The 52556-nt window shown below is 74.0% G+C and carries 43 protein-coding genes; 23 read left to right on the top strand and 20 right to left on the bottom strand.

Features of this window, described 5'->3' with window-relative positions:
• From FGW31_RS16700 to FGW31_RS16690, 3 genes are all read left to right on the top strand, one after another.
• On the top strand, positions 1-307 hold a 307-nt coding region (locus FGW31_RS16700), incomplete at its 5' end, for a SpoIIE family protein phosphatase (RefSeq protein WP_142194230.1).
• Between the two features lie 61 nt (positions 308-368).
• Positions 369-1448, top strand: a complete 1080-nt coding sequence (locus FGW31_RS16695) for a serine/threonine-protein kinase (protein WP_142194229.1) — start codon at positions 369-371, stop codon at positions 1446-1448.
• Positions 1449-1634: 186 nt separating this feature from the next.
• Positions 1635-2429: a mechanosensitive ion channel family protein gene (locus FGW31_RS16690; protein ID WP_142194228.1), complete on the top strand. Its 795-nt coding sequence runs from the start codon at positions 1635-1637 to the stop codon at positions 2427-2429.
• 63 nt (positions 2430-2492) lie between these two features.
• On the opposite strand, the gene FGW31_RS16685 is transcribed toward FGW31_RS16690, so the two are convergent.
• Both FGW31_RS16685 and FGW31_RS35050 read right to left on the bottom strand, forming a co-directional pair.
• Positions 2493-2879 (bottom strand): DUF6401 family natural product biosynthesis protein, encoded by a 387-nt coding sequence (locus FGW31_RS16685; protein ID WP_220450326.1) that lies wholly within the window; start codon positions 2877-2879, stop codon positions 2493-2495.
• Between the two features lie 314 nt (positions 2880-3193).
• On the bottom strand, positions 3194-3358 hold the full coding sequence (locus tag FGW31_RS35050; RefSeq protein WP_167530052.1) for a hypothetical protein: 165 nt from the start codon (positions 3356-3358) through the stop codon (positions 3194-3196).
• A gap of 98 nt (positions 3359-3456) precedes the next feature.
• Here FGW31_RS35050 and FGW31_RS16680 point away from each other — a divergent pair, with 98 nt between their 5' ends.
• On the top strand, positions 3457-4800 hold the full coding sequence (locus FGW31_RS16680; RefSeq protein WP_142194227.1) for a helix-turn-helix domain-containing protein: 1344 nt from the start codon (positions 3457-3459) through the stop codon (positions 4798-4800).
• A 45-nt stretch (positions 4801-4845) separates the two neighbouring features.
• Positions 4846-5121, top strand: coding sequence for a hypothetical protein (locus FGW31_RS16675; protein WP_142194226.1), 276 nt, complete (start codon positions 4846-4848; stop codon positions 5119-5121).
• Positions 5122-5164: 43 nt separating this feature from the next.
• Here the strand turns inward: FGW31_RS16675 and FGW31_RS16670 are convergent, their stop codons facing one another.
• Positions 5165-5962, bottom strand: a complete 798-nt coding sequence (locus FGW31_RS16670; protein WP_142194225.1) for a hypothetical protein — start codon at positions 5960-5962, stop codon at positions 5165-5167.
• A gap of 274 nt (positions 5963-6236) precedes the next feature.
• Here FGW31_RS16670 and thrS point away from each other — a divergent pair, with 274 nt between their 5' ends.
• From thrS to FGW31_RS16655, 3 genes are all read left to right on the top strand, one after another.
• Entirely contained in the window at positions 6237-7487 is a 1251-nt protein-coding gene (gene thrS / locus FGW31_RS16665) for a threonine--tRNA ligase (protein WP_142194224.1), read from the top strand.
• Positions 7488-7526: 39 nt separating this feature from the next.
• Positions 7527-8510: a nucleoside hydrolase gene (locus tag FGW31_RS16660; RefSeq protein ID WP_142194223.1), complete on the top strand. Its 984-nt coding sequence runs from the start codon at positions 7527-7529 to the stop codon at positions 8508-8510.
• A gap of 639 nt (positions 8511-9149) precedes the next feature.
• Entirely contained in the window at positions 9150-10853 is a 1704-nt protein-coding gene (locus FGW31_RS16655) for a glycoside hydrolase family 13 protein (RefSeq protein ID WP_142194222.1), read from the top strand.
• Positions 10854-10943: 90 nt separating this feature from the next.
• On the opposite strand, the gene FGW31_RS16650 is transcribed toward FGW31_RS16655, so the two are convergent.
• Complete coding sequence (locus tag FGW31_RS16650) at positions 10944-11336, bottom strand: hypothetical protein (RefSeq protein ID WP_142194221.1); 393 nt, start codon at positions 11334-11336, stop codon at positions 10944-10946.
• Positions 11337-11588: 252 nt separating this feature from the next.
• On the opposite strand from FGW31_RS16650, the gene FGW31_RS16645 reads away from it, so the two are divergent.
• Positions 11589-12359 carry an Ig-like domain-containing protein gene (locus FGW31_RS16645; protein ID WP_142194220.1) on the top strand — a complete coding sequence of 257 codons (771 nt, stop codon included), beginning with the start codon at positions 11589-11591 and terminating at the stop codon, positions 12357-12359.
• A 9-nt stretch (positions 12360-12368) separates the two neighbouring features.
• Here FGW31_RS16645 and FGW31_RS16640 read toward each other — a convergent pair whose 3' ends face one another.
• Positions 12369-12743, bottom strand: coding sequence for a DUF6479 family protein (locus FGW31_RS16640; RefSeq protein ID WP_142194219.1), 375 nt, complete (start codon positions 12741-12743; stop codon positions 12369-12371).
• Between the two features lie 1038 nt (positions 12744-13781).
• Here FGW31_RS16640 and FGW31_RS16635 point away from each other — a divergent pair.
• Positions 13782-14162 (top strand): MerR family transcriptional regulator, encoded by a 381-nt coding sequence (locus FGW31_RS16635; RefSeq protein WP_142194218.1) that lies wholly within the window; start codon positions 13782-13784, stop codon positions 14160-14162.
• 238 nt (positions 14163-14400) lie between these two features.
• Positions 14401-14604: a cold-shock protein gene (locus FGW31_RS16630; protein ID WP_004985680.1), complete on the top strand. Its 204-nt coding sequence runs from the start codon at positions 14401-14403 to the stop codon at positions 14602-14604.
• Positions 14605-14698: 94 nt separating this feature from the next.
• Here the strand turns inward: FGW31_RS16630 and FGW31_RS16625 are convergent, their stop codons facing one another.
• Together FGW31_RS16625 and FGW31_RS16620 are read right to left on the bottom strand one after the other, a co-directional pair.
• Entirely contained in the window at positions 14699-15586 is an 888-nt protein-coding gene (locus FGW31_RS16625; RefSeq protein ID WP_142194217.1) for a serine hydrolase, read from the bottom strand.
• Positions 15583-16551 carry a LysR family transcriptional regulator gene (locus tag FGW31_RS16620; protein ID WP_142194216.1) on the bottom strand — a complete coding sequence of 323 codons (969 nt, stop codon included), beginning with the start codon at positions 16549-16551 and terminating at the stop codon, positions 15583-15585. Before FGW31_RS16620 ends, FGW31_RS16625 begins: the two co-directional genes overlap by 4 nt.
• 85 nt (positions 16552-16636) lie before the next feature.
• On the opposite strand from FGW31_RS16620, the gene FGW31_RS16615 reads away from it, so the two are divergent.
• Together FGW31_RS16615 and bla are read left to right on the top strand one after the other, a co-directional pair.
• Positions 16637-18265 carry a penicillin-binding transpeptidase domain-containing protein gene (locus tag FGW31_RS16615; RefSeq protein WP_142194215.1) on the top strand — a complete coding sequence of 543 codons (1629 nt, stop codon included), beginning with the start codon at positions 16637-16639 and terminating at the stop codon, positions 18263-18265.
• 79 nt (positions 18266-18344) lie between these two features.
• On the top strand, positions 18345-19232 hold the full coding sequence (gene bla, locus FGW31_RS16610) for a class A beta-lactamase (protein ID WP_373303350.1): 888 nt from the start codon (positions 18345-18347) through the stop codon (positions 19230-19232).
• Positions 19233-19262: 30 nt separating this feature from the next.
• On the opposite strand, the gene FGW31_RS16605 is transcribed toward bla, so the two are convergent.
• Positions 19263-20153, bottom strand: coding sequence for an SCO2400 family protein (locus tag FGW31_RS16605; protein ID WP_142194213.1), 891 nt, complete (start codon positions 20151-20153; stop codon positions 19263-19265).
• Between the two features lie 303 nt (positions 20154-20456).
• Here FGW31_RS16605 and FGW31_RS16600 point away from each other — a divergent pair, with 303 nt between their 5' ends.
• Positions 20457-21590, top strand: a complete 1134-nt coding sequence (locus tag FGW31_RS16600; protein WP_142194212.1) for a sugar ABC transporter substrate-binding protein — start codon at positions 20457-20459, stop codon at positions 21588-21590.
• A 64-nt stretch (positions 21591-21654) separates the two neighbouring features.
• On the opposite strand, the gene FGW31_RS16595 is transcribed toward FGW31_RS16600, so the two are convergent.
• The 6 genes from FGW31_RS16595 to FGW31_RS16570 all read right to left on the bottom strand — a co-directional run bounded on the left by FGW31_RS16595 (position 21655) and on the right by FGW31_RS16570 (position 29659).
• Complete coding sequence (locus FGW31_RS16595; protein WP_142194211.1) at positions 21655-22821, bottom strand: right-handed parallel beta-helix repeat-containing protein; 1167 nt, start codon at positions 22819-22821, stop codon at positions 21655-21657.
• A gap of 302 nt (positions 22822-23123) precedes the next feature.
• A complete protein-coding gene (locus tag FGW31_RS16590) occupies positions 23124-24167 on the bottom strand; it encodes an ABC transporter substrate-binding protein (protein WP_142194210.1) in 1044 nt (347 codons plus the stop codon).
• Between the two features lie 102 nt (positions 24168-24269).
• Entirely contained in the window at positions 24270-25079 is an 810-nt protein-coding gene (locus FGW31_RS16585; protein ID WP_142194209.1) for an ABC transporter ATP-binding protein, read from the bottom strand.
• Positions 25079-26188: a FecCD family ABC transporter permease gene (locus FGW31_RS16580; RefSeq protein WP_142194208.1), complete on the bottom strand. Its 1110-nt coding sequence runs from the start codon at positions 26186-26188 to the stop codon at positions 25079-25081. Before FGW31_RS16580 ends, FGW31_RS16585 begins: the two co-directional genes overlap by 1 nt.
• The gene (locus FGW31_RS16575; protein WP_142194207.1) at positions 26185-27186 is read right to left on the bottom strand and encodes a FecCD family ABC transporter permease; all 1002 of its coding nucleotides are present in this window, start codon (positions 27184-27186) and stop codon (positions 26185-26187) included. The genes FGW31_RS16580 and FGW31_RS16575 overlap by 4 nt, the downstream gene beginning before the upstream one ends.
• Before the next feature lie 100 nt (positions 27187-27286).
• Complete coding sequence (locus FGW31_RS16570; protein ID WP_142194206.1) at positions 27287-29659, bottom strand: esterase-like activity of phytase family protein; 2373 nt, start codon at positions 29657-29659, stop codon at positions 27287-27289.
• 267 nt (positions 29660-29926) lie between these two features.
• Between FGW31_RS16570 and FGW31_RS16565 the strand changes: the two genes are divergently transcribed.
• From FGW31_RS16565 to FGW31_RS16550, 4 genes are all read left to right on the top strand, one after another.
• Positions 29927-30421: a hypothetical protein gene (locus FGW31_RS16565; protein ID WP_142194205.1), complete on the top strand. Its 495-nt coding sequence runs from the start codon at positions 29927-29929 to the stop codon at positions 30419-30421.
• Between the two features lie 154 nt (positions 30422-30575).
• On the top strand, positions 30576-31520 hold the full coding sequence (locus FGW31_RS16560; RefSeq protein WP_142194204.1) for an RNA polymerase sigma-70 factor: 945 nt from the start codon (positions 30576-30578) through the stop codon (positions 31518-31520).
• A gap of 92 nt (positions 31521-31612) precedes the next feature.
• On the top strand, positions 31613-32824 hold the full coding sequence (locus FGW31_RS16555) for an NAD(P)/FAD-dependent oxidoreductase (RefSeq protein ID WP_142194203.1): 1212 nt from the start codon (positions 31613-31615) through the stop codon (positions 32822-32824).
• Positions 32825-33351: 527 nt separating this feature from the next.
• The gene (locus tag FGW31_RS16550) at positions 33352-34194 is read left to right on the top strand and encodes a DUF2182 domain-containing protein (RefSeq protein ID WP_142194202.1); all 843 of its coding nucleotides are present in this window, start codon (positions 33352-33354) and stop codon (positions 34192-34194) included.
• Between the two features lie 70 nt (positions 34195-34264).
• On the opposite strand, the gene FGW31_RS16545 is transcribed toward FGW31_RS16550, so the two are convergent.
• Positions 34265-34921 carry a DUF1326 domain-containing protein gene (locus tag FGW31_RS16545; RefSeq protein WP_142194201.1) on the bottom strand — a complete coding sequence of 219 codons (657 nt, stop codon included), beginning with the start codon at positions 34919-34921 and terminating at the stop codon, positions 34265-34267.
• 341 nt (positions 34922-35262) lie between these two features.
• On the opposite strand from FGW31_RS16545, the gene FGW31_RS16540 reads away from it, so the two are divergent.
• On the top strand, positions 35263-37296 hold the full coding sequence (locus FGW31_RS16540; protein WP_142194200.1) for a TerD family protein: 2034 nt from the start codon (positions 35263-35265) through the stop codon (positions 37294-37296).
• Between the two features lie 77 nt (positions 37297-37373).
• Here the strand turns inward: FGW31_RS16540 and FGW31_RS35045 are convergent, their stop codons facing one another.
• The 3 genes from FGW31_RS35045 to FGW31_RS16520 all read right to left on the bottom strand — a co-directional run bounded on the left by FGW31_RS35045 (position 37374) and on the right by FGW31_RS16520 (position 43655).
• Complete coding sequence (locus tag FGW31_RS35045; protein ID WP_182674672.1) at positions 37374-38090, bottom strand: hypothetical protein; 717 nt, start codon at positions 38088-38090, stop codon at positions 37374-37376.
• A gap of 999 nt (positions 38091-39089) precedes the next feature.
• Positions 39090-40406, bottom strand: coding sequence for a COG1361 family protein (locus FGW31_RS16525; RefSeq protein WP_142194199.1), 1317 nt, complete (start codon positions 40404-40406; stop codon positions 39090-39092).
• A gap of 192 nt (positions 40407-40598) precedes the next feature.
• Positions 40599-43655: an FG-GAP-like repeat-containing protein gene (locus tag FGW31_RS16520; protein ID WP_142194198.1), complete on the bottom strand. Its 3057-nt coding sequence runs from the start codon at positions 43653-43655 to the stop codon at positions 40599-40601.
• Between the two features lie 400 nt (positions 43656-44055).
• Here FGW31_RS16520 and FGW31_RS16515 point away from each other — a divergent pair, with 400 nt between their 5' ends.
• The 3 genes from FGW31_RS16515 (at position 44056) to FGW31_RS16505 (ending at position 49483) form a co-directional block, all read left to right on the top strand.
• Positions 44056-45726, top strand: a complete 1671-nt coding sequence (locus FGW31_RS16515) for a PucR family transcriptional regulator (RefSeq protein ID WP_142194197.1) — start codon at positions 44056-44058, stop codon at positions 45724-45726.
• Between the two features lie 215 nt (positions 45727-45941).
• On the top strand, positions 45942-47258 hold the full coding sequence (locus FGW31_RS16510) for a type III PLP-dependent enzyme domain-containing protein (protein WP_142194196.1): 1317 nt from the start codon (positions 45942-45944) through the stop codon (positions 47256-47258).
• Between the two features lie 869 nt (positions 47259-48127).
• On the top strand, positions 48128-49483 hold the full coding sequence (locus tag FGW31_RS16505; RefSeq protein ID WP_373303349.1) for a DUF5933 domain-containing protein: 1356 nt from the start codon (positions 48128-48130) through the stop codon (positions 49481-49483).
• Here FGW31_RS16505 and FGW31_RS16500 read toward each other — a convergent pair.
• Positions 49476-50567 (bottom strand): MBL fold metallo-hydrolase, encoded by a 1092-nt coding sequence (locus FGW31_RS16500; RefSeq protein ID WP_142194195.1) that lies wholly within the window; start codon positions 50565-50567, stop codon positions 49476-49478. The genes FGW31_RS16505 and FGW31_RS16500 overlap by 8 nt on opposite strands.
• Positions 50568-50660: 93 nt before the next feature.
• Complete coding sequence (locus FGW31_RS16495; RefSeq protein WP_142194194.1) at positions 50661-51620, bottom strand: serine hydrolase; 960 nt, start codon at positions 51618-51620, stop codon at positions 50661-50663.
• Between the two features lie 105 nt (positions 51621-51725).
• Here FGW31_RS16495 and FGW31_RS16490 point away from each other — a divergent pair.
• A partial coding sequence (locus FGW31_RS16490; RefSeq protein ID WP_185907433.1) for a LysR family transcriptional regulator occupies positions 51726-52556 on the top strand: 831 nt, incomplete at its 3' end.

Genomic DNA, 52556 nt, shown 5'->3' with positions numbered 1-52556 from the left:
GGCCCCGGCCCCGCGGCGGGGGCGGCGGCTGCCGCTGGCCGCCGGCGAGACGCTGCTGCTGGTCACCGACGGGGTGACGGAGGCGCGGGACGGCGACGGCCGCTTCTACCGGCTCCGCGACGACGTGACCCGGGCGGTGGCGGCGGACCCGCGGGTCGTCGCGCCGGCCCCGCTGGTCGCCGTCGTACGGGACGGGACGCTGCGGCACAGCGGGGGTCTGCTGGCCGACGACACCACCGCGTTCGCGGTGCGGCGGACCCGCCCGGACCGGGGCGAAGGCCGCGAAGGGGGACGTTCGGTCTCCTGAGGTCACCCTTTGCAGCCGCAGCGGTTACCGTGCTGCGTAGGTGATCGACAGGGGAGGGACCATGCCCGGAACCGTGCTGCTGCTGGCGGCCTCGCCGCTGGGCCGCGGGCGGCTGGTGGACGCGGCGTCCGTGCTCCCGGTCCTCGCGGCCGTGCCGCCCGCCGTGCTGTCCGGCTCCGACACCGCGAACGTGGTGGAACTCGCCGACCCGCTGGAGCCGCAGGCCGTGCTGACCCGGCTGCGCGCGGCCGCCGCCGCACCGGGACCGCTCACCGTGTACGTCACCGGCCAGCTCCACCTCGACCGCCGCCAGCGCCTGCCGCATCTGGCGCTGGCCCGTACGACCGCGTCCACCATGCGCTACACGGCCCTGCCGTGGCACTGGTTCCGGGACGAACTGCGGCTGCGCCCGGCGGGCGCGACGACCCTCATCCTCGACCTGCACGCCGACGCGGAGACCTGGCAGACGCTGTGCGCGCCGCGGCCGGCCGGCCCGCCGCCGCTGGACTGCGGCCGGGACAACGCGGTGTACGGCCGGGTCGCGCCGCCGCCGTCCCGGCGCGGCGTGGCGGCACCGGCGTACATGAAGGCGGTCGCGACGATCCTGCGCAGCGGGTGGCGTCCGCCGGAGGAGGACCTGCACCAGCAGGCGCTGGCGCGGATCGCGCCGGAGAGCGCGGGCACCGACCTGGTGCTGGTCCAGCGCGGGCCGGTCCCGGGTGATCCGCACGCGGCCGTCACCGCCGCCGTGCGCTCCGGCCGGCACGCGGACGCCGACGCGCTCGCCGCGCGCCTGGAGCAGGCGGCGTCCCTGGCGCACGGGCCCGCCTCCGAGGAGGCGCTGCACTGGACCGAGGTGCGGGCGGACCTGGCGATGCTGGCGGGGGACGCGGCGCGCAGCTGCGGGGCGTGGATGGCGGTGGCCACGGCGCGGCTGGCCGCCGGGCAGGCGCCGGACGCGCCGGCCGTCGAGGCGGCCGTGGACCGGGCGCACCACCAGTGGGGCCGGGTCGGCGACCCGGTCAGGGCCCGTGAGCTGGGCGCGGCGCTCGCGGAGCTGCGCGGCCGGGTGCCCGGCCGGCGCGAGGGCGCGCTGGACCACGTGCACCGGCAGCTGCGCCAGCTGCAGACCCAGGGCTGAGCATCGCCTGCCCTCCGCCGTACGGCTCCGACCGGCCCCGCGTGACCTTCGACGACGCTGTGTGATGTCCGGGCGTCCGCTCGACGGCGGGCGTCACTCCGTTGGCTGCGCTGCGGCGGCCCGGTGCGTGTCCCGCTGCTATCCACGAGAGGAGGGGGACGCCACCGACCGAAGGAGGGGCCGCTCATGGCCACCACTCTCGCCATCGACTTCACCGGGGGCCTCGACGACGCCTGGTCGAAGATCGCCACGTTCGTGCCGAAGCTGGTCGCCTTCCTGGTCATCCTGGCCATCGGTTGGTTCGTCTCCAAGCTGATCGCGCGGGTCCTGGACCGTGTGCTGCGCAAGGTCGGTTCGGAGCGCCTCTCGGAGCGGGCCGGCACCGAGCGGATGCTCGCCAACTCCAAGTACGACCTGACCGGGATCGTCTCCAAGATCGTCTACTACGCGCTGCTGCTGGTCACCCTGCAACTGGCGCTGGGCGTCTTCGGGCCCAATCCGGTCAGCGCGATGATCAACGGCATCGTGGCCTGGCTGCCGCGCGCCATCGTCGCCGTCGTCCTGGTGGTCGTCGCGATGGCCATCGCCAACGCGGTGCGCGGCATCGTCTCCAGCGCGCTGTCGTCCCGGCCGTACGGCGGCACGGTGGCCAGGGTCCTGTGGGCCGCCATCGTCGCGCTCGGCGTCGTCGCGGCGCTGGGCCAGGCGGGCATCGCGACGGACATCACCCGGCCGATGCTGTACGCGGCGCTGGCCACGGTCGCCGGCATCCTGGTCGTCGGTGTCGGCGGCGGCATGATCCAGCCGATGCAGCAGCGGTGGGAGCGGGCGCTGTCCGGGATGGAGCAGGAGCAGCAGCGTGCCAAGGCGGGGGCGAGCGCCTACCAGTCCGGCCGTGAGGACGCGATGCGCAACCAGCCGGCCCGTGAGCGCACGGACATGCCGGGCGGCACGGACATGCGCGGCGGGACCGGGCTCTGACCGGGACCGCCCGGGAGACGGACGGACGGCCGGCGACGCGTTCGCCGGCCACCGCCGCGGTTCCTAGCGCCCCTGGCTCTCCCGGCCCTCCCGGCCCTCGTGGTCGTCCCGGACGGTGCCGTCCCCGCACGCGTCCGGGAACGCGCCGTTCCCGTCGAGCAGGCCGTGCCGGCGGACCAGCCAGCTGATGGCGGTCAGCCGGCACACGGCGTAGTCGTGTCCGACGGGCTCGCGCCAGTCGAGTTCCGTGAGGGCGTCCAGGAAGCCGAGGGCGTAGTCGGTGAGGTCCTCGGGGTGCGGGGGCGGCGGCTCCAGCGAGGGTCCGCCGGCCGACAGCCGGTCCCTGATCTCCGCCACGTGCTGGTCCACCGCGGCCGTGAAAGCGGGCTCGAACGCGAACTCCGCGAAACGCGGCGCGAACGAGCTGCTGATCTCGGCCAGAGGGGACATGCGTCCCACCGTAAGCCTGGCCCAACGGGCCGGATGACCGTCGCAGCGATGATTTACGTCACCCACGCAACGAGCCCGTACGCGCCCCGGCACCCGAGCAGCCACGCGTCCCCGCACTGCTCACCCATGCGTCCCCGCACCCGTCCCCGCACCCGCGCAGCACGTGTCCGGGCACCCGCTCACTCACGCGTCCCCGCACCCGTCCGCGCACGCCCGCAGTACGTGTCCGGGCACCCGCGTGCGTAGGCGTGTGCACGTGTCCGGGGCACCCGCGTGCGTGCGCGTGGGGTCCATGGGCTCCATCGGCGTGCGGTCTACCGGGCCGTGGCCTCCGCCGGTGCCGTGGTCTGCCGGTCGGGCTGCGAGTGGGTCGCTCTGGCCGGGCCCGCGTTGGCCGCCAGGACCAGTGCCGTGACCGCGGCGACGGCCGCGGCGAAGCCTCGGGCGTAGCGCCCGGTGGTGCGTGTGCGTTCCAGCACGGCGACCTCGCAACAGCAGTGAGTTAAGCGCGTTTAATTCACGGTTTAACCTAGGGGCTGGCCGACGCGAACGGCAAGGGGCGCAGGGGGAGTTGCACATGGGGGAGCGGGACGAGCCGAGAACCATCGGACGCCGGGTGCAGCAGTTGCGCGTGCAGCGCGGACTGACCCAGAGACAGCTGGCCGAACCGGTGTACACGCCCGCGTACATCTCCACCCTGGAAGCGGGCCGCGTGCGCCCCTCCGACGAGGCGCTGCGGCATCTCGCCGACCGGCTCGGCGTCGCGTTCGAGGAACTGGCCACCGGCCGTCCGGCCCGTCTCGTGACCGAGCTGCACCTGCGGCTGACCGAGGCGCAGCGCACGCTCGCCGTCGGCGAGGCCGAGGCCGCCGTGGAGCAGTACGCCGGGCTGCTGGCCGAGGCGGAGGAGCACCAGCTGGTCGAGGAGCAGGCCGCCGCGCTGCTCGGGCTCGGCGAGTGCGCGCTGGAGACCGGCGAGCTGGCCGGGGGCCGGCAGTACTTCGAGCGGGCCGAGGCCCGGCTCGCCGACGCGCCGCTGCCCGCCCGCGTGCCGGCGCTGCGCGGCCGGGCCGTCTCCCACTACCTGGCCGGGGAGCTGCGGTACGCGGTGTATCTCCTGGAGTCCACGATCGACGAGCTGAACCGGGGCGGTCTGCACGACCCGGACGCGCTGCTGCTGCTCTACGCCAGCGCGATCGGCCCGTACATGGACATGGGCGCGCACGCGCGGGCGGCCCAGGCGGCGGAGTTCGCACTGGCGCTCGCGCCGCAGTCCGGCGACCCGGCGCTGGTGGCGCGGATGCACCGGTCGGTGGCCCGCACCCTGCTCGCCGAGGGACGTCTCGCCGAGGCCGACGCCTCACTGGCCAAGGCGGCCGAGCTGTACCGCGGGCTGCAACTGCGCACTGAGCTGGCCAACTGCCACTGGATGCGCGGGTACGTGTACGCGCAGAACGGCGAACTGGAGCGTGCCGAGGGCGAGTTGCGGGAGGCGCTGAGCATGCTGTCGGCCAAGCGTGCCTCCCTCTACAGCAGCCAGGTGACCGTCGAGCTGGCCGACGTGCTGCACCGGCGCGGCAGTTCGGCGGAGGCGGCGGCGCTGCTGGAGGACGTGCTCGGCGGGCTCTCACCGGAGCGGGGCGCGGTGCACGCGGCGGCCGCGCACCGACTGCTCGGCATCATCGCCGAGGACGCCCGCGACGCCGAGCGGGCCGAGGAGCACTACGTCCGCGCGATGAGCCTGCTGGAACGCGCGGGCGCGGCCGGTGACCTGGCCGACCTGTGCCGGCTCCTCGGTGACCTGCTGCGCCGCACCGGCCGCGTGGAGGCGGCCCTGGACGCCTACCGCACGGGCCTCGGCCACCGCACGGCCCCGGGCACCACGACCCTCGGCCCGGCCCCGGCCCAGCCCCCGGTCTGACCGCCGGGAGCGCCGAGCGTCGCGGCGCCCCTACCCTTGGCGCCCATGGACATCGCCGTACTCCTCCTCGTCTGCGTCGTGATGCTCGGCGTCACGACCCTCCAGACGCGCCTCGCCCGTGCCGAACGCCGTGCCGCCCGCGCCGAGCGCAAGCTCGACCTGGTCCTGGCCCACCTGGGCCTGCGCGAGGAGACACCGGGGCACGACGAGGTCGTCGCCCTCGTCCGCGAGGGCAGGAAGGTCCAGGCGGTCAAGCGGTACCGGGAGATCACGGGCGCGGACCTGCTGGAGGCCAAGGAAGCGGTCGACCGCCTGTCCTGACACATCGCCACATTGCGTTGACACTCGTCGTCCGGAGCGGCCGTCAGACCCGTACCCGCCCCTGGCGTGCCACCTCCGCGAGGCGTTCCGCGCCGAGCTGGGCGACGGCCTGGGTGACCTCGGGCAGGACGGCGCCGAAGCCGCCGTTGGTGAGCGTGATGGCGTCGTCGCCGACGCGGACCCCCGCCAGGTCCACGGTGAGGTACGTCGGCATGCCGTCGGACGCCTCCCCGGTCATGGTGACCCGCAGGCCCGTCCGCGCGTCACCGGCCTCCGGCAGCGGCAGTTCCGTGACCTCGACGACCTGCGCCCCGGCCCGGGTGGTGGTGGCCCGGAACCGCTCGCACGTGTCCGGCAGCGTGGCCAGCCAGGACAGGACGCGGTCCACGTCGGCGGGCCGGTAGGCGGCGACCTGGTGGCGCAGCTGGGTGTCGTTGTAGGTGTCGTCGAGGGTGGCCGTGGCGCGCGGGCCGGACGGGGCGCCGAACAGTTCCTCCGTGTAGAGGCTGTCGAGCAGCCGCCGGCAGTCGGGGTGGTCCGTGTCCGCCTTGAGCAGGCCGTCCCGCCAGGTGGCCGCGCCGCGGCTGGCCATCCACGGCTCGCCCAGGTCGGTCTCGGTGACCAGCGCGGCCCGCAGTTGTGCCTCGCTCAGCGAGGGCGGGGCCGGTGCGGGCCGCTCGGTGGCGGAGGCGGCCGCGGTGGCGGAGGCGGACGAGGGCTGCGGGACGCCTTCCGGCAGGGGCAGCGCGCGGGGGTCGTCGCGGCCGACGGAACAGGCCGCCGCGGCCAGCAGGGCGGACACCGACAGCGCGGAGGCGAGGAGGACGCGGGCGGTGGTCATCGGGGGCCTCCTGGGGAACCGGGCCGTCCACGAGCGGACGTGCTCCTACGCCACCACCGGCCCGACCGGCCCACCAGCGCGGCGAGCCCGTCCGGGTGAGCCGCCCCGGCCGGCGGGAAAACCGCTCGCACCACCACCCGCCGCCTGTTAGCGTCGCCGCCATGCAGCGTGCCGACCTGTCGCTCACGACGACGCCGGAGAGTGTCCCGGCGCGCTGACTGCTGACCAGTGACGAAGCCCCGGGGCGAGCGGCCCCGGGGCTTCGTCGCGCGTGGTGCTCGCCTCACGACCAGAGGAGACCACCGTGCACGACCACCGACGACTCGGCCGCGAACTCGGCCTGTTCGACACCGACCCGCTGATCGGCGCGGGACTGCCGTACTGGCTCCCGGACGGAGCCCTCGTGCGGCACACCCTGGAGGAGTACGTCCGGGAGGCGGAGCGCGCGGCCGGGTACCGGCACGTGTACTCGCCGGTGCTCGGCAAACGCGAGCTGTACGAGATCTCCGGGCACTGGGCGCACTACAGCGACGACATGTTCCCGCCGATGGAACTGGGCTCCGAGCAGGTCGTGCTGCGCCCCAGCCTCTGCCCCCACCACGCCCTCCTCTACCGCTCCCGCTCCCACAGCTACCGCGAACTGCCGTACCGCATGGCCGAGTTGGGAGGCATGTACCGCTCCGAGCTGTCCGGTGTCCTCGGCGGACTCACCCGCGTACGGGCCATCCACCTCAACGACGCGCACATCTTCTGCACTCCGGACCAGGCCGTCGAGGAGGCCCGCGCCGCGCTCGCGCTCATCTCGCGCGCCTACGCAGACCTGGGCATCCGCGCCGCCCGCCACCGGCTGTCCCTGCCGGGCGGCGGCGGCAAGTACGTCGCCGACCCGGCCCTGTGGGAACGGGCCACCGCGCTGCTGCGCGAGGTCCTGGACGCCTCCGGCCTCGCCTACGAGGCCGTCGAGGGCGAGGCCGCCTTCTACGGCCCGAAGATCGACGTGCAGATCGCCGACTCCGCGGGCCGCGAAACCACCCTGTCCACCGTGCAGATCGACTTCCACCAGCCGGAGCGCTTCGACCTGCACTACACCGGCCCCGACGGCGCCAGGCACCGCCCGGTCATGGTGCACCGCAGCATCATCGGCAGCGTCGAACGGGCGGTCGCGCACCTGCTGGAGGAGCACGGCGGCGCCTTCCCGGTGTGGCTGGCGCCGGTGCAGCTGGTGGTGCTGCCGGTCGGCGAGGACCAGGAGGAACGCGCGTACGACGTCGTACGGCGCGCCGGTGGGCTGGGGCTGCGGGCCGAGGTGGCCGGGTGCGGCGAGGGCAGCCTGGGGGCGCGGATCCGCCGGGCGCGGCTGGTGCCGTACCAGGCGGTGCTCGGGGCGCGGGAGGCCGCGGACGGGCTGCTCGCGGTGCGGCTCAGGGACGGGCGGCGGCCCGGCGCCCTGCCCGTTCAGGAGGTGCTGCGGAGGGTCGCCGAGCGGGCGGCCCGGCGTGGCACCGCGCTCTGGGACCCCGCGTAAGGTCGACGCGCCGCCACCCGCTCGGAAGGAGCCCCCGACGTGACGCACGGACAGACCGTCCCGGTGATCATCGACTGCGACACCGGTGTCGACGACGCCCTGGCCCTGCTGTTCGCGGTCCGCCACCCGGGGCTCGACCTGCGCGCGGTGACCTGCGTGGCCGGGAACACGGACGTGGCCGGCGTGGTCCGCAACACGCTGACCGTGCTGGAGCAGGCGGGCGCGCCGGACATCCCGGTGGCGCGCGGAGCGGAGCGCCCGCTGATCGAGGCGCCCCGCTCCGCGCGCCACGTCCACGGCCACGACGGCATGGGCGACCTCGGCCTCCCCGCCCCGCGCCGCAGCCCCGCGGACGTGGACGCGGTCACGCTGCTGCGCCGCGAGATCCTCGCCTCCCCGCGACCCGTCACGCTGGTGCCCACCGCTCCGCTGACCAACATCGCCCTGCTGCTGCGCACCCACCCCGAGGTCACCCGCAACATCGAGCGGATCGTGTTCATGGGCGGCGCGGCGGGCGCGGGCAACGCCACGGCGGTCGCCGAGTTCAACGTCTGGCACGACCCGGAGGCCGCCGCGATCCTGCTCACGGCCGGGGTGCCGATCACCATGTACGGCCTGGACGTGTTCACCCGGGTCGTCGTCCCGGGCGCGGACGTGCGCCGGCTGCGCGCGAGCACCGAACCGGGCACCCGGCTGGCCGGTGAACTGCTCGCCCACCGTCCCGCCACCCCGGGCAGCCGCCCCGACGACCCCGCCGAGGACGCCGGCGGCCTCGGCGACGCGGGCGCGCTGTGCGCGGTCGCCGACCCGGAGGGGCTGACCACCCACCGCCTCCCGGTCGAGGTGTCCCTGGCTCCCGGCCCGACCCGCGGGCAGACGGTGGTCGACCGCCGCCCGCGCGTCGGCGAGTCCGAGATCCACGGAGACGCGCGCGAGCAGCCGCTGGTGGACGTCGGGCTCGACGTGGACGTCGAGCGCTACGTACGGCTGTACCTGGGGACGGTCGAGCGGACCGAAGCGTAGACCTCCACCGGCCCCGGACCGGTCGGGTCTCCACCGGCCCCGGGCCGGTCGGCTCTCCGCCGGTCCCGAGTCGGTCGGGCGTCCGATCGCGCCGGGTCGGTCGGGTATCCACGGGCCCCGGTCCGGTGGGGCGTCCGATCGCGCCGGGTCGGTCGGGTTTCCACGGCCCTGAGTCGGTCGGGTCTCCCCGGGCCCCGGGCCGGTCGGGTTCTCCTCCGGCCGAGTCGGTCGGGCGTCCTCCGGCCCCGAGTCGGTTGGGTCTCCAACCGTCCCGAGTCGGTCGGGCGTCCGACCGCGCAGGGCCGGTCGGGTCTCCACGGGCCCCGAGCCGGTCGGGTTTCCGCCTGCCCTGAGTCGGTCGGGTTTCCTCCGGCCCCGAGCAGGTCGGACTTCGACCGGCCGGGCGCGGTCGGACGCCCATCGGCCCGGGACGGTCGGACGCCCACCGGCCCCGAGGGTGGTCGGACCTCCACCGGCCGAGCCGGTCAGTCACCGCTCGCGGATCGAGTCGGTCAGACGGGTGCGAAACGGTCACGTCGTCACCCGTGCGGGAATGACGCCACGCTGCCCGGGTGTTCGCTTTTACGGTGGTGTGGACAGATTCACTTCTGCCGCCCGCACGCACCCAGAGGAGACCGCGTGACCGAACGTGCCACCACGCCCGACCCCCGGCCCCCGCACCCCGCCCCCGACGCCACGCCCGACCTCTCCTCCAAGAACCCCGACTGGTGGCGGCAGGCCGTCGTCTACCAGGTCTACCCCCGCAGCTTCGCCGACGCCGACGGCGACGGACTCGGCGACCTGCGCGGCATCACCCGGCGCCTCACCCACCTGGCCGCCCTCGGCGTGGACGCCCTGTGGCTGAGCCCGTTCTACCCCTCCGAGCTCGCCGACGGCGGCTACGACGTCGCCGACCCGCGCGACGTCGACCCCCGCCTCGGCACCCTCGACGACTTCGACGGCCTGGTCCGCGAGGCGCACCGGCTCGGCCTGAAGGTGATCGTCGACATCGTCCCCAACCACACCTCCCACCAGCACGTCTGGTTCCAGGAGGCGCTGCGCGCCGGACCCGGCTCCCCGGCCCGCGACCGCTACGTCTTCCGCGACGGCCGCGGTCCGAGCGGTGAACTCCCGCCCACCGACTGGCAGTCCGTGTTCGGCGGCAGCGCCTGGCAGCGGGTGCCGGACGGGCAGTGGTACCTGCACCTGTTCGCCGCCGAACAGCCCGACCTCAACTGGAGCCACCAGGACGTCCGCGACGACTTCCGCACCACGCTGCGGTTCTGGTCCGACCGGGGCGTGGACGGCTTCCGCGTGGACGTGGCGCACGCGCTCGCCAAGGACCTGAGCGAGCCGCTGCGCGACCTGGGCGCGCCCGAGCTGAGCGGCGAGGCAGCCCTCACCGAGTTCGCGCCCGGCACGCACCCGTTCTACGACCGCGACGAGGTGCACGAGATCTACCGCGACTGGCGCAAGATCCTCGACGCCTACTCCCCGCCCCGGATGGCGGTCGCCGAGGCATGGGTCCCGGGCGCCCGCCGCGCCCTGTACGCCCGCCCGGACGAACTCGGCCAGGCCTTCAACTTCGAGTACCTGCAGACCCCGTGGGACGCGGACGCGCTGCGCCGGGTGATCGGCGACTCGCTGGCGACGGCGCACGCGGCCGGCGCCTCGGCGACCTGGGTGCTCTCCAACCACGACGTCGTGCGGCACGCCTCCCGGCTGATGCTGCCCCCGGACACCGACGAGAATGCCTGGCTGCTGTCCGGCGGCCGCGCACCGGCCGTCGACACCGCGGCCGGGCTGCGCCGGGCCCGCGCCGCCACCCTGCTGATGCTGGCGCTGCCGGGTTCGGCGTACGTCTACCAGGGCGAGGAGCTGGGGCTGCCCGAGGTCGCCGACCTGCCGACCGAGGTCCTCCAGGACCCGATCTGGGAGCAGACGGGCCGGGTCCGCAAGGGCCGCGACGGCTGCCGGGTGCCGCTGCCGTGGACGACCACCGGCCCTTCGTACGGCTTCGGGGCGGCCGGCGCCTGGCTGCCGCAGCCGCCCGCGTTCGCCGCGTACGCCGTCGAGGCGCAGGACGGTGTCGAGGGCTCGACCCTGGAGCTGTACCGCACGGCCCTGCGGCTGCGCCGCAAGCTGCTGGCCGGCGAGACGCTGACGTGGGCGCGGGAGGCACCGGCCGGGGTGCTCCAGTTCGACCGCGGGGACGGCTGGCGCTGTGTGACCAACCTGTCGGCCGAGCCGGTCTCCCTCCCGGCCGGCGAGGTCCTGCTGACCAGCGCGCCCCTGGAGGACGGCCGTCTCGGCCCGGACACCACGGCGTGGCTCGGCCGCTGAGCCGCGGCACCGCACCGCACGCGCTCCCGGCCGGCCCTCGCCGGCCGGCCGGGAGCGCGGCCCGTCCGGAAAAGGCCTGCGGCCGGTTCCTCAGCGGGTGTCGGGGTTCGCGGTCGGCCGGTCCGCCGGGCCGTCTCTGGGCGGCTGCGGATGCCCGTCGGCCCCCAGCAGCGGCGCCAGGAGGCGTTCGGGACGGTGCAGGCCCTCCGGCGGGATGCGGCTGCGCGGCGCGTCGGAGGTGCCCGGCAGCGGGACGGGACGGCGGGCGACCAGGTGCCCGACCCAGTGGCGGCCGCAGTGCTCGCAGGGCGGCGCGCCTTCCGGGGTGTAGGGGGAGGGGACGGCGGTGTTGTCCCGGTAGAAGTACTCCCACTCCTCCCCGCGGCCGTCCAGATTGCGCTGGACGTCGTAGTCCACGCTCCAGCGGTGCCAGCACGAACCGCAGGTGAACTCGACCCGTTCGACGGCAAGCTCGGTGATCACGACGGAGCACCTCCCGCAACCGCTGTGTCGCCCTCATCCCACCTTCCCCCTTAATACCCGGCACCGCCACACCCTCCCGGCCCCGGACCGGGCGCATGCCCGCGCCGGGGCCACCCGGACGGCCGCGCACCGCGTGCGACCTGCGGGAACGGACCGCGAGAATCGGTGCCAGGTGTGTCAGCGACGGACGTATGACGGACGTATGACGGCGTACGACGGACGTACGACGGACGTGCAGGGAGCCCGCCGACGATGAACAGATCCAGCAGGACGGCCGCCGCCGCGCTGAGCGCGGCCGCGATCCTTGCGGGCGCGTGGCCGTCGGCCGCCGCACCCGCCACCTCGGACGACGGCCACGGTTCGGCTGCGCGCGCCCGGGTGTCCTGGGGCACGGTCACCGTCCCGCCCGGACGGGCCGGACTCCTCAAGGCCACGGGCCTGACCGGCCCGGACCTCGGCACCGGCTCCACCCTGACCCTGACCGCGCCCGCCGGGGCCCGGGTGACGGGCACGCCCCTCGACGCCCCCGGCTACCGGGGCGCGGTGGGCGCCGACGGCCGGACCGCCGTGTACACCGCGACCTCGGCCGAGCGGCCGTGGCGCGCGGGAACCTTCCCCTTCGTGCTGACGGTGCCCGCCGACGCGGTGCCCGGCACCCGGCTGAGCGGCTGCTCCCTGCGGCTCGCCGACGCCGCCGGCACGACCCGCGCGACCGGCGGCTGTCAGGTGACCGTGGGGCTGGCCGAGCCGCAGCTGACCAGCCCGGAGCCGGGTGTGCCGCTGACCGCGCGGCCGGTCGTGGCCGGTACGGCCCATCCCGGCGCGCGCATCACCGTGCGCGGTCCGGACGACGGCACGGTGTGCACCGCCGTCGCCGGGCCCGACGGCCGGTGGACCTGCACGCCCGGCGAGGCCCTGCCCGAGGGCCCTGGCCGGCTCCAGGCGACCGCCACCCTGAACGGGGCGAGCGCCACCAGCGAGCAGATCCAGATCACGGTGGGCGCGCCGGCCCCGGGACGGTGACCCGGGGCGTCAGACGTGGCCCGGGCCGCCGCTGCCGAAGGCGCCGCTGGACCCCGGCAGCCAGCGTTTGCGGTTCTGGTCCTTGCCCGTCCTGCTCGCCGCGTGGTGCAGCTCGTAGGGCATGAGCCGTCGGGATCCGGTCTTCGACATGTCCGGAATCTCGTCCGGCTCCCGCATCTCCCGCAGCTCGTGGACCGCACCGCCGTCGGGCAGCCTCGGCTGCTCGTCGGCCCTGGGGCGGGGCTCCTCCTGGTCCATGTACCGCATGCCGATGCGTACGGCCCAGATCAGCGCGCCGGCCACGACCAGCCCGCCGACGAACGCCGCGAACACGTTCCACACGTGCTGGCTTGCGGCCAGTACTTCATACGCTGCCATGCTCATGCTTCCGATTATGGATGAGGAAATGAGATAAAGCGCCCGGAATGTCCCACCGGTTTCGCTCCTCGTTCGCCCCGCACGTGCGCCTCCTGCCTCCCTCCTGCCTCCGTCCTGCGTCCCTCCTGCGCCTCGTTCGGCCCGCTCCGGCGGGCGGCCGGAGTGCCCGCGTGGCAGATTGCGGCCAGAGGGAAGGCCGGGACGGGCCGTCGCGTCCCCACGTGTGCAGCTCGGGGCCCGGCCCCGGCCTTCCCGTCTCCGCGCACCGTCCCCGTCTTTGCGCACCGTCCGGCCCCGGTCGGCGGTGTCCGCGCCGGCGACGGTGGGCGTCGCGGTCGCGCCTGCCGGAGGCGCGCAGGTCAGAGCCGAGGCGCACCAGTGCGGTCAGGCCCCGGAGCAGGATGCCGGCCCGCCGGGTGAGGGCCGCACGGTGCACCTCCTGCCGACACGCGCCCGCCGCAGGAGGGCGCCGTGCGCCCCGACGCCACCACGAGGGACCTGCCCGCGCAGGAGGGCGCCGTGCGCCCCGACGTCACCACCGAGGACCTGTTGTCCGCCCTCGCCGCCCTCGCCGCCCTCCTCCGCGCGGTCCCGCCGCTCACCACGGCCACCGCCCCCGACGCCTGGCGCCGACCTTCGCCCTCGCCCTCGCCCTCGCCCTCGCCCTCGTCCTCGTCCTCGACGGTCCCCGCGCCACCCCGGCCGCCGCCCCGCCGCACCCCCTCCCCGACCGCGCCCTCACCGAGGCCGAACTCGGCGCCGTGCGGGGCGGGATGGGCCCGCGCCGGGCCCGGCCGGTCGAGGACACACGGACGGAGTGCCGGGGCGCAGGCGCCGTAGGAGCCGTTCACGGCACACCGTTCCCGGCGTGGTGGACGACCGGACCGGAAGGCGGCGGAGGACACGGTCGCGCGGGTGTGGCCGAACCGGCACAGGACATCTTCCTCGGCCGCGGCAGTTTTTCCGTCGAGGCGACTAGAGTTCCTCCCCGGGGAACCCGTCCCCGTGGCGGACCGTGTCACTGTGGTCCGCGGAAAGGTGCGTATGACCTCGGAAGGTCAGCCGAACGTCGACGGCCGGCAGCCGGACCAGGACCGGCCCCCCGTCGCCGACCGGCTCGACGACGACCATTTCCCCGCCTACACCATGGGCCGGGCGGCCGAACTGGTCGGAGCGACACCCGCTTTCCTCCGTGCCCTCGGCGAGGCACGGCTGATCACGCCGACCCGCTCGGACGGCGGGCACCGCCGCTACTCGCGCCACCAGCTCCGGCTGGCAGCCCGCGCGCGCGAGCTGGTCGACCAGGGAACGCCGGTCGACGCCGCGTGCCGCATCATCAGCCTCGAGGAACAGCTGGAACAGGCCGAACGGGACCACGAGGAGCTGCGCCGGTGGAGCGCGGGCACGGCCCCCGGGCCCCGGTGAAAACCTGCTCCCGCCGCAGCAGAAATTCCGCTCCCGCTGTCAAAATCTATTTCCTTAAACCCGCCGCCGGTGTTTTCCTCCGTGATTTTCCTCGCTTGCCGCGGATATGTTCCATGCTAGGCTGACGTCAGTTGCAGTTGTGGTTGCCAATTTGCTACCGGTTCTCCGGGCAGGTGATCATCGCGACGATGACGGGATTCGTAAGGTGCGAGTCCCAGCACTGTCTCAGGAGATTGATATGGCCACCGGTACCGTGAAGTGGTTCAACTCGGAAAAGGGCTTCGGCTTCATCGAGCAGGACGGCGGCGGCGCCGACGTCTTCGCCCACTACTCGAACATCGCCACCTCGGGCTTCCGCGAGCTCCAGGAGGGCCAGAAGGTGACCTTCGACGTCACCCAGGGCCAGAAGGGCCCGCAGGCGGAGAACATCGTTCCCGCCTGACCCGTACGCAGGGTTTGAGAGCAGGGGCCCGCACTTCGGTGCGGGCCCCTGCTCTTTGTTTTCCTGTCTTTATTCGTTTGCTTTTCTCCGCGGATCAACGTGTCCGCAACGCCTCCGCCCGCAGCGCGTCCACCGCGATCCGCGCCGCCGTGCCGATCACCGCGTCGGCCGCCGGAAGGGTGGCCGCGGTCTGAGCGGTACGGGTGAACACGGCGACGGCGTACCGCCCTCCGTCCGGATATTCGACGACCCCGACCTCGTTGCGCAGGGTCGGCAGGCTGCCGGTCTTCCCGGCGACGTGCACATCGTCGAACGGAAAGCCGGAGGCCAGGCGGTGCGGCCACACCTGAAGCCCCAGGATCCGCCGGACGGCGGCCCCGTGCTCCGGCGTGCACGCCTCGTCCCGCCACACCGCACCCAGCAGCCGGGTCATGTCGCGCGGCGTGCTGCGGTTGGTGCGGGCCGGGTCCAGCGCCCGCAGCCGGGTGATGACGTGCGGGTCGGTGAGCGCCCGCGCGCCGTCCGGCCCCGCGTCCTCCTTCATCGTGGCGAGCATGTCGCCGAAACTGTGCACGGCCCGCGTACGCGCCAGACCCAGCCGGGCCGTGGTGGCGTTGACCGCGTCGAGGCCCACCCGGCGCAGCAGCAGGTCGGCGGCGGCGTTGTCGCTGACCGCCATCATCAGGTACGCCAGGTCGCGCAGCGACAGCCGGGCCGCGTCCAGCATCGCGGCGGTCCCGGTGGGCCCCGGAGTGCGGCCCTCGGGCGGGCACTCGACCTGCTCGGTGAGGTCCAGCAGGCCCGCCGCGGCCTGCTCGTGCAGCGTGACCAGGACGCACAGCTTGTGGACACTCGCCGTGCAGACCGGCTGGTCCGCCCCGGCGTCGAGCTGCGCCCCGGAGTCGATGTCCAGGGCGTGCAGCCAGCCGGTGACCCCGGCGTCGGAGAAGGCCGCGTGGATGCGGGCGAGGGCGTCGGTCACAGCCAGTACTCCGATGCCGGGCGCAGATGCAGCGGGCGGGGCGGTGCGTCGGGGGTCGCGCCGGCGGTGGTGCGCAGGGCGTGCGTGGCCGCCTCGGCGAAGGCGTGCACGGCGGCGTTCCCGCGGCCCCGCAGCCAGGCCGCCGAATGCCGCAGCGCCGGCGCTCCCCCGCTCAGCGGACGCCACACGACCTCCGGGTCGCCGTCCCCCGCCGACAACGGCAGGGCGTCGCGCGGGCACAGGGCGACGGCCCCGGCGGACAGCACCAGACCGCGCACGAAACTGGCGCCCTGGCCGTGACGGACCGCGGCGGGAGTGAAACCGGCCCGGGCGCACGTCGTCAGCAGATCGTCGTAGAGGGCCGGGGCCGCGGCGCGCGGGAAGAGGATCAGGTCGTGACCGGACAGCGCGGCCGGCGGAACCTCCTCCAGCGCGGCCGCCCGCGCCCGGCGCGGCAGCAGCACGCCCAGCTCCCGGCGCAGCACCGGGCCCAGCTCCAGACCGGTGACGTCACACGGATGGTGCACGACACCGACGTCCAGTTCGTGGGCTGCCAGCCGGTCCAGCTGCTGCGCCGTGGACAGCTCGTGCAGTTCCAGCTCCAGTCCCGAGTGGCGGCGTCCGAAGTCCGAGAGCAGCGCGGCGACGGTCTCCCCGGACAGGTCCGGAGGCAACGCCGCCCGCAGCAGCCCCGTCTCACCGTCGCGCACCCGGCGCGCGGTCGCCAGGAACGACTCCGAACGGGCGAGGACCTCACGGGCCTGGGCCAGCAGCAGCCGCCCCGCCTCCGTGATCCGCACCTGGCGGCTCGTCCGCTCGAACAGCCGCACGCCCAGCTCCCGCTCCAGCCGCTGGATCCGCTGCGACAGCGGCGGCTGAGCCATCCCCAGACGATCCGCGGCACGCCCGAAGTGTGACTCTTCTGCAACAGCCACAAAGCACTCCAGGTGCCGCACCAGGTCCACGACCAGTAACCATATCGAGTACGTATTGATCCGAGATCGATAGCGGTCTTGGACGGACGGCCCGTACCGCTGCTGTGGTCGGGGCATGAACTCCTACCCCGACATCCGCCCCGCCGCCGGCGGACGCCGCCCGCGCCGCACCGCCAGGACGCTCACGGCCGTGGCGGTGGCGGTCGCGGTCGCCGCGGGCGGGGCGTACGCGGCCGGACTGCCGCCCTTCGACGGCGCGAGCGGACCCGACCCGGAGGCCACGGCCGCCGCCCGCGCCTTCCTCGCCGACTGGTCCGCCGGACGGCTCCCGGACGCCGCCGCCCGCACCACCAGGCCCGACCGCGCCGAACAGGTGCTGAGCAGCTTCACCACCGGACTCGACATCGAGAAGCCGCAGCTCACCGCCGAGGAACCGCGGGAGACCGGAGACGGCGCCGTCACCGTGCCCTTCACCGCCCGGATGCCCGTCACCGGCCTCGGCACCTGGACGTACACCTCGCAACTGCCGCTGCGGGAGCAGGCCGACGGCGGCTGGAAGGTCGACTGGCGGCTGTCGCTGGTCCATCCGCGGCTCAGCGACACCGAGAAGTTCCGCCTGGAACGCGAGAAGGACAAGCCCGTCGAGGCACTCGACCGCGACGGCGACACCCTCTCCGGCGCCACCCACCCCTCCCTCGGCCCCGTGCTGGCCCGGCTCGCCGGCGGCGCGGACGGCGCCGGGCCGCGTGGCGCGGTGCACCTCGTCGACCGGGCCACCGGGAAGGTGCGGCGCACCGAGGCGTCCTTCGGCCGGAAACCCGCCACCAAGGGCGACGACGGACCCGTCCGCACCACCCTCGACGCCGACTGGCAGGCGGCCGCCGAGCGCGCCCTCGCCGAGGCGGACGGCAAAAACGCCGCACTCGTCGCCCTGCGCATCGACGACGGCGAGATCCTCGCCGTCGCCAACGCGCCCGCCACAGGCTTCAACCGGGCCGTCTCCGGCACCTACGCGCCAGGCTCCACCTGGAAGATCGTCACCACGAGCGCGCTGCTGCTGAAGGGCGCGGTCGCACCGGACGACGTCGTCGACTGCCCCAAGTACCTCACGGTGGGCAAGCGGTTCCAGAACGTGGAGAGCTCCGAACACCCGGGCGCCACCTTCCGCAAGGACTTCACCGAGTCGTGCAACACCGCCTTCATCGGCCTGCGCGGCAAGCTCGGCGACGGTGAACTCGGCGAGGTGGCGAAGAAGTACTTCGGGGTCGGCCAGACCTGGCACGTCGGCGTGCCCTCCTACGACGGCTCCGTGCCGGTGCCGCGCGACGCCACGGAGAAGGCCGCCTCGATGATCGGGCAGGGCCGCGTCCAGGCCAACCCGCTGATCATGGCGTCGGTCACGGCGACGGCCGTGTCCGGCACCTTCCACCAGCCGTCGCTCGTCGCCGGCACCACCGACACCACCGCCACCACACCGCTGCCGCCGCGGGTGGTGACCCAGCTGCGCGCCCTGATGCGGGCGACCGTCACCGAGGGCACCGCGCGCGTCCTGTCCGACCTGCCCGGCGACATCGGCGCCAAGACCGGCACAGCGGAGGTCTCCGACGAGCAGGAGAACAACGGCTGGATGGTCGCCCACCGCGGCGGCGTGGCCGTGGCCTGCGTGGTCGAGGAAGGCGTCACCGGAGGCGGTTCCGCGGGGCCGGTGCTCCATTCACTGCTGTCCGCCGTACCCGAGTCCTGACCGAACGGCCGAAAGGGAAACCCCCGTGTCCGCACACCTCTCACGTCGCGCGCTGCTGCTGGCCGCCGCCCTCGCCCCCGTGGCCGGATGCGCCGCCGACACCCCGGCGCGCGAGCGCGGCGCGCCCGCAGCGTCGTCGGCGTCCTCGGCGTCTTCCGCCCCGCCGAGCCGCCGCGCCCCCGCCCCGGTCGACCCGCGGGGCCTGGCCGGCCTGGAGCGCGAGTACGGCGCCCGGCTCGGCGTGTTCGCCGTCGACACCGGGAGCGGCGCCACCGTCGTCCACCGCGCCGACGAACGCTTCGCGTTCTGCTCCACCTTCAAGACCCTCGCCGCGGCCGCCGTGCTGGACCGCGGCCCGCTCGACCGGCTGGAGCGGCGCGTCACCTACACCCGGGCCGACCTCGCCGCCTACTCACCCGTCACGGAGCGGCACGTCGACACCGGCATGACGCTCCGTCAGCTGTGCGACGCGGCCGTCCGGTACAGCGACAACACGGCCGCCAACCTGCTGCTGCGCCACCTCGGCGGCCCGCGCGCCCTCACCACCCACCTGCGTGGTCTCGGCGACCGCGTGAGCCGTCTGGACCACTACGAGCCCGAACTGAACCGGAACCCGCCGGGCGATCCGCGCGACACCACCAGCCCGCGGGCCCTGACCGCCGACTACCGGGCCCTCGTCCTCGACGACGCCCTGCCCGCGGAGAAGCGGGAACTGCTGAGGGACTGGCTGGTCCGCAACAAGACCGGCGGGCGGCGCATCCGGGCGGGCGCGCCCCGGGGCTGGACGGTGGGCGACAAGACCGGCACCGGCGACTGGGGCCGGGCCAACGACGTCGCCGTGCTGTGGCCCGACCGGGGCGAGCCGATCGTGCTGGCGGTCATGAGCGAGCGGCCCGACCGCGCGGCCGAGCCCAGCGATGCGCTGGTCGCCGAGGCCACCCGGCGCACCCTGGCCGCCCTCGGCTGAGGTACGGGCGGCCGTCGGCCCGCCGCCGGTTCACTTGCCGAGGCAGATGACCAGCAGGCAGAGCCGGTCGGAGTCCGGGGTGGTGGCCGGCGGGGTGCTGGGGGCGGGCTCGGAGCCGCCGGTGTCCTGGCCGGCGCCGCTGTCCGAGCCGGTCCCGGTGCTGTCGTCGGCGGCCGGGGGCGGCGTCGACGGCTGGGTGGACGGGGCCGAACCGCCGGTCGCCGAGCCGCCGTCGGAGCCGCTGCCCGCGCTGCTGTCCGAGCCGCTGTCGCCGCCGGTCGTCGTGTTCTGGCGCGCGCCGGAGCCGGTGTCCGGGGAGGTGGTGCGGGGCTGGGTGGACACCGCCGAGCCCGAGGCGGCGGCGCCGTCCGTGCGGGTGTCGGAGGGGGCGTTGGACGCAGGGGTGTCGTCGGCGGGACGGGTGCGCTCGTCGTCCGCCTCGGACGACTCCTCGGTGTGCTCCGGTCCGGGCGTCGGTATGGACGGGTCGCCGTACCGGTCCAGAGGGCTCTTGCCGCCCATGCCCTTCAGGTCGGGTGCCGAGGCGGCCTGGGCGCCGTCTCCGGTGCCCCGGTCCAGCGAGGCGAGGGTGATGCCGCCGCCGACCATGGCCACGGCCGTCGCGACCAGGGCGCGCCGCTGGGTCTTCTTCCAGCGGGCCCGCTGCCGCCGCCGGGCCGCCCGGCCGGTGCCGGCGGCCGCGGCCGCAGCGAGCGGCGCCTCGTCGGAGGACGGCGTGCCCGCACCGGCCGCCGCGCCCTCGGTGAAGAGCGCACCGTCCGCGGAACCGGCCGCTGCCGCTGCCGTTGCAGCGGTCCCGGCGGCGCCGAGGACGGGCGCGATGTCGGGGGCGTAGGCACCGCAGCCGGGGCAGACCAAGGCGCCGTTCAGATGTCGGCGGCACGTGGAGCAGTAGTCCATGTCTTCCTCAGGTGACGTACCGACGCCCCAAGGGGCGGCTGGTCCGGGATCAGGGCACAGCAACGCTAACGAGCGCCACCCCCGACTGTGTGCAGTCTGTGTGCTGCTCCTGCGCACATTCTCTGCACAGCTCGCGTGGGGGTCGTGAGCATGACCGTCGCACCACCGCACAATGGACACACTGCTCACAACAACGTTCGGGCCTGAGACGGAAGTTGGCCTTGACGCCGCACGGATGGTGCCGCGTCGGCCGTCCAGTCGTTTGGTCGCCCACGCTGCACGATCGCCCGGAAGGCACCTCACGTGATCCCCCGTACCACCCCCCACTGTGTACGTCGTGTCACCCTTGCCCTGACCGCCGGTCTCTCCGCCCTGTCGCTCACCGCCTGCGGTGTCGTCGGCGGATCCGGTGACGGGGCCGACTCGGCGTCCTCCCGCAAGAGTTACGACATCACCGTCGGCCTGCTGCTGCCCGACCGGGACACGGCACGCTTCGAGAAGTTCGACTATCCCCTCATCAAGGAGCGGATCTCCTCCCTCACCAACAAGCAGGGCAAGGTCGTCTACGCCAACGCCGAGGGCAGTGAGAAACGGCAGAGCGAGCAGTTCCGGAAGATGGTCGCCGACGACGTCGACGCGATCGTGGTCGACGCGGTCGACGCGGAGGCCGTCGAGCCGGACGTGCGCAGGGCGAAGGAGGCGGGCATAGCCGTCATCGCCTACGACCGGCTGGCCCAGGGCCCGATCGACGCCTACGTCTCGCACGACAACGAACTCGTCGGGCAGGTGCAGGGCCGTGCCCTGGTGAACGCGCTCGGCGACGCGGCGGAGAAGAGCAAGGTCGTCATGATGAACGGCGAGCCCGCCGACCCGAACACGGCCCTGTTCAAGAAGGGCGCGCTCAGCGAACTGGACGGCCACGTCGACATCGTCAAGTCGTACGACACCACCAAGTGGCTGCCCGAGGTCGCCGCCGAGAACATGCGCAAGGCGATCAAGGAGGTCGGCCTCGGCGACGTCGCCGCCGTCTACTCGGCGAACGACGGCATGGCCGGCGCCGTCATCGAGGCGCTGCAGGACGCGGGCGCCACCGAACTGCCGCCGGTGACCGGGCAGGACGCGGACCTGGCGGCGGTGCAGCGGATCGTCGCCGGCACGCAGTACATGACGGTGTACAAGTCCTTCCTGCTGGAGGCGACCGGTGCCGCGGACATGGCGGTGGCCAAGGTGCAGGACCGCTCGATCCAGTTCGACGCGCTGGCCCGGGAGCGGGTGGACAGCCCCACGCAGCGGGACATCCCGGCGATGCTGGTCCCGGTGGTCGCGCTGACCAGGGAGAACATCGAGGACACGGTGATCCAGGACGCCGTCTACACCGTCGAGGAGATCTGCACCGAGAAGTACGCGGCGGCCTGCGCGGAGATCGGCCTGCTGTGACGCCGCACGGCCCGCCCGGAGACCTCCGGGCGGGCCGAACGCGGTGGCCGCGGCCGTCACGGGGTCACGGCGTCACCCTGTTGCCGCCGAAGGTGACGTCCAGGCTGCCGTCCGCGGCGAACGACCAGTCCAGGGCGCCGGAGTAGTCCGCGCACCGGGAGCCGTTGGAGCCGGTCCAGAACTGGTTCGAGCCGTCGGCGTCGCCGACGGTCTTGTCGTTCGAACCGTCGTCGCCGCGGCAGGAGGTGTTGTCGCGGAACACGGACGTCCCGGCGTCGAAGGAGAAGTTGCGCTCGGCGTTGTCGACGGAGACGTTGCCCGAGACGGTCATCGAGCCGGGGTTCCGGTTGTAGGTGAACCCGTGCTTGCCGTTGTCGTAGGCGATGCTGCGCCGGACGACGTGGTCGACCCCGATGTCCTCGCCGCCGAGCTTGTAGCCGTTGCGGTCGCCGCTGGAGTTCTGGGTGCCGTCGGAGAGGGTGCCGTTGCCGTGGGCGAGGGAGTCCTCGATGGTCACCGCGCCGATCGGGCCGGTCTCCGACTTGGTGTAGAGGTCCCAGCCGTCGTCGATGTTGTGGTGCGCGACGGCGTACCGGAAGACGTTGCCGGGCCCGGAGGTGAGCTTGGCGGCGAAGCCGTCGGCGTCCTCGCCGTCGGAGTCGGCGTTGTCGTGCGACTCCGCGCTCAGGATCAGGTTGTGGGAGGGCCACTGGTCGCGCGGGGTGTCGGAGGTCGTCCGGGACAGTTGCAGGCCGGTGTCGCGGTTGTGGCGCGTCACCGTGCGTTCGATGACGTTGTGGCTGCCGCCGACGAAGATGCCGTTGTCCCCGGCGCGTTCCACGACGAGGCCCTTGATGTGCCAGTACGACCCGTTCACGGCGAGCCCGCGGTTGGACGAACTCTCGCTCTGCGCGGAGAAGTTCAGCACCGGTGTCTCACCGGCGTGGGCGACGAGCTGGGTGCGGTCGGCCGCGGTGCCGTTGTTGCCCGCGGGGATGGTGACCGTCTGCGCGTGGTCGTAGCGGCCGCCGCGCAGGTGGATGGTGCCGCCGGGGGCGATGCGCTCGATCGCGGAGGTCAGCGTCGTCGGGTCGGACTGTGTGCCGGAGGCGCTGTCGCTGCCGCCGGGCGCCACGTACAGCTCGGAGGCGGCCTGCGCCGGTGTGCCGGACAGCGCGACGAGCGAGCCGGCCAGCAGACCGGCGGCGGCGAGGGCGTGGCTCAGGTGCATCGTTCGTCTCCAGTTCGTGGGGGCTGGTGGGACGAGATGAGCGTCTGTTCGCGTCCTTGAACGGGACGGTGGTGCGGGTGTCCCGTGGAAGGATGGGGGGAAAGCGCTTGCTGGTGACGCTAGATGCGGTGACGTGAGCGCGTCAATACCTGTGACGCTGAATCAGATTCACGCACATGAACGGTCATCGGTGCCGGAGCGCGGCCGGCCCCGGAACGCCGATGCCCCCCCCGCCCTCCCCGGAAGTGTTGCGCGCGGGTCGGGTCGCGGGGGCATCGGCCGCCGGGCGGGCCGGCGGGACGCTACTGGGTGAGGCGCTGCTCCAGGTCGGCGAGGCCCTCCTCGGCGGCCGTCACGCCGAGACCGAGGTACCAGGTCTCGTCCGGGACGTCGAACGCGTGGCCGGCCTTGACGGCACCGAGGTTCTTCCACAGCGGGTTGCCCTGGGCCTTGGACTTGTCGGTGGCCTTCGGGTCGCCGTAGACGCCGGTGAAGATGTAGTCGGCGTCGGCCTGGTCGATGTTCTCGGCGCTGATCTCGGCGGCCAGGTCGTCGATGTCCTGGTTCTTCGGGCGCGGGATGCCGGCGTCCTTCAGGATCGTGCCGATGAACGAGGCGTTGGCGTACAGGCGGATGACGCCGTCGGGCAGGTACCGCACCATCGAGACGGTCGGCTTGTCGGCGCCGAGCTGCTCGCCCAGGGCCTTCGCCTTCTTCTCGTAGGCCGCGAGCTTCTGCTTCGCCTCCGCGGTCCTGTCCAGGGCGGCGGCGTTGAGGAGGTAGTTCTCCTTCCAGGTGAAGCCCGGACGCAGGGAGAACACGGTCGGCGCGATCTGCGACAGCTCGTCGTACTTGTCGGCGGCGCGCAGCTGGCTGCCGAGGATCAGGTCGGGCTCGAGCGCGGCGATCGCCTCGAGGTTGAGGTTGTTGATGGTGCCGACGTTCTTCGGGCTGCCCGCGTCGTCCTTGAGGTAGGAGGGCAGTTCGGGAGAGCCCTCGGTCGGGGCGAGGCCGACCGGCTCGATGCCCAGCGACACGACGTTGTCGAGCTCACCGACGTCCAGGACGACGACGCGCCGCGGCTGGGCCTTCAGCTCGGTCTCGCCCATGGCGTGGGTGATGGTGCGCGGCCACTCGCCGGGCTCGGCGTCGGTGCCCATGGCCGCGGTCTTGGCGGCCGCGTCGGCGAAGTCGTCCCCGCCCTGGGCCACGGCCTTCTTGTCGCCGGCTCCGGCGGAGGACTCGGCGGAGGCGCCCTCCCCGCCGGAGGAACCGCACGCCGACAGGGAGAGAGCGGCGGCGAGGGCCAGGGCTGCGGCGGAGAGGCCGCGGCGGCGGACGGACATGGGAGGACTCCCGTCGTACGGTGAAAACTCGGGAAAAACTAAGGCGAGGCTTACCTTATGAGAATCTTAGGGATCGGCCATACCCGGAGCGTGTGGTTCCGATCACTCGCCGGTGCGGGGCCCGGCCTGGCGCGGCGGTCCGGGCACCACCAGCGGATCCCCGGTCACCGGGTCCGGCACCACCACCGACGCCATCCCGAACACCTCCTGCACCAGCTCCGCCGTGACGATCCCGGCGGGCGGCCCCTGCGCCACGATCCGTCCGGCCTTCATGGCGATCAGGTGGTCGGCGTAGCGGGCGGCCTGGTTCAGGTCGTGCAGCACCGCCACCACCGTCCGGCCCCGCTCGCGGTTCAACTGCCGTACCAGGTCCAGCACTTCGACCTGGTGGGCGATGTCCAGGTAGGTGGTCGGCTCGTCCAGCAGCAGCAGGTCGGTGTCCTGGGCGAGGGCCATGGCGATCCACACGCGCTGGCGCTGGCCGCCCGACAGCGCGTCGACCGGACGTTCCGCCAGATCGGCGGTGGACGTGCGCTCCAGCGCCTGAGCGACGGACGTCTCGTCCGTCTCCGACCACTGCTGCCACCACTTCTGGTGCGGCTGCCGTCCGCGCGAGACCAGGTCCGCGACCGTGATCCCCTCCGGGGCCACCGGCGTCTGCGGCAGCAGCCCGATCACCTGGGCGATGCGCCGGCTGGGCAGCCGGGACAGGTCGGTGCCGTCGAGGAGCACCGCGCCGCTGCGGGGCTTCAGCAGCCGGCCCAGGGCGCGCAGCAGCGTCGACTTGCCGCAGGCGTTGGGGCCGACGATGACGGTGACCTTCCCGTCGGGGATCTCCACGTCCAGGCCGTCGACGACCGTGCGGTCCTCGTAGGCGAGGGTGAGTTCCTGGGCGGTGAGACGGTTGCCCATCACGCGGTTCCTCCGGAACGGCTGGTACGGGTGCGGACGATCAGCCACATCAGATAAGGGGCGCCCACCAGGGCGGTGAACACGCCGACCGGAAGCTCCAGCGGCGACAGCAGCCGGCGCGCCAGCAGATCGGCGACGACCACGATCAGGGCGCCGGTCAGCGCGGAGCACACCAGCGGGATGTGCGGGGTGCGGGCGAGCCGGCGGGCGATCTGCGGCGCGAGCAGCGCCACGAAGTCGACGGGCCCGGCGGCGCCGGTCGCCACGGACGCGAGGACGACACCGAGCAGGCTCAGCCCGAGGCGCACCCGGTCCAGGCGGATGCCGAGGGCGGTGGCCGTGTCGTCGTCGAACGCCGAGCCGCGCTGCGCCCGGGCCGCCCACAGCAGCAGCGGCAGGAGCAGCAGCAGGACCGTCGCGAGCGGCGCCGCCTGGTCGTAGCCGCGGCCGTTGAGCGAGCCGGTGAGCCAGGTCTTCGCCTGCTGGGCGACGAGGTAGTCGCCCTTGGTCACCAGCAGCCGGGTCAGCGCGCCGAGCGCCACCGAGATGCCGATGCCGATCAGTACGAACCGGGACGCGGCGAGCCCGCCCCGCCAGGCGAGCAGATAGACGAGCAGCGCGGCGAGCAGCCCGCCCGCGACCGACACGTACGGCAGGACGGCGTACGAGGTGAGCCCGAAGGTCATCGCGGCGACCGTCGCCGCGCCCGCGCCGTGCGTCACGCCGATGACGTCGGGGCTGGCGAGCGGATTGCGGGCGACGGTCTGGATCAGCGCGCCGGAGATCCCGAACGCGACGCCCACCAGCAGCCCGGTCACCAGGCGCGGCAGCCGCAGCGTGCCGACCACCAGCTCGCTCTGGCTGGGCAGGCCCAGCAGGACCCGCACCACCTCGCCGGGTGCGACGAAGGACTCGCCGACGCACAGCGACGCCACCACGGCGGCCGCCAGCGAGACGGCGAGGACGACGGCCAGCACCATGCTCCTGCGGTGCAGCAGGAAGCTGCCGCCGTGCCCGGGCCGCAGCACGGTGTGCCCGGCGGGCCGCAGCCGTCCGGGCCCCGCGGCCTTCGGGACGGAGCCGGTCCGTCCGGTACGCAGGTCCGTCATGCCGCCACCGTCCTCCTGCGCACCAGCACCACCAGGAACGGCACCCCGGCCAGCGCGGTCATCACGGCCACCGGCACCTCCGAGGGCCGTACGATCACCCGGCCGAGCACGTCGGCGAGCAGCAGCAGCACCGGGCCGAGCACCGCGGCCATCGGCAGCAGCCAGCGGTGCGCGGGCCCCACCAGCGCGCGGGCGATGTGCGGAACGGCGAGGCCGGTGAAGGCGATCGGGCCCGCGGCGGCGACCGCGGCGCCGGTCAGCACGGTCGCGCCCAGCGCGCCGGTCGCCCGCAGCAGCGCCACGTTGCGGCCGAGGCCGCGGGCGATGTCGTCGCCGAGCGCGAGCGCGTCCAGGCCGCGCGCCATGGCCAGCACCAGCAGCAGCCCGGCGAGCAGGAACGGCCAGACCTGGCCCGCGATGGTCGCGTCCCGTCCGCTGAGGGAACCGACGTCCCAGAAGCGGAACTCGTCCAGGGCGCGGGCGTCGGTGGTGAGGATCGCGGCGACCAGGGAGGCGAGGAAGGCGTTCATCGCCGCGCCGGCGAGGGCCAGCTTGACCGGTGAGGCACCGTCCCGGCCGCCGCTGGCGACGGCGTAGATGCACACGGCCGCGGCGCCGGCGCCGGCGAACGCGTACCAGACGTATCCGGTCAGCGAGTGCACGCCGAGGAAGGCGATGGCGCAGACGACGCCGAGTGAGGCGCCCTGGCTGATGCCGAGGATGCCCGGTTCGGCGATCGGGTTGCGGGTGATGCCCTGAAGAACCGTTCCTGCAATGGCGAGGGCGACTCCGACCAGCACGCCGATGACCGTCCGCGGCACCCGCAACGACCGTACGACCTGTGCGTCGGGGCTCGTCCCGCCGTGCACCAGCGCGTCCCAGACCACCGAGGGCGCGGTGGCGCGACTGCCCACCGCCAGACTCAGCATCACTGCCAGCAGCAGGAGGAGAAGGCCGACGGCCATCCACCCCACCCGGCGGCTTGCGGCTCCCGACATCCACCCTCTCCGTATCACTTAGCCAAGGCTGGCCTAAGAGTACGCGGTGGGGGAGGAGCGGCCTCCGGCGCGCGGGCCGCTCCCCGCCGGTCCGTCCCGGTCAGTCGCGGCCGAACATCCCGCGGCGGCTGCCGAGGTCGAGGAAGACCGTCTCGCCGGTGGAGTCGTCCAGGCCGTCGTTGTCGGTCACGGCGAAGACGCGGCCGTTGCCCGCCACGGCGAACCCTTCCAGCTTCTCCTGCGTCCAGCCCTTCGTGGCGCGCAGGTCGGGCAGCACGTCGTGGACGAGCCGCTTCGGCAGCACGGTGAGCGCGCCCTCCGGTGCGGCCCCGCGCGGCAGGTCGACCGCGTGGATCCGCTTGATCCTGGCCGCCGGACCGTTCAGCTTGTCGCGCTCGACGACGGCGAGCCGGCCGCCGACCGCGGTGATCTCCGACAGGCCGATCCAGTCGCCGGGCGTACTGGTGGTGTCGAGCCGGTAGCCGTACCAGCTCCAGGTGCCGGCCCGGACGTCGTAGCGGCCGAGCCGCACCACGCCCGCCGGGTCGCCCTGGACGCCGCGCTGCAGGGCGGCCCACACGATCTCGCGGCCGTCGGCGCCGGTGGTGGCGGTGACGCCCTCGAAGCCCTGCGCGCCGAGGCCCGCGGCGACGTCCGCGGGAAGCGGCACGACCTGCCGCGTGACACCGGACCGGTCCAGGCGCACCAAGTTGTTCCCGGCGCCCGTCCTCCCCTCGACGGCCAGCCAGAACCCGCCCTGTGGACGGGCGAAGATCCCCTCGGCGTCGTAGCCGGCCGGCCGGCCCGCGGCGTCCCGGACCGTCAGCTCCCGCTTGATCACGGCCGGCGTGCGGCGGGTGTCGACGGTGAGGACGCGGGTGGTGGCGTACGCGGCGTCGGTGACGGTGTACAGCTCGTCGGGACGGCCCGGGACCGCCGACAGCGCGCCGAGCGCGCCCCAGCCGATCGGGGTGCCGGCGGAGCCGGACGCCGAGACGACCGACGGGAAGGCGGGCGTGCCGCCGCCCAGCCGGAACAGGCCGACCGTGGCGCGTACGCCCGCGGCGGCGTCGTCCTCCTCGCTGGAGACGGCGAGCAGCCCGCGCGACGGGATCGGCAGCAGCCCCTCGGGGCCGTTGGTGGTCGGCAGGACCTGCCGGAACACCGGCCTGCCGGGCCGGCTGACGTCGTAGACGGCGACGAAGTTGCTCCGCTCGGAGCCGACGAAGGCGTAGCGCACACCGTCGTACGTGGCGACGGCCAGGCCCTCCGGCTCGGTGCCCTTGTTCTCGGAGCGGTCCTCGTTCAGCAGTCCGTGGCGCGCGGCCAGGTGCTCGAAGCCGGCGCCCGCGTCCCAGACGACCGTGCCGGTGCGGCTGTCGAAGACGCTCCAGCCGCGCGAACCGCCCTTCCAGTCGCCCTCGTTGGCGGTCGCCAGGTAGCGGTCGTCGAGCCAGGCGACGGCGTCCGGCTCGCGCGGCACGCCGGTCAGCGACCCGCTCTGGTCGATCACGCCGTCCTCGACGGTGTCGACGCCGCGCACCGACGCCGTACCGGCGGAGAACGCCTTGGTGATGCGTCCCGAGCGCAGGTCGACCAGGACGATGCCGTTGTTCTCCTGGAGCGTCACGACGAGCTGTCCCCGGCCGTTGACGGAGACGTACTCCGGCTCGGGATCGGTGGGTTCGGTGATCCCGGCGGCGGTGAGCGCGGGCAGCGCGGAGCCGTCGGCACCGGTCAGCGGCACCTTGCGCAGGCCCCACGCGCCGGGCGAGGCACCCTTCAGGTCCACGATCTGCAGGAACCCGGCGGGCGCCTGCGGCAGATCGCCCTTCTCGCCGCCGGCCGGGGCGGCGTCCTCGTCGCGCTCGTTCTCGACGGCGACGGCGGCGTACCGCTTGTCCTTGCTGAGCGCGATCGAGTCGGGCTGGCCACCGAGGTCGTGGCTCGCCACCCGCTCGCGGGTGGTGAGCGAGACGACGTCGAGACGGCCGGAGGGGTGCGCGTGGCTCGCGCTGGTGTTCACCACGACCAGCACGTGGTCGCCGACGACGGTCACCGAGGTCGGCTCGTCCTCCGCGTCGCCCAGCGAGGCCAGCGACAGCGTGCCGAGACCCTTGGGCCGGCCGGGGTCGCCGATGTCGAGGAAGCCGATCCGCCGGGCGGCGGCGTCGGTGTGGACGAGGGTGCGGCCGTCCTCGCTGGTCGCGGAGATCTCGGCGACGGTCTCGGCGGCGGCGTCCTCCCCGGCCGGACGGTTGTGGAACACCGGGTAGGTGGCGGTGCGTTCGAAGGCCACGGGCCGCGGCGGCGCATGGCCCGCACCCGCGTGCCGCTCCGCACCCGCGTGCCGCTCCGCGCGCGCGGCACCCGCGCCCGCGTTCTGGTCCGCGCTCGCCGTGCCCGCGCCCGCCAGGGCACCCGCGGTCACGGCCAGGGCCGCGAGCGCGGCGTGGGTTCTCTTCGGCAGCATCGTTCCTCCGGTGTGCTCCGCTGCGGAGCGGAGTGCCCCACTGCGGAGCCGGATCGTCCCACCCGGCGGCCAGGACCGGCAGGCGCGGCGGTGAACAACAGGAGAAGAGCGACCTGTCCGGTGCGCGGTTCCGCGTACGCCTCCGTGCGGCGGCGGAACCGGACGGGCGGGGGCCGGCCGCCCGCCGAGCGCGGTGAGCCTTCCGCCGGTGCCGCCGAACCCGCGGTATCGGCCCGCGGAGCCGTGCGTGCCGCTACCTTGATCCACATGGCGAGTCAGATCATCACTCTGGTGGGTGTCCTGCTGGGCGCGGTCACGTCGTTCTTCGCCACGACCCTGGCCGAGCGGGCCAAGTTCCGGCAGGCCATGGCCACCCGGTGGGACGAGCGCACACTCGACTCCTACGTGGAGTACGTCTCCTGCGTGAAGGAGACGGCCCGGTTCGCCGGGCGGGTGCTGGACGTCCGGGAGCGGGGCGAGGACCCGTCGGAGGCGCTGCTGGAGATGGAGGCGGCCGAGGCCCGGCGCTCCGTGCTGTTCGAGGGGTTCGTGCTGCTGGCGGAGAACACCGCCTCGCAGGCCGCGTCGACGGTCAACGAGTGCCTCTGGGACCTGCTGAGGTGCGCCCGCCGCCCGCAGGACACGCCGGACGCCGACCGTGAGCTGCTGGGTCCCGCGCTCATCGACGCGCTGAACGACCTCCACAAGGCGGCGCGCACGGACCTGGCGATAGGGACGTCCCGGACCGGCCGGCGCCGCTGACACACCGCACCGACCGCCAGTCCGTCGCGTGGGCTCCCTCGGCCGGCCGGTCCGGCCGGCCCGGCGGGCGGGCCGCCGGCGACGGGCCGTGACCGAGCGATCGGGCTCCCAATCCGCCCGGCCCGTGCGCGGTGTGCGGGCTAGGATCCGTGGCATGGCCCTGACCGCGCACGACGTCGACCGGTTCATGGCCTCCAGGCCCCGGCTGGAGGCCATCGCCTACCGTCTCCTCGGCTCCGCGAGCGAGGCCGAGGACGCCGTGCAGGAGACGTTCCTGCGCTGGCAGGACGCCGACACCGAGCACATCAGGGTCCCGGAGGCGTGGCTGACCAAGGTGCTCACCAACCTGTGCCTCAACCAGCTGACCTCCGCCCGGGCCCGCCGGGAGACCTACGTCGGCGCCTGGCTCCCCGAGCCGCTGATCGCCGGCGACCCGATGCTCGGCCCCGCCGACAGCGCCGAACAGCGCGAGTCGGTCTCGTACGCGGTCCTCGTCCTGCTGGAACGGCTCTCGCCCAACGAGCGGGCCGTGTACGTCCTGCGGGAGGCGTTCGGCTACACGCACCGGGAGATCGCCGAGATCCTCGACGTGTCCGAGACCGCCAGCCAGCAGATCCTGCACCGCGCCAAGAGGCACGTCGCGGACGGCAAGGCCCGCAGCGACATCGACGAGGCCGCCGCCCGGCGCATCGTCGACGAGTTCCTCGCGGCGGCCACCAGCGGCCGGACCGAACCGCTGGTGCGGCTGCTCACCGCGGACGCCGTCGCGATCGGCGACGGCGGCGGCAAGGTCCCGGCCCGCGCCAAGGCGTTCGAGGGCGCGGTCGCGGTCGCGAAGTTCCTGCGGGGCCTGTTCAAGCCCGGCCAGGCCAAGCGCGCCCTGCTCGGCGGGCAGGCCGGGCTCTACGCCACCACCGCCAACGGCGAACCCGCCGTCGTGGTGGTGGTCGACGGCCGGGTCATCGGCGTGATGTGCCTGGAGGTGACCGCCGAGGGCATCACCGCCATCCGCAGCCAGGTCAACCCCGACAAGCTGGAGCGCGTGACCCGGCACTGGACCGCCACCGACCACGGCGAACCCCTGTTCACCGCCTTCTGACCACTATGTGACGCGCATCACAAGCTCCTCCTGTCAGGGATCGGCGGGCCGCCCGGTTCAAGGGGCGAACCCGCTGACGACAGGAGCAAGCCATGCAGCACCGCATCATCGTCCTCGGAGCCGGATACACCGGAGCCGTCGCGGCCGGACGCCTCGCCAAGCGGCTGCACCGCGACGACGTCGCCGTCACCCTCGTCAACGCGGAACCCGACTTCGTCGAGCGCGTCCGGATGCACCAGCTCGCGACCGGCCAGGAGCTGACGTCGCGGCCGCTCGCCGCGATGTTCGCCGGCACCGGCGTCGAACTGCGGCAGGCGAAGGTCACCGGCGTCGACGTCGACCGCAGGACCGTCGCCGTCACCGGCCCCGACGGCGAGGCCGAGGAACTCGCGTACGACACCCTCGTGTACGCCCTCGGCAGCGGCTGGAACGACCAGGGCGTCCCCGGCACCACCGAGCACGCCCACGAGATCGCCGGCCCGCCCGGCGCGCTCCGGCTGCGCGAGCGCCTGGCCGGCCTGGGCGCCGGGGAGTCCGTGGTCGTGGTGGGCGGCGGCCTCACCGGGCTGGAGGCCGCGACCGAGATCGCCGAGTCCCGCCCGGACCTCGACGTCGCCCTCGCCGCCCGCGGCGGCCTCGGCGACTGGCTCTCCCCGAAGGGCCGCCGGCACCTGCGGAAGGTCTTCGGCCGGCTCGGCATCACCGCGCACGAGCACACCACCGTCACCCGCGTCGACGCCGACCGCGTCACCACCGCCGACGGCGCCTCCCTCCCGGCCGCGGTCACCGTGTGGACCACCGGCTTCGCCGTCCACCCGATCGCCCGGGCGACCGCGCTGGAGGTCACCGACACGGGCCAGGTCGTGGTCGACCACACCATGCGCTCGGTCTCGCACCCGGACGTGTACGCCATCGGCGACGCGGCGCTGGCCATGGGCGCCGGCGGCAAGCCGCTGCGGATGTCGTGCGCCTCGGGCGGCTTCACCGCACTGCACGCGGCCGACGCCATCACGGCGCGGCTGACCGGCGGGAAGCCGCCGAAGGGGACGATCCGCTACTTCAACCAGTGCATCTCGCTGGGCCGCAAGGAGGGCCTCATCCAGTACGTCACCGCCGACGACCGGGCCGTCCGCGCGGCGCTGACGGGACGGTTCGCCGCCCTCTACAAGGAGCTGATCTGCAAGGGCGCGGCCTGGAGCGCCGCCAACCCGACGTTCGGCCTGCCGGTGCGGCGCCGCCGCGCCCTGCACGAGCAGGCGGCGGGCCGGCCGGGCCCGGCGGAGACGGCCGAGGCATCGGCCTGAGCCCGCCCGCCCCGACCGTATGGGCGCCCCCGGCCGTCCGGGGGCGCCCGGTCGTCCGGGGCCGCTCGGTCGTCCGGGGCCGCTGGGCCGACCGGGAGGACTTGGACGTCCGGAGGCGCCCGGCGACCGGGGCCGCTGGGCCGACCGGTGGGCCTCGGCGGTCCAAGGTCTCCCGCCGGTCCGTCGGCCGGCCGGGCCGATGAGTCCGCGCCGGACGAGGCGTCGGCACGTGCCCCGACCGAGGAGTCGGAACGGGCCGATGAGTCGTCACCTGGGGAAGCGAGTCGTCACGTGCCGAAGCGAGCCGGCACGTGCAGAAGCGCCGAACGCGAAGCCCGGCCGTCCACCGGCGCCGTACACCTGCGTCGCGCTCCGGCGCCGTACACCTGCGTCGCGCTCCTGCGCCGTACACCTGCGTCGCGCTCCTGCGCCGTACACCTGCGTCGCGCTCCGGTGTCGTGCTCCGGCGCGGTCGCGCCGGGCGGGCGGACGTGCTGTGCTGGAAGCAGCCGCAGGAGTACACGCCGATGCGTCACAGCCGGGCCTCCGCCCCCGCCTTCGTACCCGCCCGGTCACCAGCGCCGACCGGAAGGGGAGGCGGGCTGCTGCCCGCGCGGGAACTCGCGGCCGCCTGGTCCGTCGTCGTCCTGATCGCGGTGCCCGCCTGGGTGCTGACGATCGGCCAGGCGCGGGACATGGGGATCGAGCCGGGCACCATGGGGATGGGGTTGCCGCTGTTCCTGCTGCTGTGGGTGACGATGACGGCCGCCATGATGCTGCCGTCCATGGCCCCGGTGGCGCTCACCTGGGCGCGGGGGATCGGCCGGCAGTCCTCGGGCCGGACGCGGGCCGCGCGCACCGCGGAGTTCGTGTGCGGGTACCTGCTGGTGTGGACGGCCTTCGGGCTGCTCGCCCACGCGGCGCTGGCCCTCACCGGCGGCGTGGTGGAGGACCGTCCGGGCGCCGGCCGCTGGATCGGCTCGGCGGCCTTCCTGCTCGCGGGCCTGTATCAGCTCGGCCCGCTCAAGAACGTCTGCCTGCGGCACTGCCGCGACCCCATGAGCCACCTGGTGCGCTACGCCGGGTTCCGGCCACCGGCCCGTGACCTGCGCGTGGGCCTCCACCACGGTGTCTACTGCGTCGGCTGCTGCGCGGGCCTGATGGTCGTCCTGATCCCGCTCGGCATGATGAACGTGGCGGCGATGGCCGCCCTGGCCGTGGTGATCTTCGTGGAGAAGCTGTGGTCCCGCGGTCCGCTGCTGGTGCGGGTCGTGGGCGTCGTGTTCCTCGTCCTGGCGGTGCTCGCGCCGTTCCAGGACTGGCTGCTGCCGGGACTGCGGGACGCGATGCCGCCGATGGACGACATGTGACGCCCCGCACGAACCGCACCCGGCCGGCAACGCTCCCGCTGCGGGCTCCGGGGGCCGGCGGACAGGTCTCCTAGTCGGGTCCGCTCCAGTCGAACGGGAAGTACTTGCTCGACTTCCCCGAGCGCTCCCAGGTGAAGCCGAACGCGTCGGCGCGGTCGGCGGTGGCCCGTCCCCAGGTGGCGACCTGGCCGGGGCCGACCTCGGAGCCGGGGGCGTTGTGGACCTGGACGCGCGCGCCGTCCGGCGTCGTGGGCCCGGTCAGCGCCTCGGCCGTGGCGGTGACACGGCCGGGCACCTCGGCCCGCCATGTGGCGAGGTCCTCGTCGATCTCGACGTGGACCGGGGCGTAGTCCATGCCGCGCATCTCGGGGTGGAACATCTCCCCGAACTGCGCCGGCCAGCCGCCCGCCTCACCACCGAAGATCGCCCCGAGCGCCCCGCGCTGCCGCTCGTCGGCGCGCTCGTCGAAGAAGACCGCGGCGTACGGGTCGGTGTGCGTGCCGGCCCACGGATTGCCGGTGAACGAACCGAGCATCAGGACGTTGAGGCCGTCGAGCCGCACGTCCCCGAAACTGCCCTCCTTGATGTGCCAGACCAGCACGCCTTCGCAGTCGCCGTAGGTCGGGGGCTGGGCGAACGTACAGGGACACGGTATGGCGCACTTGCACACATCGAACCAGTCGCCGGTCAGATGCCAGCGGGTACCGGTGGTGGCCTGCTCTGTCATCTCGCTTCCCTCCTTGTCGAGCCCTGGAGCTCACTCGGAGTGGCGAGACCGCATGTCCCGAGCCCGCGCCCGACGACGAGGCGGCCTCCCCTCCAGCTTGCACCCCTCACTCGCCGGAAGGAACCCCGCCCGACGTGGCGCTCTCACGAGCGCGTGAGCGCACGACGGCCCGGAGCCTGGTAGGCGACCGTTCGGGGCCGCCTTTTCCGCCGGACAGCGACGTCCCTGTGCCGGTTGGGCACTACAGTTCCGGTGTGCAGTGAGTGAGACGCGCGTCACAGTGAGTGCCGGGGGGGTCGGCGTTCGGAGGTCGACGTGCGCTGTTATTGGGGGGGGAGCCCATGTACGAACTGGTCAAGGGTGCGAACGTCGGCCTGACGGCTCTGAGCGAGAACGCCGGCTCGGTGATCGTCGGTCTCGACTGGACCAGCCCGACGGGCGACGGCGACGCCGATGTCTCCGTCCTGCTGCTGGACGCGGACGGCAAGGTGCGCAGCGACGCCGATTTCTACTTCTACAACAACCCGGTCGCCGCTGACGGAAGCGTGCAGTTGCTGGGCAAGACGCCCACGGGCAACGGCAGCCAGGACCGGATCAGCTTCGACCTGACGGCGATCCCGGACCGTGTCGACCGCATCGTGGTCGCGGCGAGCCGCTACGACGGAGGCCACTTCTGCGAACTGGGCGACCTGCAGATGACGGTGGCCGACGGCTCGGGTGAGAGCTTGCTCCGGTTCTCGATCGACGACGCCGGTTCGGTGAGCGCCTTCATCTTCGGCGAGCTGTACCGACGTGGCGGAGAGTGGAAGATCCGGGCCGTCGGACAGGGGTACGCCACCGGACTGGCCGGTCTGGCCACCGACTTCGGCGTCGACATCGACGACGACGCGGCAATCGGCGACGCACCGGACGCAGGGCCGGACGACGAGCAGCCGCACGTCACGGAACCGGCGGCGGAGCCCGCACCGCAGCCGACGCTCGAAGCTGTTCCGGCGCCCCGGCGGTCCGACGACGAAACGCAACCGAAGAAGACGCGTGCGCGGCCCCGCACGGCGAAGAAGAAGGTCACCCTGCCCAAGGCGGCGGCCAAGTCCCTGGCGGAGAACGAGTCCTGGAAGCAGTCCAGGCTCTTCCCGGTCTCCGTCCTGAAAAGCGACAGGGACCGCGAGACGCGGGCCACCTCGGTGCTGCTGTCGGTGATGGCGCAGATCCCCGAGTTCGGCCGCAGACTCACCGCCGCCTTCGGAGCACCGGCCGGCCGCATGGAGACGTTCACCGAGGTCTCGCTGCCCCACGGCGACACCCCGCGCCGCCCGGACGGCGTCATCCGGGTCGAGCGGGCCGGGAAGCTGTGGACGGCGCTGGTCGAGACGAAGACCAACGGAAACGCACTGAAGGCCGAACAGGTGCAGGCGTACATGGACATCGCCGCGCGCCGGGGCTACGAGGCCGTCATCACGCTCTCCAACGACGTCGCGCTGGAAGGCAGTCCGCTGGTCGACGTCAGGATCGACGGGCGGCGCAAGCACAAGGTCGCCCTGTGGCACCTGTCCTGGGCCGAAGTGGTCCATCAGGCGCAACTGCTCATCCGGCACGAGGGCGTGGGCAACATGGCGCACGCCTGGCTGCTGCAGGAACTGCTGCACTACCTCCAGCACGAGAACTCCGGCTGCCACGGCTTCCAGAACATGGGGTCGGCCTGGGTGCCCGTCCGCAAGGGCATCGACGACGAGACCCTGTGCCAGGGAGATCCGCGCGCCCTGGAGGTGGTGGAGAGCTGGGAGCGCCTCATCCGGCAGGTCTGCCTCGGACTCGGCGGCGAACTCGGGCAGAAGGTACTGCCCGTGCAGCGGTCCAGGCGCGGGACCGACCCCGGAGCCCGCCGGAGCCTCATGGCCGACCGGCTCTGCCTCGAAGGAAGACTCCAGGCGGAGCTGCGCATCGAGGGAACGCCCGGCATTCTCGCGATCAACGCGGACCTGCGCACCGGCAAGCTGCGCACCTCCGTCGACATTCCCGCGCCCGAGCAGGGTTATCCGCTGACGTGGGCGAAACGGCTGGTGCGGCGCCTTGCCGAGGCTCCCGCGGATCTCCACATCGAGACGCTGGTGGAAGGTGAGGCGGGAGGGCCGCGGGGCACGCTGGAACGGCTGCGTCCGGAACCGGCGGACCTCCTGCCGAAGAACGGCACGCAGATCACCGGCTTCCGGCTGTCGCTCTTCAAAGGCATGGGCAGCAGCCGCGGCAACGCCGAGACCGGCTTCATCCGCAGTGTCGACGACGCCGTGCACCGGTTCTACGGCACGGTGGTGACCCACCTGGACCGCCCGGCGCCGCGACGGACGACCTCCGGCGAGCGCACGGCCGGCGTGTAGCCCGCCGGCCCAGCGGGGAGGGCCGCTGACGCGGAAGGCCCGCTGTTCTGGTCGCAGCGGGCCTTTCGGGGTGTGGGTCAGACCGTTTCGCCGCGCATGCGGCGGGCGGCGCGGCCCAGGAGGGTCATGGCGGTCAGGCAGACGAGGGTGACCGTGCCGCCGACGGCGAGGCCGGTGGGTTCGCCGTTCTTGACGCCGTTGACCAGCATCAGCACGCCCACCGCCATGATCACGGAGTACAGGGAGCGGCCCACCTTGGCGCCGGCCGGGATGACGCGGAGCAGCTGCGGGACGGTGCTCGCCGCCGCCAGGCCGAGCGCGGCCGGGATGGCGGCGCCGAGGAGCAGGGCACCGAAGCCGAACGAGTTGCCGTAGGCGCCCCAGCCGGCGCCCTTGACCAGCAGCCAGCCGGTGGCGCCCAGGGACAGTACGACGAGCAGGCCGTTGAGGTAGGCGGCCTGCGTCGCGGCCTTGCGCGCGCCCGGCAGGTTCGCGGCCGGGGACCGCCAGGCGTCCGGCGTGATCTGCCGCAACTGGCGCCGCAGCGCGGCCGACTTGAGGTATCCGGCGACGCCGACGGCCAGCAGGACGAGGCCGGCGAGGGCGCCGATGAAGCCGGAGGGCTGCTGGGTGATGCCGTAGTGCAGGCCGCCGAAGGTGAGCGGGATGCCCAGCACGAAGCCGACGGCGAGCATCTTGCTGCTCGTCTGGATCTTGAGGACCAGCTCGCGCTGGTTCACCGTCAGGCCGGGGTCGGCCACCATCTGCATGTCGCCCAGCTGCTGGTGCGGCACGTGCGGTTGCTGCTGCGGAGGCCAGGTCCCGGGCTGGGGTTGGTGGGGCTGCTGGGCATGCTGGGGCGGGTACTGCTGCGGCGGGTACTGCCCCTGGGGCGGGTACGGGCCCTGCGGCGGGTGGCCACCTTGTGGTGCCTGCGGTGGGTACGGGCCTTGCGGCTGGCCTGGGTACATGCGTGTCTCCCCCGAAACGGCGTGTTGTCGGCCCGCGAGTCTGCCACACGCCTTTGCGGCCCCGACCCGGCGACGAGCCGGGCGTCACGCCCCGAACGGCGCCGGCGCACAGGCGACTTGTCCCGGTCGGACCTCAATCGCCGTCGTGGTGGCGCGGCCGGCGTGCAGACGGTCCGACGGCAGTCCGTACGGACCTTTCACAACCGGAACGCCTCCCGCACTGCCGCTCGCCCGCACCGCCCGCTCGACCGTGCCGAGGCCCAGGCTGACGCCGTGGCCGCGTGGCCGGGCCCGTGCGAGCGGGCCGGAGCCCTCGCAGGCTGCTGCGGGACGTCACCGCCGACCCCGCGTGGTCGGCCCTCGCCGACCGTTGCCGGCACCGTCACCACCTCGGGCCTGCCCCGGCGGCCGCGCCCCGGATTCCATGACACCAACGGCCGCTGCTGCGGCACCGCGGGCGTGCGCGCGCCGGCCTGCGACCGGATCGCGGAACAAGGGCGACGCCCCGGACCTCGCGCGGGTCCTCGCCGCCCGCGCGACCCGGGACGGCGACGGCGCCCGCTGGTGCAACGTGGAGCACCGGGCCACCCCGAGCCACCTCGAACCGCGCACCGGCTGGGCGAGGGGCAACGCGGGCATCGTCCGCCTACTCCTGCGCTTCGTACGGCTCAGCCGATGCACCGGACCCCGCCCGCCCCCACGCGTTCGTCTGGCCGGGCCGGCCGCCGGTGCGCGACCGGAACGCGTGAGGGACGTGCGTCCCGGGGGTGACGCGGCGCTCTTCGGCCCTCCGGGCCGTGGGGCACCGGTGGTGGTCGGCGGTCAGTCCGTGGGGTTGAGGGCCAGGACGGCGTGGGAGTTGTGCGGCTTCGGGTCGTGGGCCGTCTGGCGGTCCGAGGTGTGGAGCGTGACGGCGCCGGTGGCGTCCGGTACGACCCGGTCGACGCGCAGCTCGAAGGGGAACTGGATCCGGTCGTCCGGGGTTGCCCAATAAGGGAGTTCGCAGCGGTAGGCGGCGGTGCCCTCGGCCCGGCAGGTCTCCGGCGCCGAGACGACCGTGGCGCCCTCGGGCACCGCCACGGTGACGGTGCCGACGGCGTCGCCGCTGCCGATGTTGCCGTACCAGGCGGGACCGCGGTTGCGGAACCCGATCGTCGCGGTGACCGTCTCCCCGGCCGCGCCGGTGACCTCGTCGCCCTGGACGGCGAAGTCGGCCGTGTTGTGCGCGGTGACCGACGTGCTGGTGAAGTTGTCGTCCTGGTTCTGCTCCTGCGTGCCGTCGAGCGGCTGCACGCTCACGTCGATCCGCTCGAACAGGGCGTGGGACGCCACGGTGAGCGCCGGCGGCTCCGGCAGGGTGACGGTGGCGCCGGGCTCCACGACCGTGTCGACCGTGCAGTCCAGCAGCCCGACCGGCATGTCCCCGCCGTCCACGGCGGCCGGCGTCCGCACGCAGCCCGCGGGCGTGGCGGCGGCCTCCAGGCCGTACGTGGTCCACAGCTTGAGGCGGAAGCCGTGCGCGGCCGCGTCGCCGTTGTTGGTGACGGTGACGGGCGCGGTCAGCGCGTCGCCGGGGCTGAGCGGGCCCACCGGCTGCGGCTCGGTCAGCGCCAGGTCCGGCGTGGGCACGGACTCGACGGTGACGGGTGTGCTGCCCCAGTGGGTGTACAGCACTCCGTCCGGACCGTCGGTCTCCGCCTGACCGTGGTGGCCGATGCTCAGCTCCGCACCGGCCGGGGCGCCCTCCAGGGTGCGCAGGCCGATGGTGACCTGCGGCCCGGTGTAGCTGCCGCCGATGTCGCCGACCTCCCAGATGTCGCACGTGGCGGCGGTGCCGGAGGCGTTCAGGAAGCAGTGGTCCGGCACCGTCACCTCGGCCACGCCGGCCAGCTCCGACAGGTCGAGGCCGAGCACGCCGTTGGCGACGTGGTAGTCGCCGTTGTCGTGGTACAGCCCGAACGACAGCTCCTGGTACGAGCCCGGTGTGACGGACAGCGTCGCGCCCTCCGGCGACTGGACCCACAGCGCGTCGCTCGCGGCGGAGGCCGGTGTGGTGCCGAGCGCGGTGGCGCTCAGCACCGCCGCCGTGACGAGCGCGTAGGCGCCGGTCCGTCTGCTGCGGCCGGTGGCGGTTCTCATGGCAACTCCCGGTTTGTACCAAGTCCACTCCGCGGCGGCGGCCGACGGGAGTGATCGTTTCCGCTGTTGGACGGCCGGAACCGGCCGATGGTTGTGCCGCGCGCGGACGGTGTCGGTGCCGGCCGGTCCGCAGCGGGCAACGGGCCCGGACGCACGTGTCGTCCGGGCCCGCGCGGCGGTGGCGCAGCCGCCTCAGAAGACGCCCTTGTACCCCTGCCAGCCGGTGGTGATCTTCGTCCGGCCGCTGAAGGAGCCCTTGCCGTTGCCGTGGTTGCGCCACACGGCGCCGGAGGTGTCGCGGGAGACGATGTCGGCCCTGCCGTCACCGGTGATGTCACCCACGCCCACGACCACGTTGTACGAGGCGCCCCAGTCGGCGAAGACCTTCACCCGGCTCTTGAACTGGCCCGAGGCCGTGCCGTCGTAGCGCCACAGTTCGTTCGACCTGTCCTGCGCGAGCAGGTCGCCGTGGCCGTCGCCGTTGAGGTCGCCGGCGCCGAGGACCTTCTTGTAACCCGTCCACGCCGAGCGGATCTTGACCCGTGCCGACAGCTTGCCCGTGCTCGTCGCCTTGTAGAGGTAGACGTCGCCGGTCGAGGCCTGGCGGGCGATCAGGTCCGGCCGGCCGTCGCCGCTGAGGTCGCCCGGTGAGGTGAGGACGTCGTACTGGTTCCAGCCGGTGCCCAGCGACGTGTACGGCGTCGACGGCGTGAGTGCCGCGCCGCATCCGGGCCGGTAGGCGCGCAGCGCGCCGCTGCTGAACCGTACGAGCACGTCGTTGCACCGGTCGCCGCTCAGGTCGCCGTACGGCACGGCCCTGATCGTCGTCGGCCAGCCGGAGCCCGACCGCTTCCCGGTGAACGTCCCCTTGCCCGTTCCGTAGTGGTACGTCAGACCGCCCGTGCCGTTCAGCGTCAGCATCTCGCCGAAGCCGTCCGAGGCGACGAAGTCGCGCCGCGCGGCCGCCGCGCCGGTGACCCTGACGGTGCCCGTCCTGGTCAGCGCGGCGCCCTGCCCGTCGGCGGGGGTGGCGGTCAGCGTCCAGGTGTAGGTGCCGTTGCGCACCAGCCGGCCGGAGCCGTCCTTGCCGTTCCACGACGTGCCGATGACACCGCGCGCCGTGCCGCCGGACAGCGTGCGGACGACCGCGCCGCCGGCCTTGTCGGCGACGGTCAGCTTCCAGGAGGCGGCGGGCTTGTTCAGCCACCACTTCGGGTTCCAGGCGACGGTGCCGCCCTTGACGTCCACCGAGGCGGCGACGGTGGCGTCGCGCTGGGCGAGGGCGGAGACCGGCACACCGCTGGGCGTCAGGCGGACGGAGTGGTCGGAGCGGAGCTGGGCGATGACGCCGGTGTACGGGTCGACGTCCCAGGAGTTCCACTCGAACGCGCCGGCCGTGTGCGCCACGGGCGTCCCGCCGCGCACGTCGATCACCTTCAGCCGGCCGGACTCGACGGTCGCGACGAAGCCGTCACCGAGCTTCGCCCGCTCCCCGCCGGACCCCGACACGAGCGTCACGTTCCGCTTGGTGACGGTGTCGTAGACGCCCTGGCCCTCCGAGTTGAGCACGCACGTCCACAGCAGCCACCGGCCGACCGCCTGGAAGTCGTCGAGCAGACAGCCGCGTCCGAACCACACGGGCTCGCCGCGCTGCCCGGTCACCAGGTCGACGGGGACCACGGTGTCGTTGCCGGACATCACCCACAGGGTGGTGCCCCACAGGGCGCGGACGGTGTCCGTCGTGGTGTGCACCGTGCGCCCGGTGTCGAGGTCCACGACCCGGGTCTCGGCCACGCCGTTGCTGTCGTACGGCCTGGTCAGGGCGGCGAAACGGCCGTGGGCGGCGGCCGCGTAGGCGTAGACGCGGGAGCTGTCGATCCGGGTGCCGGGCAGCGACTGGGACGGGCCGAGGAGACGCGGCTGCTCGGCGGCGGAGGTGCCGTGGCCGGAGACGACGGTCCGGCCGTCACCGGTGTCGAGGACGCGCAGGCGGTTCGCGCCGTGGCTCTCCGGCGCGACGCGGCCGCGATCGGTGCGGGCGCCCACCGTCGGGGACCCGGCGACGCCGTTGTCCCGCGTGTGCAGATGGTCCCACTGGCTCACCGGGTTCTCCTCCACGGTGGTCAACCGGCCCTGATCCAAGGACAGTTGGGAGACCGGGTGCACGACCTTGCGGGGGTGGGCGTCCGCGACGCGGCGCACGGTGACGCCGCCGCCCGCGGCCGCCTCGACCAGGTGGACACCCCACTGGCCGGGGTCCGCGCCGCCCGGCACCAGCAGTCCGCCGTCCACCGTGGGCACGGCCTGCCGCGACGTCCTGGCCAGCAGCGTCCGCGGCGCGGAGCCGTCCAGTGGCACGGCGTCGACCCGCCAGGCGGGCAGGCCGATGTCGTAGCGGCCCAGGGAGGAGTCGTAGCGGCTGACGAGGACCGTGTCGCCGACCATGCCCAGCACCTGCCCGACGTCGGCGACGGGCAGGGTCCGCGGCGGCGCGTCCAGGTTCTGGCGGGAGGCGACGTGGAGCGTGCCGTTGTACCACCACACCAGGTGGGTGGGGGTGAGCGCGACGAGGTAGTACCACGACTGCACCTCGTACGGCAGGGTCGTCAGCCGGCCCTGCGCGACGTCGAGCCAGGCGGTGACCATGTCGTCGCCCTTGCGGTACCGCACGACCTGCCCGCGGGCGTCGCCCAGCGGTGTGGAGGACCACAGGTAGGTGCCGGAGGGGACGCCCGCCACCGTGCGGTCGGCCACGGAGCCGTCGTCCCGGAGGTCCAGCAGGTGCCACACGGAGTCGGTGCCCGGGGTGCCGGCGGTCGTGACGACCGTGGAGCCGAGGGTGCTGAAGTACGCGTGGCCCTCGGGCAGCGGGACCGTGTCCACCTCGCCGGACGCCATGTTCCGCAGCGTCACGGTCCGGGCGGAGGCGTCGTGGCGGGCGACGACGTCCGATCCGGCGCCGGTGGCCGTGATGCCGTACGGGTCCCCGGCGGACGCGTCGACCACCGTGTCGGTGCCGTCGTGTCCGGTCCACAGCAGGCCGTGCCCCGGCTCGTGCCGCAGGAAGCCCGACGGGCCCGCGCTCAGCAGGCTCGTCCCGGGCAGCAGGGACGTGGTGGCCGGGACCACCACCTCCGCGGAGGCTGTCGCGCCGTGCGCGGCGCCGGCCGTCAACGGGCCGAGGCCGACGGCGAGTGTGAGGGAAACAGCGGCGGCGGTGGCGCCTCGTACGAACGCGCGTCTGCCCATGCAGGACCTCTCCGGCGACGGTAGGGGAAGGCTGGGAGAGGTTGCTGCGCACGCCGTCGGGCCGAGGGGCGCGGACCCCACGGCACCCCTGACGTTTCGGACACCCCCCAGGTGAGTGGCCGGATCCTAACAGTTGGCGCGCCCATGACGGGCAGGACAGGCAGGACGGACAGGTCGGGCAGGCCGGTCCGGGTCGGGCGGGACAGGCAGGACGGGCAGGACAGGCAGGTCGGGCAGGACAGGCAGGCCGGTCCGGGTCGGGCAGGACAGGCAGGTTGGTTCTGGGCGGGCAGGACGGCGGGGGTGGCGGGCCGGGAGCGGTTCGTCCGCCCGCGCCATCCGTCCCTGTGACTCGCCCTACACTCAGCGTCACGCGACGCACCGACTCTAGGGGGGCCGGATGGTGCCGGACGGAACGGCCGGGCAGGGGGATCCCGGCGGGGCGGGACCGACGCTGGAGAGACTGCTGTCGGTCATGGGAGCGGGGGTGCTGGAACCGTTCACCACGCCGCGCGGCCTGACCACCGCGGTGGAGGGGGTCACGGTCCTCGACCCGCTGGAGCCCGGACAGCCGCGCGGGCAGGTGCTGTTGGCGGTGGGCGTCGACCCGCAGTCGGCCGCCGCCGTCGACGTGGTGCGCCACGCCGCCGGTGCCGGGGCGGCCGCGGTGGTCTTCGGGCCGGGCAGGAACGGCCGGGCGCCGGACGCGCTGCGGACGGCCGCCGAGGACGCCGGTACGGCGGTGCTGTTCCGGACGGCGTGGTGCGGCTGGACCGAACTGGTCGGCGCGCTGCGGGCCGGGCTTGTGCTGTCCGGCGTTCCCGCCGACCCGGCCGTGGCGGCCGTGGCGCCGGGCGATCTGAACGGGCTGGCCGACGCGGTGGCGGTGCTGGTCGGCGGCGCCGTCACCATCGAGGACGTGGAGTCCCGGGTGCTGGCGTACTCGTCGACCGCGGAGGACGTGGACGAGCTGCGCCGGCTGACGATCCTCGGCCGCCGGGTGCCCCCGTGGCGCGTGGCGGCGATGCGGGAGGCCGGGTTCTTCCGGGCGCTGTGGGGCTCGGGCGACGTCATCCACCGGCCCGCGCACGGCGAGAACCCCGAACGTCTCGTGGTCGCCGTGCGGGCGGGCGGGGAGATCCTGGGGTCGATCTGGGTGGCGGCCGCCGGCGGTGGCGATCTGCCGCCGCACGCCTCCGACACCCTGCGGTCGGCGGCGCGGGTGGCCGCCGGGCACCTGCTCCACCACCGTTCGCACCGTGCTCACGCCCGCCTGGTCGAGGACGCGGCGCGGTCGCTGCTCGACGGACGCGGATCCGCCGACGTCCTCGCCGAACGCACCGGGATTCCCACGCACGGGCACTGCGCCGTCCTGGCGGTGCGACCCGGAACCTCCGGCAAGGGGGAGGAGAACGGGCGGCTGTGCGCGCTGCTGGCGGTCCGCTGCGGCGTGGACGACCTGGTGCCGGTGGTGGTGCCGGCCGACCAGGGGGCCCTGGTCCTGGTCGGCGGACTGCACCAGGACCTGGAGCGGGCCGTCGACCAGGTCGGGCGGCTGGGCCGGTCCCTGGTCCGGCAGGTGGCCGACGTGTTCGGACCGGAGACGAGGATCGGCCTCGGCACGGTCGCCGACACCCTGGCGGCCTCGCACGAGTCCCGCCGCTCCGCCGACCTGGCACTGAGGGCCCTGCTGTCGCCGTCGGAGACCCGCACCGTCGCCTTCGCGAGCGAGCTGGCGGAGACGATCGCCCTCCACCAGATGCTCGACGCCCTGCTGGACGCCCTGCCGGGACCGGACCCGGCGCCCGGGACACCGCTGGCCCGCCTGGTCGCGCACGACGCCCGCAACGGCGGTGGCACCCTGGTGCAGACGCTGCGCGCGTACCTCGACCACTTCGGCCATGTCCCGGACACGGCACGGGAGTTGGGCGTCCACGCGAACAGCCTGCGGCACCGTGTCAGCCGCCTCACCGAGGTGTCCGGCCTCGACCTCGCCAACCCCGACGCCCGGCTCCTCGCCCACCTGCAACTGCGCCTCCTCGACCGGGACGGGCGGAAACGGGAGGGATGAGGCGCGCGGTGGGCGCCGGCACGAAGGAAGGGCGGCTTCCTCGTGTCCGGGCACGACGGCGGCCGTGCCGCGCCCGCCGCTTCGCCGTCCGGTGAGAACCGGACCCCGCAGGACCGGCACTCCCGACGAAGACACCCGCACCCGCGCGACGGGACTCTGGTGCTCCGCCCACGGCAGACGTGGGCGGTGAGACCTCCGCTCGGGAAGGGCACACCATGACGACGACGGTTTCCGGCACCCACACGGCCGGACGGCGCGAACAGATCCTGCGGGCGGCCGTGCAGCAGGGACTCCTGGAGCCCGGGACGGCGCTGCTGGCCGGCTTCGTCGACCTCGACGGCGTCGAGGCGACCGTCACGTCCCTGCACCGGGCGTTCCCCGCCTCCCTCCGCACGCTGCACGCGTTCGCGGCCAAGGCGAACTGCCTGGTCCCGGTGCTCGCGGAGCTGCGCCGGCTCGGCATGGGCTGCGAGGTCGCCAGCGCCGGCGAGCTCGACCAGGCGCTCGAGGCGGGCTTCGCACCCGAGCAGATCGTCTTCGACTCCCCGGCCAAGACCCGGGCCGAACTGACCCGCGCCCTGAGCCTCGGCGTCGCGGTGAACGCGGACAGCTTCCAGGAACTGGCCCGGCTGGACGCGATACTGGCGGCCGGACCGTCCGCCTCACGGCTCGGCGTGCGCGTCAACCCGCAGGTCGGCGCCGGCTCCATCGGCGCCATGAGCACGGCCACCGCGACCTCCAAGTTCGGTGTTCCGCTGGAGGACGAGGGCAACCGGCAGCGACTGCTCGATGCCTACCGCGAGCGTCCCTGGCTCACCTGGGTGCACACGCACGTCGGTTCGCAGGGCTGCCCGCTGGACCTGATCGCCCGGGGCGTCGCGAAGGCGGTGGAGTTCGCCGAGGAGGTCAACGCCCACGTCGGCCGCCGCCAGGTCACCGGCATCGACATCGGCGGCGGGCTGCCGGTCAACTTCGACAGTGACGAGACGACGCCCGGCTTCGACACGTACGTGGCGCACCTGCGCGAGCACGCACCGGCCCTGTTCTCGGGCGCGTACGAGATCGTCACCGAGTTCGGCCGTTCCGTGCTGGCGAAGAACGGCTTCATGGCCGCGTACGTCGAGTACACCAAGACCGTCGGCGGGCGCCCCATCGCCATCACCCACGCCGGCGCGCAGGTCGCGACGCGGACGGTGTTCGCGCCCGACGCGTGGCCGCTGCGGATCGAGGCGCACGACCACCTCGGCCGGGCCAAGCAGGGCCGGCCCGTGCCGCAGGACATCGCGGGGCCGTGCTGCTTCGCCGGCGACCTGCTGGCACGCGAGCGCGCGCTGCCCCTCCTCGACGTCGGTGACCTCGTCGTCGTACCCGACACCGGCGCCTACTACTTCTCGACGCCGTTCCACTACAACAGCCTGCCGGAACCCGCCGTCCACGGTGCCCGCGTCGCCGCCGACGGCAGCGTCACCTTCGAGCCGCTGCGCCCCGCCCGGTCCGCCCACCCGGCCCCCGTCCTGGCCGGCGGTCTCTGAACCCCGCTCCACACCAACTGAGGAAGGCAGGTGCGATCCACGATGAAAGTACGGTGCGCCCGGTCAGGGTGCTCCTCGGAGAAGACGGGTGTCCCGCGCCGTCGGGGCGCCCTCGGACGCCGGTTGTCCCGCACCGGGGCGCGCTGCGGCAGGGTGACCTGCGAGGTCGGGCGGTGGCTCTTACGACGCCGGCGCATCGCGGCCGACCAGTTCCTCCGGGGCGCGTGCTACGGGGCGGGCACGGCCGCGGTGGGTCTGCTGGCGGTGTGGGCGCAGACCCGCTGACCGCACGTCGGCCCCGGGCCACCGGTCCGGGGCCCTTCCGGCACCCGCACGGGGAGGGCGGGGCGGCCATCCGCGCGCGGGCGCCCGCGGCCACCACCGCCGCGCCACCGCGTTCACGTCCACGCAACTCTCTTGACCTGCGCAGTTTCGCCATGCTTCGCTCGGCGTCGGGCCCGGCGGCACCGGCCGTCGACCGCGGAGTGCCGCGCTGCGGGGCCCGTCCGGGGGCCCATCGGGGGCACGGGGGCGTACAGGGGTGGACCAGGGGGAGGGCGCGGTGTGCGAGGACCGGGGGGAACTCCGCCGCGCCGCAGGGCGGGCGGCCGCGCCCCGGGGCCGCTTACGGGGCCTGGCCGGAGCGTGTGACACCGCCCCGTAACGGGTGGGACAGGCACCGGAACCCCGACCGTCATCCTTCCGTCTTGCTCCGGCGGGGCGCTCCTCACGGGGACGAGGACCGTCCGGCCGGAGGGGACGACGAACGACACCCACCTTGACATGACCAACTAAAGCAAAGCGGCAGAACCTTGAGACGTACAGCAGCGCAGCTCTTCCCGCGAGCGGACGGCACCGCCCCGCCCGCCGTGCGGCGCCGGCCCCGAGCGGCGGCGCTCTGGGCCGTGGCGGGCGTCGTGGCCCTCGGTTTCCTCCTCGCGCTGGAGTTCACCGCGCGCCGCTACGGCCTCCCGGGCCCTCTCACCACGCAGGCGCGCGAGCTGGTGTTCGCGCCCAAGTCGGGCCCCCTGCTCTACGCCGGCCTAGCGCTGATGGCGGTGGTGCTCACCTGGCGGCAGCGGTTCGCCGCGCTGGGCGCCGCGGTGGCCGTCGACATCGCCCTCTGGGTGGTCCGCCGGCTGGCCGACGCGCAGCCGACCGACGGCCACCCCTTCGGGAACGGCGCCCTGTGGGTCCTCGTGGGCTGCGCCGTCCTCGCCGTCACCCGCCGCACCGGCCGGGAACGCGTCCTGCTGCTGAAGGGCGTCGGACTGGGCCTGCTGCTGGTGGCCGGCCGCAAGACCGGCGACACCTGGCTGCTCCTCACCTCCACGACCCGCCCGGCCGTGCTCGACCAGTACGTGGCGACCGCCGACCAGGCGCTCGGCAACCCGTCGTGGCTGATGGGCCGGCTGGTGACGGCCACCGGCCCGATCGGCTTCAACTTCCTCGACATCGTCTACGGCCAGCTCGCGGTGGCCGCGGTCGTCGTCGCCCTGTACCAACTGCGCAACGTGGCGGCCGAACGCCGCTTCCCGGCCCACCACCTGGTGCGCACCTTCCTCGTGATCGGCCTGCTCGGACCGGCCGTCTACATGGTCTACCCGGTGGTCGGACCGCTGTTCGCCTACGGCACCGGCACCGAGTACTGGGCGTCGGTCAGCCTGTGGGCGCCCCAGACACCGCCCAGCGCGCCCTGGGCCGCGGCGGAACTGTGGCCGCGGACGCCCCCGCCGCTCACCACCCCGCACCCGATGCCGTTCGACGAGATCACCCCGCGCAACTGCATGCCCAGCCTGCACACCGCCTGGGCCACCGCGATCTTCCTCCACTCCCGCACGGCACCGCGGCTGCTCCGCCACGCAGGAACGTTCTGGCTGATCGCCACGCTCTGCGCCACGCTCGGCTTCGGCTACCACTACGGCGCGGACCTCATAGCCGGCGTGGTCTTCGTCCTCACGGTCGAGGCGGCCCTGCGCACCTACGACCACGGCTGGGACCGCTCCGGCCTCCGTCTGGTCGCTCACGGCGCCGCGGTCTTCGCCGCGCTCCTGGCCGCCTACCGCTTCCTGCCGTCGACGATGGCCGAGCACCCGTGGATCGCCGGACCGCTGCTCCTGCTTGCGATGCTCTCCGTCATCCACGCCTACGTACGCCTCACCGCCTCGTGGGAACCGAGAACCGCCCCGTCGCCCGAGCCGCAGCGGCACCCCGAACTCATCTGAACAGCCCGCCACCCCGACCGCTCCCGCTCCCCGTGGAGCGCATGTCGGCGTCGTACACCGTGCGGTAGTCCGGGACGACGATCCGCGTGGTCGGCGACACCTGCGCGACCTGGGTGACGAACCCGTCCAGGTCCATCGCCGGATCCCGCTCGGGGGAGCCGTCCAGCGGCACCTCGAAGTTGTCCCAGTGGACGGGGACGGTCACCGCGGGGTGGTCCAGCGCGCGCAGCAGGCGGGGCACATAGCGGTGGGTGGCCGTGGCGGCGGGCACGGCGACCATCGCGAGGTCGGGGCGCAGGCCCTGTACGGCACGCTCGGAGAAGTCGCTGGCTCCCATCAGGAACGCCGAGGGCCCGTCCGCCCCGGCCGTCACCTGGAAGGCGAGGGTGTCGCCCTCGGGCAGGTCGGAGATGGTGCTCGGGGCCGTCGCGGGCGGGGCGTTCAGCGTGCCCGGGGCGAAGTAGGCGCACTTCTTGTTGCGGCTGTGCAGACTCGGTACGACCTCGACGACGATCCCGCCGAAGTCCAGCACCTCGCCGCCCTTCACCACGGAAATCTGTCCCGCGTCGACTCCGAGGGCGACCAGCAGGTGGTAGGTGGTCTCGGTGCCGACGACGCGGGCGCCGGTGGTCCTGGCGATGTGCGGCACGTCGGCGAGGTGGTCCCAGTGCGAGTGGCTGACCAGGACGAGTTCGGGGCTGCCGATGTGCGGGTCCACGGCTTCCGGCCGGCTCCGCAATGGCGTCCGCGGATCGAAGGCCCCCGCGAACAGCCCGGTGGGGAAGCGGGTGAGGTACGGATCGAAGAGCACGGTCCGGTCACCCACGTCGACACGCCAGCCGGCGGTGCCGAGCCAGCGGAACGACACCGAACCGGCGGCCGCACCACGTCCCCGGCCGCTGCCGCCGGCCGAAGCGGTGGAGGCCGTCACATCGGTGCCGCCGGTCGCGGCGGCGGCGACGGCGGTCGCCGGGACGAGCGGGGCGGCCGCGCCGAGCGCGGCGCCGCGCAGCACCGTACGACGGTCGAAGCGGCGGTCGGAGGGTGCGGTGGAACCGTGGGTGACACGTCTGTCCTGAGGCATGGCGTCAGCAGAACAGAACGCCAACTGCCCTGTCCAAGACCGTCGTTCGACCCCGCGCATACGTGAACGCATATGTGGCCGGGTCAGCGGCCGTCACCGGCCCTCGCCGTCCGCGCGGAGGTGGCCGACCGCCATCCCGGCGGCCCGGCCGATCGCGGCGTCCACCGTGGGACGGGAGGCGGCCAGGTCCCGGGTGCGGGCGAAGACGGCGATCGCGTAGTGCGCGCCGTCGGGGTAGCGGACGACGCCCGCCTCCATGTGCAGCCCCGGCAGCGTGCCGGTCTTGGCCGCGACGGTGACGTCGTCCGGGAAGCCCGACACCAGCCGGTGCCGGAACACCTGCCGGTGCATCAGATCCCGGACGAGCGCGCACGCCTCCGGCGGGCCGGCGCGGTCGGTCCAGACGAGCCGCAGCAGCCGGGTGATGTCGCGCGGTGTGCTCGCCGTGGTGTGGCGCGGGTCCAGCACGGCCAGCCGTCTCTTGCGGTCGTCGGGCAGGGCCGGGTAGCGGGCGGCGAACTCCCGCTCGTCCCGCACCCCGACCTCCGCGAGCATCGACTCCAGCAGGTCGCGCGGGCCGCCCACGATCCGGGTCCGCTCCAGTCCGAGTTCCCGCGCGAGCAACTGCACGGTGTCCAGGCCGACCCGGGCCAGCAGCAGGTCGGCCGCCGTGTTGTCGCTGACCGACATCGCGAAGTGGGCCAGGTCGCGCAGCGACAGCTCGACGTCGTCCAGACAGCCGGCGGTGCCCCAGCCGCCGAGCCGGTCGGCCGCGGTCACCCGCACCCGTTCCCGCGGGTCGAGCTGGCCGGCGACGGCCTGCCGGGCGAACTCCAGCGCCAGCAGCACCTTGAAGATCGAGGCGATCACGACGGGAGTGTCGGCGTCCACGGCGACCTCCCGGCCGTCCGGCTCCGCACCCCCGGCGCCCTCCGCACCCCCGGTGCCCTCCGCACCCCGGGCGCCCTCCGTGTCCACGCGCACGGGAACGGCGTGCAGCCGGCCCTCGGCACCCGCACCGGCGAAGACCTGCCGGATCCGTTCCTCGACCACCGTTCCCCCTCGACCTCGACGCCCCTCCCCACATGATCGCGGGCCTGTCCCGCCACGCCACCCGCAGGGCCCCCGCCCGCCGACGCCTCACGTACGATCCCGGCTGTGGATCTCTTGCGCCACCTGCGTCTCTTCGTCACCGTGGCCGACGAGCTGCACTTCAGCCGGGCCGCCGAGCGGCTCGGCATGGCACAGCCGCCGCTCAGCCAGGCGATACGCAGACTGGAGAAGGAACTCGGCGCGGAGCTGTTCGACCGCTCGGGCCGCGGCGTCCGGCTGAGCGCCGCCGGGACGGCACTGCTGGAGGAGGCCCACGAACTCCTCGCCCGGGAGGAAAGGCTGCGTGCGCTGGCCCGCCGCGCCGCCGCCGGCGGCCTCGGCACCCTCCGTGCCGGAGTACCGCCCGACACCACGGCCGCCGTGCTGTCCGCGCTGCTCGCCGCCTGCGCCGAACACGCCCCGGGACTCTCCGTCGACCTCCAGGAGGTCACCACCGGGGAACAGCTGCGGCTGCTGTCCTCCGGAGGCCTGGACGTCGGCGTCGTCCACCACCCCGTCGACGCCACCGACCTGTGCCTCGGCCCCGGCGTCCCGCTCGACCTGGGCGTCGTCCTGCCCCGCACCTCGCCGCTGGCCCGGCTGCCGGAGGTGACGCTCGGTGAACTCTCGGGCCACGACCTGGTGCTCTTCCCGAGAGCGCACGCCCCCGGCTGGTACGACCGGATCCTCGACGTGTGCCGCGCCGCGGGCTTCGTACCCGGCCGCGTCCGGCACGCCTCCAACCCCGAGTTCCTGCTCGCCTTCGTGACCGCCGGCCACGGAGTCGCCTTCGACCAGGGACCGTTGGCCCGCAAGGAGCCCCGCGTCGCCTGGCGCCCGCTGGCCGAGCGCCCGCTCACCCTGCACATCGGCGGCGCCTGGCCCACCGGCCGCACC

This window comes from Streptomyces calvus, from assembly GCF_006782915.1.
Classification (GTDB): Bacteria; Actinomycetota; Actinomycetes; order Streptomycetales; family Streptomycetaceae; genus Streptomyces; species Streptomyces calvus.
The sequence above is the reverse complement of the archived record's forward strand: the minus strand, read 5'-3'. Positions and strand labels throughout refer to the sequence as shown.

What these genes read in the sequence shown, in the direction of transcription:
- FGW31_RS16695 (WP_142194229.1), top strand. Translation starts at nt 369, where the DNA reads ATGCCCGGAACCGTGCTGCTGCTGGCGGCCTCGCCGCTGGGCCGCGGG.
- FGW31_RS16690 (WP_142194228.1), top strand. Translation starts at nt 1,635, where the DNA reads ATGGCCACCACTCTCGCCATCGACTTCACCGGGGGCCTCGACGACGCC.
- FGW31_RS16685 (WP_220450326.1), bottom strand. Translation starts at nt 2,879, where the DNA reads ATGTCCCCTCTGGCCGAGATCAGCAGCTCGTTCGCGCCGCGTTTCGCG.
- FGW31_RS16680 (WP_142194227.1), top strand. Translation starts at nt 3,457, where the DNA reads ATGGGGGAGCGGGACGAGCCGAGAACCATCGGACGCCGGGTGCAGCAG.
- FGW31_RS16675 (WP_142194226.1), top strand. Translation starts at nt 4,846, where the DNA reads ATGGACATCGCCGTACTCCTCCTCGTCTGCGTCGTGATGCTCGGCGTC.
- FGW31_RS16670 (WP_142194225.1), bottom strand. Translation starts at nt 5,962, where the DNA reads ATGACCACCGCCCGCGTCCTCCTCGCCTCCGCGCTGTCGGTGTCCGCC.
- FGW31_RS16645 (WP_142194220.1), top strand. Translation starts at nt 11,589, where the DNA reads ATGAACAGATCCAGCAGGACGGCCGCCGCCGCGCTGAGCGCGGCCGCG.
- FGW31_RS16640 (WP_142194219.1), bottom strand. Translation starts at nt 12,743, where the DNA reads ATGAGCATGGCAGCGTATGAAGTACTGGCCGCAAGCCAGCACGTGTGG.
- FGW31_RS16635 (WP_142194218.1), top strand. Translation starts at nt 13,782, where the DNA reads ATGACCTCGGAAGGTCAGCCGAACGTCGACGGCCGGCAGCCGGACCAG.
- FGW31_RS16630 (WP_004985680.1), top strand. Translation starts at nt 14,401, where the DNA reads ATGGCCACCGGTACCGTGAAGTGGTTCAACTCGGAAAAGGGCTTCGGC.
- FGW31_RS16615 (WP_142194215.1), top strand. Translation starts at nt 16,637, where the DNA reads ATGAACTCCTACCCCGACATCCGCCCCGCCGCCGGCGGACGCCGCCCG.
- FGW31_RS16605 (WP_142194213.1), bottom strand. Translation starts at nt 20,153, where the DNA reads ATGGACTACTGCTCCACGTGCCGCCGACATCTGAACGGCGCCTTGGTC.
- FGW31_RS16595 (WP_142194211.1), bottom strand. Translation starts at nt 22,821, where the DNA reads ATGCACCTGAGCCACGCCCTCGCCGCCGCCGGTCTGCTGGCCGGCTCG.
- FGW31_RS16590 (WP_142194210.1), bottom strand. Translation starts at nt 24,167, where the DNA reads ATGTCCGTCCGCCGCCGCGGCCTCTCCGCCGCAGCCCTGGCCCTCGCC.
- FGW31_RS16585 (WP_142194209.1), bottom strand. Translation starts at nt 25,079, where the DNA reads ATGGGCAACCGTCTCACCGCCCAGGAACTCACCCTCGCCTACGAGGAC.
- FGW31_RS16580 (WP_142194208.1), bottom strand. Translation starts at nt 26,188, where the DNA reads ATGACGGACCTGCGTACCGGACGGACCGGCTCCGTCCCGAAGGCCGCG.
- FGW31_RS16575 (WP_142194207.1), bottom strand. Translation starts at nt 27,186, where the DNA reads ATGTCGGGAGCCGCAAGCCGCCGGGTGGGGTGGATGGCCGTCGGCCTT.
- FGW31_RS16570 (WP_142194206.1), bottom strand. Translation starts at nt 29,659, where the DNA reads ATGCTGCCGAAGAGAACCCACGCCGCGCTCGCGGCCCTGGCCGTGACC.
- FGW31_RS16565 (WP_142194205.1), top strand. Translation starts at nt 29,927, where the DNA reads ATGGCGAGTCAGATCATCACTCTGGTGGGTGTCCTGCTGGGCGCGGTC.
- FGW31_RS16560 (WP_142194204.1), top strand. Translation starts at nt 30,576, where the DNA reads ATGGCCCTGACCGCGCACGACGTCGACCGGTTCATGGCCTCCAGGCCC.
- FGW31_RS16555 (WP_142194203.1), top strand. Translation starts at nt 31,613, where the DNA reads ATGCAGCACCGCATCATCGTCCTCGGAGCCGGATACACCGGAGCCGTC.
- FGW31_RS16550 (WP_142194202.1), top strand. Translation starts at nt 33,352, where the DNA reads ATGCGTCACAGCCGGGCCTCCGCCCCCGCCTTCGTACCCGCCCGGTCA.
- FGW31_RS16545 (WP_142194201.1), bottom strand. Translation starts at nt 34,921, where the DNA reads ATGACAGAGCAGGCCACCACCGGTACCCGCTGGCATCTGACCGGCGAC.
- FGW31_RS16540 (WP_142194200.1), top strand. Translation starts at nt 35,263, where the DNA reads ATGTACGAACTGGTCAAGGGTGCGAACGTCGGCCTGACGGCTCTGAGC.
- FGW31_RS16525 (WP_142194199.1), bottom strand. Translation starts at nt 40,406, where the DNA reads ATGAGAACCGCCACCGGCCGCAGCAGACGGACCGGCGCCTACGCGCTC.
- FGW31_RS16520 (WP_142194198.1), bottom strand. Translation starts at nt 43,655, where the DNA reads ATGGGCAGACGCGCGTTCGTACGAGGCGCCACCGCCGCCGCTGTTTCC.
- FGW31_RS16515 (WP_142194197.1), top strand. Translation starts at nt 44,056, where the DNA reads ATGGTGCCGGACGGAACGGCCGGGCAGGGGGATCCCGGCGGGGCGGGA.
- FGW31_RS16510 (WP_142194196.1), top strand. Translation starts at nt 45,942, where the DNA reads ATGACGACGACGGTTTCCGGCACCCACACGGCCGGACGGCGCGAACAG.
- FGW31_RS16500 (WP_142194195.1), bottom strand. Translation starts at nt 50,567, where the DNA reads ATGCCTCAGGACAGACGTGTCACCCACGGTTCCACCGCACCCTCCGAC.